General features: G+C 74.4%; 50 protein-coding genes and 1 pseudogene (2 of these 51 only partly in view). 31 read left to right on the top strand and 20 right to left on the bottom strand.

All coding sequences use genetic code 11. The features are described from left to right. Together ACVWNX_RS13750 and ACVWNX_RS13745 are read left to right on the top strand one after the other, a co-directional pair. Positions 1-460, top strand: partial view of a transcriptional regulator gene (locus ACVWNX_RS13750; RefSeq protein ID WP_454414206.1) — the 3' end only. The gene continues 923 nt to the left of window position 1, outside the view; 460 of the gene's 1383 nt are visible here — the last part of the coding sequence; the start codon falls outside the window, past its left edge; the stop codon is at positions 458-460. A gap of 639 nt (positions 461-1099) precedes the next feature. Then, a complete protein-coding gene (locus ACVWNX_RS13745; protein WP_454414205.1) occupies positions 1100-3442 on the top strand; it encodes a hypothetical protein in 2343 nt (780 codons plus the stop codon). 51 nt (positions 3443-3493) lie between these two features. Here ACVWNX_RS13745 and ACVWNX_RS13740 read toward each other — a convergent pair whose 3' ends face one another. After that, on the bottom strand, positions 3494-4765 hold the full coding sequence (locus ACVWNX_RS13740) for an ABC transporter substrate-binding protein (protein ID WP_454414204.1): 1272 nt from the start codon (positions 4763-4765) through the stop codon (positions 3494-3496). 441 nt (positions 4766-5206) lie between these two features. Here ACVWNX_RS13740 and ACVWNX_RS13735 point away from each other — a divergent pair, with 441 nt between their 5' ends. Together ACVWNX_RS13735 and purU are read left to right on the top strand one after the other, a co-directional pair. Further along, positions 5207-5653 carry an SCO4402 family protein gene (locus ACVWNX_RS13735; protein WP_454414203.1) on the top strand — a complete coding sequence of 149 codons (447 nt, stop codon included), beginning with the start codon at positions 5207-5209 and terminating at the stop codon, positions 5651-5653. A gap of 70 nt (positions 5654-5723) precedes the next feature. Further along, the gene (purU, locus tag ACVWNX_RS13730; RefSeq protein ID WP_454414202.1) at positions 5724-6596 is read left to right on the top strand and encodes a formyltetrahydrofolate deformylase; all 873 of its coding nucleotides are present in this window, start codon (positions 5724-5726) and stop codon (positions 6594-6596) included. Positions 6597-6639: 43 nt separating this feature from the next. On the opposite strand, the gene ACVWNX_RS13725 is transcribed toward purU, so the two are convergent. After that, positions 6640-7887, bottom strand: a complete 1248-nt coding sequence (locus ACVWNX_RS13725; protein WP_454414201.1) for a zf-HC2 domain-containing protein — start codon at positions 7885-7887, stop codon at positions 6640-6642. Next, complete coding sequence (locus ACVWNX_RS13720) at positions 7884-8465, bottom strand: sigma-70 family RNA polymerase sigma factor (RefSeq protein WP_454414200.1); 582 nt, start codon at positions 8463-8465, stop codon at positions 7884-7886. The genes ACVWNX_RS13725 and ACVWNX_RS13720 overlap by 4 nt, the downstream gene beginning before the upstream one ends. A 470-nt stretch (positions 8466-8935) precedes the next feature. Between ACVWNX_RS13720 and ACVWNX_RS13715 the strand changes: the two genes are divergently transcribed. After that, positions 8936-9310 (top strand): STAS domain-containing protein, encoded by a 375-nt coding sequence (locus tag ACVWNX_RS13715; protein ID WP_454414199.1) that lies wholly within the window; start codon positions 8936-8938, stop codon positions 9308-9310. A 122-nt stretch (positions 9311-9432) separates the two neighbouring features. On the opposite strand, the gene ACVWNX_RS13710 is transcribed toward ACVWNX_RS13715, so the two are convergent. Next, positions 9433-10329 (bottom strand): hypothetical protein, encoded by an 897-nt coding sequence (locus ACVWNX_RS13710; protein WP_454414198.1) that lies wholly within the window; start codon positions 10327-10329, stop codon positions 9433-9435. A 268-nt stretch (positions 10330-10597) separates the two neighbouring features. Here ACVWNX_RS13710 and ACVWNX_RS13705 point away from each other — a divergent pair, with 268 nt between their 5' ends. From ACVWNX_RS13705 to ACVWNX_RS13695, 3 genes are all read left to right on the top strand, one after another. Next, entirely contained in the window at positions 10598-11110 is a 513-nt protein-coding gene (locus ACVWNX_RS13705) for an EF-hand domain-containing protein (protein ID WP_454414197.1), read from the top strand. A gap of 518 nt (positions 11111-11628) precedes the next feature. Beyond that, positions 11629-12084: an ATP-binding protein gene (locus ACVWNX_RS13700; protein WP_454414196.1), complete on the top strand. Its 456-nt coding sequence runs from the start codon at positions 11629-11631 to the stop codon at positions 12082-12084. A 327-nt stretch (positions 12085-12411) separates the two neighbouring features. Continuing rightward, positions 12412-13797: an MFS transporter gene (locus tag ACVWNX_RS13695; protein ID WP_454414195.1), complete on the top strand. Its 1386-nt coding sequence runs from the start codon at positions 12412-12414 to the stop codon at positions 13795-13797. Here ACVWNX_RS13695 and ACVWNX_RS13690 read toward each other — a convergent pair. Next, entirely contained in the window at positions 13720-14691 is a 972-nt protein-coding gene (locus tag ACVWNX_RS13690) for a GlxA family transcriptional regulator (RefSeq protein ID WP_454414760.1), read from the bottom strand. The two genes, ACVWNX_RS13695 and ACVWNX_RS13690, sit on opposite strands and share 78 nt — an antisense overlap. Before the next feature lie 1668 nt (positions 14692-16359). On the opposite strand from ACVWNX_RS13690, the gene ACVWNX_RS13685 reads away from it, so the two are divergent. The 8 genes from ACVWNX_RS13685 (at position 16360) to dapF (ending at position 23543) form a co-directional block, all read left to right on the top strand. Then, positions 16360-17610, top strand: a complete 1251-nt coding sequence (locus ACVWNX_RS13685) for a helix-turn-helix domain-containing protein (RefSeq protein ID WP_454414194.1) — start codon at positions 16360-16362, stop codon at positions 17608-17610. Between the two features lie 435 nt (positions 17611-18045). Beyond that, positions 18046-18276 carry a hypothetical protein gene (locus tag ACVWNX_RS13680; protein ID WP_454414193.1) on the top strand — a complete coding sequence of 77 codons (231 nt, stop codon included), beginning with the start codon at positions 18046-18048 and terminating at the stop codon, positions 18274-18276. Beyond that, positions 18273-19031, top strand: a complete 759-nt coding sequence (locus ACVWNX_RS13675; protein WP_454414192.1) for a hypothetical protein — start codon at positions 18273-18275, stop codon at positions 19029-19031. The genes ACVWNX_RS13680 and ACVWNX_RS13675 overlap by 4 nt, the downstream gene beginning before the upstream one ends. A 189-nt stretch (positions 19032-19220) precedes the next feature. Then, a complete protein-coding gene (locus tag ACVWNX_RS13670; RefSeq protein ID WP_454414191.1) occupies positions 19221-19994 on the top strand; it encodes a radical SAM protein in 774 nt (257 codons plus the stop codon). A 92-nt stretch (positions 19995-20086) separates the two neighbouring features. Continuing rightward, the gene (locus tag ACVWNX_RS13665; RefSeq protein ID WP_454414190.1) at positions 20087-20413 is read left to right on the top strand and encodes a hypothetical protein; all 327 of its coding nucleotides are present in this window, start codon (positions 20087-20089) and stop codon (positions 20411-20413) included. Next, positions 20410-20607 carry a hypothetical protein gene (locus tag ACVWNX_RS13660; protein WP_454414189.1) on the top strand — a complete coding sequence of 66 codons (198 nt, stop codon included), beginning with the start codon at positions 20410-20412 and terminating at the stop codon, positions 20605-20607. Before ACVWNX_RS13665 ends, ACVWNX_RS13660 begins: the two co-directional genes overlap by 4 nt. A 267-nt stretch (positions 20608-20874) precedes the next feature. Next, on the top strand, positions 20875-22227 hold the full coding sequence (locus ACVWNX_RS13655; RefSeq protein ID WP_454414759.1) for an MFS transporter: 1353 nt from the start codon (positions 20875-20877) through the stop codon (positions 22225-22227). A 272-nt stretch (positions 22228-22499) separates the two neighbouring features. After that, entirely contained in the window at positions 22500-23543 is a 1044-nt protein-coding gene (gene dapF / locus ACVWNX_RS13650) for a diaminopimelate epimerase (RefSeq protein ID WP_454414188.1), read from the top strand. A 239-nt stretch (positions 23544-23782) separates the two neighbouring features. Here the strand turns inward: dapF and ACVWNX_RS13645 are convergent, their stop codons facing one another. Beyond that, the gene (locus ACVWNX_RS13645; protein WP_454414187.1) at positions 23783-25333 is read right to left on the bottom strand and encodes an alpha/beta hydrolase; all 1551 of its coding nucleotides are present in this window, start codon (positions 25331-25333) and stop codon (positions 23783-23785) included. 269 nt (positions 25334-25602) lie between these two features. Then, on the bottom strand, positions 25603-26391 hold the full coding sequence (gene erm / locus ACVWNX_RS13640) for a 23S ribosomal RNA methyltransferase Erm (RefSeq protein ID WP_454414758.1): 789 nt from the start codon (positions 26389-26391) through the stop codon (positions 25603-25605). Positions 26392-26985: 594 nt separating this feature from the next. Here erm and ACVWNX_RS13635 point away from each other — a divergent pair. Beyond that, the gene (locus ACVWNX_RS13635) at positions 26986-27786 is read left to right on the top strand and encodes a hypothetical protein (RefSeq protein ID WP_454414186.1); all 801 of its coding nucleotides are present in this window, start codon (positions 26986-26988) and stop codon (positions 27784-27786) included. A gap of 167 nt (positions 27787-27953) precedes the next feature. Here ACVWNX_RS13635 and ACVWNX_RS13630 read toward each other — a convergent pair whose 3' ends face one another. Then, entirely contained in the window at positions 27954-29588 is a 1635-nt protein-coding gene (locus ACVWNX_RS13630) for an ABC-F family ATP-binding cassette domain-containing protein (RefSeq protein WP_454414185.1), read from the bottom strand. A 734-nt stretch (positions 29589-30322) separates the two neighbouring features. Beyond that, positions 30323-31492, bottom strand: a pseudogene (locus tag ACVWNX_RS13625) (flavin-containing monooxygenase); the annotation flags it as partial. 237 nt (positions 31493-31729) lie between these two features. Here ACVWNX_RS13625 and ACVWNX_RS13620 point away from each other — a divergent pair. Beyond that, positions 31730-32341: a GNAT family N-acetyltransferase gene (locus tag ACVWNX_RS13620; RefSeq protein ID WP_454414184.1), complete on the top strand. Its 612-nt coding sequence runs from the start codon at positions 31730-31732 to the stop codon at positions 32339-32341. Between the two features lie 67 nt (positions 32342-32408). On the opposite strand, the gene ACVWNX_RS13615 is transcribed toward ACVWNX_RS13620, so the two are convergent. After that, positions 32409-33047 (bottom strand): hypothetical protein, encoded by a 639-nt coding sequence (locus ACVWNX_RS13615; protein WP_454414183.1) that lies wholly within the window; start codon positions 33045-33047, stop codon positions 32409-32411. A gap of 414 nt (positions 33048-33461) precedes the next feature. On the opposite strand from ACVWNX_RS13615, the gene ACVWNX_RS13610 reads away from it, so the two are divergent. Both ACVWNX_RS13610 and ACVWNX_RS13605 read left to right on the top strand, forming a co-directional pair. Then, entirely contained in the window at positions 33462-33725 is a 264-nt protein-coding gene (locus ACVWNX_RS13610; protein ID WP_454414182.1) for a hypothetical protein, read from the top strand. 636 nt (positions 33726-34361) lie between these two features. Then, positions 34362-35483: an SGNH/GDSL hydrolase family protein gene (locus tag ACVWNX_RS13605; RefSeq protein ID WP_454414181.1), complete on the top strand. Its 1122-nt coding sequence runs from the start codon at positions 34362-34364 to the stop codon at positions 35481-35483. Positions 35484-35549: 66 nt separating this feature from the next. Here ACVWNX_RS13605 and ACVWNX_RS13600 read toward each other — a convergent pair whose 3' ends face one another. The 4 genes from ACVWNX_RS13600 to amcB all read right to left on the bottom strand — a co-directional run bounded on the left by ACVWNX_RS13600 (position 35550) and on the right by amcB (position 38762). Then, the gene (locus ACVWNX_RS13600) at positions 35550-36290 is read right to left on the bottom strand and encodes a pyridoxine/pyridoxamine 5'-phosphate oxidase (protein ID WP_454414180.1); all 741 of its coding nucleotides are present in this window, start codon (positions 36288-36290) and stop codon (positions 35550-35552) included. Between the two features lie 374 nt (positions 36291-36664). Next, positions 36665-37351, bottom strand: coding sequence for a pentapeptide repeat-containing protein (locus ACVWNX_RS13595; protein WP_454414179.1), 687 nt, complete (start codon positions 37349-37351; stop codon positions 36665-36667). 74 nt (positions 37352-37425) lie between these two features. After that, on the bottom strand, positions 37426-37614 hold the full coding sequence (amcA, locus tag ACVWNX_RS13590) for a multiple cyclophane-containing RiPP AmcA (RefSeq protein WP_454414178.1): 189 nt from the start codon (positions 37612-37614) through the stop codon (positions 37426-37428). Further along, positions 37611-38762: a cyclophane-forming radical SAM peptide maturase AmcB gene (amcB, locus tag ACVWNX_RS13585; RefSeq protein WP_454414177.1), complete on the bottom strand. Its 1152-nt coding sequence runs from the start codon at positions 38760-38762 to the stop codon at positions 37611-37613. Before amcB ends, amcA begins: the two co-directional genes overlap by 4 nt. A gap of 213 nt (positions 38763-38975) precedes the next feature. On the opposite strand from amcB, the gene ACVWNX_RS13580 reads away from it, so the two are divergent. Next, positions 38976-39497, top strand: a complete 522-nt coding sequence (locus ACVWNX_RS13580) for an NUDIX domain-containing protein (protein ID WP_454414176.1) — start codon at positions 38976-38978, stop codon at positions 39495-39497. 9 nt (positions 39498-39506) lie between these two features. Here the strand turns inward: ACVWNX_RS13580 and ACVWNX_RS13575 are convergent, their stop codons facing one another. Next, the gene (locus ACVWNX_RS13575) at positions 39507-40964 is read right to left on the bottom strand and encodes a hypothetical protein (RefSeq protein WP_454414175.1); all 1458 of its coding nucleotides are present in this window, start codon (positions 40962-40964) and stop codon (positions 39507-39509) included. Between the two features lie 262 nt (positions 40965-41226). Next, positions 41227-41718: a cupin domain-containing protein gene (locus tag ACVWNX_RS13570; RefSeq protein ID WP_454414174.1), complete on the bottom strand. Its 492-nt coding sequence runs from the start codon at positions 41716-41718 to the stop codon at positions 41227-41229. 432 nt (positions 41719-42150) lie between these two features. Between ACVWNX_RS13570 and ACVWNX_RS13565 the strand changes: the two genes are divergently transcribed. Further along, a complete protein-coding gene (locus tag ACVWNX_RS13565; RefSeq protein WP_454414173.1) occupies positions 42151-42510 on the top strand; it encodes a DUF6204 family protein in 360 nt (119 codons plus the stop codon). Between the two features lie 438 nt (positions 42511-42948). Here the strand turns inward: ACVWNX_RS13565 and ACVWNX_RS13560 are convergent, their stop codons facing one another. Further along, a complete protein-coding gene (locus ACVWNX_RS13560; RefSeq protein WP_454414172.1) occupies positions 42949-43251 on the bottom strand; it encodes a GntR family transcriptional regulator in 303 nt (100 codons plus the stop codon). 704 nt (positions 43252-43955) lie between these two features. On the opposite strand from ACVWNX_RS13560, the gene tgmA reads away from it, so the two are divergent. The 5 genes from tgmA (at position 43956) to ACVWNX_RS13535 (ending at position 47914) form a co-directional block, all read left to right on the top strand. Then, positions 43956-44462, top strand: coding sequence for a putative ATP-grasp-modified RiPP (gene tgmA / locus ACVWNX_RS13555; RefSeq protein ID WP_454414171.1), 507 nt, complete (start codon positions 43956-43958; stop codon positions 44460-44462). Between the two features lie 236 nt (positions 44463-44698). Beyond that, on the top strand, positions 44699-45637 hold the full coding sequence (tgmB, locus tag ACVWNX_RS13550; protein ID WP_454414170.1) for an ATP-grasp ribosomal peptide maturase: 939 nt from the start codon (positions 44699-44701) through the stop codon (positions 45635-45637). Beyond that, the gene (gene tgmC, locus ACVWNX_RS13545; protein WP_454414169.1) at positions 45634-46776 is read left to right on the top strand and encodes an ATP-grasp peptide maturase system methyltransferase; all 1143 of its coding nucleotides are present in this window, start codon (positions 45634-45636) and stop codon (positions 46774-46776) included. The genes tgmB and tgmC overlap by 4 nt, the downstream gene beginning before the upstream one ends. A 164-nt stretch (positions 46777-46940) precedes the next feature. Next, positions 46941-47222, top strand: coding sequence for a hypothetical protein (locus tag ACVWNX_RS13540; protein WP_454414168.1), 282 nt, complete (start codon positions 46941-46943; stop codon positions 47220-47222). A 164-nt stretch (positions 47223-47386) separates the two neighbouring features. Beyond that, on the top strand, positions 47387-47914 hold the full coding sequence (locus ACVWNX_RS13535) for a nitroreductase family deazaflavin-dependent oxidoreductase (protein WP_454414167.1): 528 nt from the start codon (positions 47387-47389) through the stop codon (positions 47912-47914). A gap of 306 nt (positions 47915-48220) precedes the next feature. Here the strand turns inward: ACVWNX_RS13535 and ACVWNX_RS13530 are convergent, their stop codons facing one another. Next, positions 48221-48868, bottom strand: coding sequence for a TetR family transcriptional regulator (locus ACVWNX_RS13530; protein WP_454414166.1), 648 nt, complete (start codon positions 48866-48868; stop codon positions 48221-48223). A 313-nt stretch (positions 48869-49181) separates the two neighbouring features. Between ACVWNX_RS13530 and ACVWNX_RS13525 the strand changes: the two genes are divergently transcribed. The 4 genes from ACVWNX_RS13525 (at position 49182) to ACVWNX_RS13510 (ending at position 55001) form a co-directional block, all read left to right on the top strand. Beyond that, positions 49182-50189, top strand: a complete 1008-nt coding sequence (locus tag ACVWNX_RS13525) for a VOC family protein (RefSeq protein ID WP_454414165.1) — start codon at positions 49182-49184, stop codon at positions 50187-50189. 336 nt (positions 50190-50525) lie between these two features. After that, positions 50526-53009, top strand: a complete 2484-nt coding sequence (locus ACVWNX_RS13520) for a serine/threonine-protein kinase (RefSeq protein ID WP_454414163.1) — start codon at positions 50526-50528, stop codon at positions 53007-53009. A 534-nt stretch (positions 53010-53543) separates the two neighbouring features. Continuing rightward, positions 53544-54281 carry a nucleotidyl transferase AbiEii/AbiGii toxin family protein gene (locus ACVWNX_RS13515; RefSeq protein ID WP_454414162.1) on the top strand — a complete coding sequence of 246 codons (738 nt, stop codon included), beginning with the start codon at positions 53544-53546 and terminating at the stop codon, positions 54279-54281. 150 nt (positions 54282-54431) lie between these two features. Next, on the top strand, positions 54432-55001 hold the full coding sequence (locus tag ACVWNX_RS13510) for a methyltransferase family protein (RefSeq protein ID WP_454414160.1): 570 nt from the start codon (positions 54432-54434) through the stop codon (positions 54999-55001). A gap of 37 nt (positions 55002-55038) precedes the next feature. Here ACVWNX_RS13510 and ACVWNX_RS13505 read toward each other — a convergent pair whose 3' ends face one another. Both ACVWNX_RS13505 and ACVWNX_RS13500 read right to left on the bottom strand, forming a co-directional pair. Next, positions 55039-55941, bottom strand: coding sequence for an MBL fold metallo-hydrolase (locus ACVWNX_RS13505; protein ID WP_454414159.1), 903 nt, complete (start codon positions 55939-55941; stop codon positions 55039-55041). A 218-nt stretch (positions 55942-56159) separates the two neighbouring features. Beyond that, on the bottom strand, positions 56160-56556 hold the 3' portion of the coding sequence (locus ACVWNX_RS13500) for a hypothetical protein (protein WP_454414158.1). Its footprint extends 197 nt past the window's final position; 397 of the gene's 594 nt are visible here — the last part of the coding sequence; the start codon falls outside the window, past its right edge — the gene reads right to left on this strand; it ends in the stop codon at positions 56160-56162.

Below are 56556 nucleotides of genomic sequence, written 5' to 3'. Positions count from 1 at the left end.
CCGGGGGCACGCCCTGCTCGGGGACGCGCGTTCGGCGCAGACGGCCTCCGGACGGGCGGTGTCCGCGATGGAACGGGCCGATCCGGCGGCGGGCGACGACCCGGCGTGGATCGCCCACTTCGACGAGGCGTACCTCGCCGACGAGCTGGCGCACTGCCACCGCGACCTGGGCCAGTCCGAGGCCGCCGCCCGCACCGCGCGGGAGGCCCTCGACAAGCACCCGCCCACCCGGGCCCGGCGCCGGGCCATCGCCCTGGTGCTGCTCGCGACGGCCCAGGCGCAGCAGCGCGAGGTCGAGCAGGCGTGCCACACCGGGCTGCGGGCGGTCGAACTCCTCGGCACCCTGCGCTCCCACCGGGGCGCGGAGTACCTGGAGGACTTCCACCACCGGCTCGAACCCTTCCGGGACGAACCGGTGGTCCGGGAGTTCGGCGCCCGACTGGAACTCCAGGCGGCCTGACCCGCCCGCTCCCGCCCCTGGGACCCGCCCCTGGGGCCCGCCTCCGGGACCCGGGCCGCCCCCCCCGGCCTGACGATTCCTTCCGTCCCCCGATCCCGACCCCTGAACCCCCACCCCCAGTCCGCCCCTCCAGTCCGCCCCTCAGTCCCAGTCCGTTCCGACCCCCAGTCCGTCCCGACCCCTGAACCCCAGCCCCGGCCCGTCCCGACTCGCCCCCGACCCCGTCTCCCACTCCCCGCCCCCGGCGCCCTGCCCGCCCCTGGCCTCCGGCCCCGGCCGGGGTGGCCGGGGGTGGCCGGGGGTGGCCGGGAGGCGGTCGGGCGTCCGCCCGGCCCGGGTGGCGTGAGACGGGTCACGGAAGGGGTCCCCCGCCCGGCGGGGGACCCCTTCCGTGACCCGTCCGCCGGGTTCGGAGGCCCCCTCGGGGCGACCCGCTCCGCGCACCGCTCCGCATCCGTTTCCGCTGGTCGGACGTACCGTCAACTCCGCGCGTGAACACGGGAGAACACCGTTACCCAAGAAGGTTGCGGCCATCCCCCCGGGTCAGGGGGCCGCCGTCCGGGCCGCTTGGCGTCCCGGACGGGGCACCGGGTAGCGTGACCGGTCTGTTCGGAAGTTCCCCCATCCGAAGGAGACCTGGTGACGCAGCGCGGACAGGGCGGGGAACCGTATCCCTCCCCGGCACGGCGCCCCCACGAGGGCATCGTGCTGCCCGCCGACGGAAGCGGGCCGCTGCTGCCCCCCGACCTCGGTACGCCCGTCGCCCCCGGCACGCCCCCCGTGCCCGGGGCCGCGCCGCCCGCCCCCGGCGCCCCGCAGTTCCACGGCGCGACGCCCCCGGCCCCCGGTGGCGCGCTCCCCGCGCCCGGCGGCGCCCCGTCGCCCTGGGCGGACGCCCACCCCGTCCCGTACCCCGGAGCCGCCCCGGCGCCCGCCGCCCCCGTGCCGGGCTGGCCGCCCACCGCCGGGTACGGCTCGGCCCCGCTGCCCGCCGGGCCCGGTACCGCCCCGGACGCCGAGGCCACCGCGCTGCTGCCCCCTGTCTCCGCGACCACCCCGCCGCCCCCGGCCCCGCCGGGCGGCCACCCCGCGGGACCCTTCGCCCCGTCCGCCGCCAACGCCGGGTTCCCCCCGTCCGCCAGCCCTGCGTTTCCCCCGTCCGCTACCTCTGGGTTCCCGCCGCCCACCGGCCCCGGCTTCCCTCCGCCCGCCGACGCCGGGTTCCCCTCGTCCACCGGCCCCGGGTTCCCGCCGCCCGCAGCCTCCGCGACCGGGTCTCCCCCGTCCGCAGCCTCCGCGACCGGGTTCCCCCCGGCCCCCGGTCCCGCGACCGGGTTCCCCCCGGTGCCGGGTCCCGCCACGGCCTTCCCGCCTGCCGCGGGCGGTGGGGACGCCCCGGCCACCCAGTACCTCCCGCCCGTCCCGGCGGCTTCCGGAGGTCTCCCGCCGGAGGCCGGAGCGGCTCCCACCGAGCTGATCCCGCCGGTCCCGGCGGGTCCCGGGCCCGCCGGGCCGCTCGGTCCCGACGCCCAGGCGACCCAGCTGATCCCGCCGGTCCCGGCGGTCGGCGGCGCGGACGCCGAGGCCACCCAGCTGATCCCCCCGGTTCCGGCCGCCGGTGGCGTGGACGCCCAGGCCACCCAGCTGATCCCGCCGGTCCCGCCCGCGGGCGCGGAGCACGGCCCCGGACACATGGCCGCCACCCAGGTCATCCCGCCCGTCGCCCCGGGAGCGCTCCCGCCGGAGATACCGCCCGCCCCCGGCGCCGCGCCCCGGCCCGGCGGTGGCGCGCCGTCCGACGTCCACAGCGCGCCCACCCAGCACTTCCCGCAGGTGCCGCCCGCGCCCACCGGCGCCCCCTACGGCATCCGCCCCGGCGCCCCCGGCGACCGCACCCCGCCCGAGTCGCTCGCCGGATTCGACTCCCTCTTCCGTACCGACGGGCCGCCCGCGCCCGGTGCCCCGGCGGCACCCGGCGCCCCCGGTCCGGTCGGCGCCCCGGGCGCGCCCGGCGCGTCCGGCCGTCGTGCCGCCCCCGGCCACCCGGGAACCCCCGGTCACCCGGGAACCCCCGGTCACCCGGGAACCCCCGGTCACCCGGGAACCCCCGGTCACCCGGGAACCTCCGGCCACCACCGGCACCCCGGTCACCCGCCGGGCCCCTCCGGGCCCTCCCAGGGCCCCTCCGGCCACCGCGCCCCGCGCCCCGGAGCACCCGGCCCCGGCGCCCCGGCCCCCGGCCCCCAGGGCGGCCGGGCCGCGAACCGGCGGGCCGCCCGCCCGGCGGGCCGTTCCCGGACCCGGCTGGTCATCGCGCTGGGCGTGGTCCTGGTGGTGATCGGCGTCGGCACCGGCGCCCTGCTCAGCGAGGACGGCGACGAGCGCGACTCGGGCCGCTCCGGCACCAGCGGCGTCCCGGTCTCCGCCACCGACGGCACCGGCGCCACCGAGGCGGCCGGTGCGGCAAGCGAGGCCACCGACGCCGCGCCCGCGCCGTCCGCCCCGGCCTCCGACGGGGCGAAGGAGCGGGCCGCCGGACAGGCCGCCGAACTGGACGCACTGCTCGCCGACAGCGGCGGCAGCCGGGCCACCGTGATCAGCGCGGTCGCCGACATCAACCGCTGCCAGGACCTGGACGACGCCGCCGAGGACCTGCGGGAGGCGGCGGAGGAACGCGAGGACCTGGTGACCCGCCTGGACGGGCTCTCCGTCGACGCGCTGCCCCGGCACGCCGAACTGACCCGGGCCCTCACCACCGCCTGGAAGGCGTCGGCGGAGGCGGACGAGCACTACGCCGCCTGGGCCGACCGGGTCGAGGGCCGCAAGGGCTGCCGGGGCGGCAAGGCCCGTCAGACCAAGGAGGCGGCGGCCGGGAACCGGGCCAGCGGCGAGGCCACCCGCGCCAAGCGGACGGCGTCCGCCCTGTGGAACGCCGTCGCCCGGGAACACGGACTGACCACCCGCCAGCCCACCCAGCTCTGACGGGTCCGGCAGCGGACCCCCTCCCCGGGCGCCCGGGGAGGGGGAGCGCGCTCATCGCGGGGGCGCGCCTTCCAGCAGCCCGGTGACGTCCGTGAACCCGCGCCGCGCCGACACCAGCCGTCCGTCCCGCACGGTCTGGAAGGTGACGTTCGCGTTCACCACCCGGGGGTGGTCCCGCAGCCCGAGCAGGTCCTCGTACCGCCAGCGCAGCGGGGGCGTCAGCCCGCCGGTGTCGACCCGGAGGCCGTCGTCCAGGGCGGCGCGCACGGTCCGCGCGGTCACCGGGCCCCCGTCCAGTGAGGCGACGACCTCCCGCAGCACCGTGTAGGCGATCCAGGTGGTCTGCACCCCCGCGTCCGCCGGATCGACGCGGTTGTCGTCGAACGCGTGCTCCCGGATCACCTCGCGCATCGCCTTCCACCGGGGGTCCGAGGCCACCGGGTACCAGCCGCAGACGTAGGCCCCCTCGTACGGGCCCGACCCGCCGCCCGTGCTGTCCACGACCGCCTGGTCCACGCTGCCGAACGCGGCCGCCACCCGGACCGAGGGGTGGTCCCCGGTGCGCCGGAACGAGTCCATGAAGGTCCGGGTGCGGTCCCCGAGCGCCGCGACGACGCACCCCCGGGTCCCCTCGTCCCCGCCGCCCTGGGCCCCGCCGCCCGGGGCCCCGCTCCCGGCGGCCGGCCCGACCCCTTCCACCGCCCGGCGCGCGTCCCGGGCGTAGTCGGTGGCCCGCTCCGCGACCCGTACGTCGACGGGCGCGCCGCCGCCCCCCTCGGCCAGTCCGGCGGCGAACAGCGGCGGCAGCGAGTCCCCGGCGACGGTGTCGGGACGCACCAGCGCCACCGAGGCGCAACGGTCGGCGAGCTGTCTGCCCAGCCCGGCCATCAGCGCGGGCTGACCGCCGTTCACCGGGTACGCCATCGTGCTGTTGAACTCCCCGGGGGTGACGCCGTGGCCGCCGAGGTAGGGGATGCCCGCCATCTCCAGGGTGCTCAGGAAGGCCCGGTCGTGCTGGCTGTACGAGCCGACGACGGCCACCGCGTCCTCGTCCACCGCCCGCCGGGCGCACTTCTGGGCGGCCACCGCGTCGTTGCGCTCGTTGCAGGTCAGCACCCGCAGCTCCCGTCCGCCGAGACCGCCCTGGGCGTTGACCCAGCGGCCGTAGGCACGGGCCATCGCGGGCACGCCCGGCAGGTCGTGGGCCCCGGTCTTCTCGGGGGCCCAGGTCAGCACGGTGACCGGGCCGGGGTCGCCGGAGGAGCCGAACACGGTTCCGCAGCCCGTGGTGAGCGCGGCGCAGAACGCGAGCACGGCCGCCACGGGACGGACCCGGCCCCGGCTCCGGACCCGGACCCGGACCCGGCCCTGGCTCCCGCCCGGGCGCGGACGGACGGCGGGGGAGACGGGGGAGGCGGGAGCGCTGAGGGAGCAGGGGGAGCCAGGGGGTACGAGGGGGGCGGGGGCGCTGGAGGGAACGGGAGCGCCAGTGGAGCCGGGGGAGCCGGGGGAGCCGAGCGAGGCAACGGGGGAGGAAACGGGGGAGGCGGGGGCAGCGGTGGGGTACCCGGGGGTACGGCGTGGGCCGGTCATGGTTCCGCACGATCGCGGGGCCTTCCCAACGGCCGAGTGTCACCGGGGCAAGGACGGATGACACCGGGGTGAATTGCGGGGGACGGTGCGTGGCCCGCCGGGGGGAACGTACGATCGGGAATCGTGCAAGGTCCGGAGAATCCTTCCCGTCGCGGCCGCCGCTCCTCCACCATGGGCGGTATGGCACTCAACGACATGCCGTGGTGGCGCTGGCGCGGCAATGTGCGCTCGGCGCTGCACATGCTCTCCGACCCGGCCTTCCAGCGGGAGTGCTGGCTGGCCGGGCGCACCGAGTACGGGGACGTCACCGACGCCGTGTACCGCCTGGTCGAGGACACCTGGCTGGACAACTGGTCCGCCGAGAAGTACGTGGGGACGATCTTCCGGGACGCCGAGGAGGCCGCCCTGGTGGACGCCGCGGTGCTCCGGGTGCTGCGGATCATGCACCAGGTGGGCCCGGACGCGGCGGTCTCCGCCTATCTGGACCACCCGGGCTGGCCGGAGGCGGTGCACGCGGCCCGCGAGGCGCACGTCCGGCTGGCGACGGCCGACGCCGACGACCCGGACCAGCCGCCGCGCACCCTGGAGGTCCTGCGGATCATGACGCGGGGCGGCTGAGCGCGGTCCGACCCTGTCCGCCCGCTGAGACGGGGCCCCGCGCGGGGCCCGGTGTGGGATTCTGGACCGCATGAACGATCAGGTCACCGCCCCCGCCGAGCAGTACGTCCTGACGCTGTCGTGCCCCGACAAGCAGGGCATCGTGCACGCCGTCTCCAGCTATCTGTTCATGACCGGCTGCAACATCGAGGACAGCCAGCAGTTCGGCGACCACGACACGGGTCTGTTCTTCATGCGGGTGCACTTCTCGGCGGAGGCCCCGGTGACCCTCGACAAGCTGCGGGCGAGCTTCGCGGCGGTCGGCGACTCCTTCCAGATGGACTGGCGGATCAGCCGGGCCGACGAGAAGATGCGGGTCGTCCTCATGGTCAGCAAGTTCGGGCACTGCCTGAACGACCTGCTGTTCCGCGCCCGGACCGGGGCGCTGCCGGTGGAGATCGCGGCGGTCGTCTCCAACCACACCGACTTCGCGGAGCTGGTCGAGTCCTACGGCGTCCCGTTCCGGCACATCCCCGTCACCCGGGACAACAAGCCCGAGGCCGAGGCGGAGCTGCTGGAGCTGGTCCGGGAGCGGGACGTGGAGCTGGTGGTCCTCGCCCGCTACATGCAGGTGCTCTCGGACGACCTGTGCAAGCGGCTCAGCGGGCGGATCATCAACATCCACCACTCGTTCCTGCCGAGCTTCAAGGGCGCCAAGCCGTACCACCAGGCGCACGCCCGGGGCGTGAAGCTGATCGGCGCGACGGCGCACTACGTCACCGCCGACCTCGACGAGGGCCCGATCATCGAGCAGGAGGTCGAGCGGGTGGGCCACGGCGTCACCCCGGACCAGTTGGTGGCGGTCGGCCGGGACGTCGAGTGCCAGGCGCTGGCGCGGGCCGTGAAGTGGCACGCCGAGCGCCGCATCCTGCTCAACGGCAGCCGCACGGTCATCTTCCCCTGAGCATCGAGTCCTGAGCCCTGAGCCCCGGGGCCGGGCTCCGGGCTCACAACCGGCTGAGGGACGCCGTGGCGGCGAGTACCTCCTGGATGGCCCGGGTGTCGCCCTCGCGGCCCGCCGCAGCGTCCTCCGGTGCCACCCGCCCGGCGGCCAGCCGGCAGAACTCGGTGTCGTCCAGGGCCACGTGCGCGACCTGGTGCGCGGCGGCGTCCGCCGTACCGGCGGCGCCGGGCGGATCGAGCGGGATGTGCCAGTCGCCGCCGCCCGAGCCCTCGATCTCCAGCCGGACGCTGCGCCGGGGCGCGCGCGGTCCGGGCGGTACGAGCCCCGCGTGCCGTCGCCGGGCCAGCGTCCGGGGCAGCACCCGCACCCCCAGGGCGACCAGCTGACGCAGATGGCGGGGCGCCGGGGGCCCGTACGGATAGGTGACCGCCTCGGCGATGTCCGTGGCGTGCACCCAGCACTCGAAGGCCCGGTCCAGCATCGCCTCCCGCAGCGGCAGGGTGAACTCCCCGTACGGAACCGGGAGTTCCCCGTTCCGTCCGGCTTGCGGCGCGGTGTCGTCCGCGCCGAGCGCGGCGGTCCGGGTGAGGGCGTGGGCCTGTTCCCGCCAGGGCACCCGCACCGCGCGGTCGGGCGGGGCGTCCAAGGCGTGCCAGTACGCCTCGGTGCGCGCCGCCGGGCCCAGCACCCCGGTGCCGCCCGGCTCTCCCGGGGGCCGCAGCGGATCGTCCAGGCCGAGCGCGGCGGCCACGATCCCGTCGACGGTCAGCAGATGGGCGATGACCCCGGCCACCGTGGTCTCCCGGCTGCGCGGCCCGGCGTCCTCGTACCAGCGCAGCCGCACGGGGGTGTGCCACTCGGTGTCGCCGAAGTCCTGGAGGAGCGCGTCGAGCCGGGCCGTCTCCGCGTCGTACGGCGCGGCCCACTCGGGGACGGGCACCCGGGCCGGACGGCGGCCGAGGCAGGCGTCGAGGACCCGGGCGCGCAGCAGGGGGTCCAGGTCCAGGGGTTCGGCGGGGCGCAGCAGGGGCACCGCGTCCCGCAGCCGCAGGGCCTCTGCGGCGCAGGGCGCGCAGCCGCCGAGGTGGTGCTCCACGGCCGCCGTCTCCCCGGCGCCGCAGGCGCCCAGCGCCCAGGCGCCGAGCAGGGACTTGAGCACCTCGTGCGACAGCGGCCCCACTCCGTCGCCAGCGGGGCCAGCGGGGCCAGACGGGCCAGCGGGTACGGGTTCCGGCGGGCCGGGTGCGGGGCCGACGGGGACGGGGTCCGGCGGCCCGTGGACGGCGCTCACCGGGGGTGCCCCGGTTCGGGCGGGGTGCCCGCCGTGTCGTGGGCGGTGGCCAGCAGCTGGAGGCCGAGCCGGAGCCTGCGCCGGGCCTCCTCGGCGGTCACGCCCAGGTCGGCGGCGGTGGTCCGGTAGTCCCGGCGCTGGAAATACGCCTGTTCCAGCGCGGTGCGCAGGGACGCGGGCATCGCGGCGACGATGTAGTCGGCACGGGCGGTGGTGGCCGCGTGCCGCACCTTCCGTTCGAGTTCGGCGGTGGAGGCGGCGGCGTCGGCGGTGCCCTCGGTGAGGGCCGCCGTCTCGGTGCGCCGCAGCCGCTCGACGGCGAAGCGGTGGGTGAGCGAGGCGACCCAGGTGCGCAGCGGGCCCTGCCGGGGGTCGTAGGCGCCGGGGTGCTCCCAGACGTGGGTGAAGACCTCCCGGGTGATCCGGTCGGCCCCGGCCTCGTCCGCGAGTACCCGGTGGGCCAGTCCGTGCACCAGGGAGGCGTAGCGGTCGTACAGTTCGCCGAGCGCGGCGGCCTCGCCGCGCGTCAGCCGCTGGTGCGTCCGCCGGTCCCAGCGCGGCGGAACGTCCTTCGCCATCCGGCCCCCTCGTCCACGGCCCCGTCGCACGTCCCGCCCGCAAGCGGCGTGCCCGCTGCCCGCTCGTCGTCGCGGTGCGCGGGTCGGCGCTCCGCACCTCGAATGTAGTCGTCCGGGACGGGCGCGTCCGTCCCTTTGCCTTATGAGATTTCCAGTAAATCCGCAGATGGAGACGGGGTGTGGACGGTATTTCGGCCCATGTGTCGTGTGTGCGGCGGGTGTTGAAAACACCTGTCCGAATGTGATCGTGACAGGGCGAATACTTCTCTTCACGATTCTGAATACCCGTGTTTCACGGCGGCTGCCACGGGCAGTCGGCCAGGGAAGCGTAAGAACCGCTTCCGGATCTCCGGGCGGCGCGACGGCGACGGTGCCGCCGTGGACGGAGAGGACCGGGAGCACGGGAAGTACGGGCGGTGCGGCGAGGGTTCCGGACGGATTCGGCGGTTCGGCGGACGAAGGGCTGGAGCGTGGCGTTCAGGGTGACCGAGGACGAGCGGGGCGAGTGGGCCGTGCTCAGGGTCTCGGGCGAGTTGGACTTGATGACGTCGCCGGTGCTGCGGCAGCACGTGCGGGACGTCGTGGCGCAGGGACGGCACCGCTTGGTGCTGGACCTGTCCGACGTGTTCTTCTGCGACTCCAGCGGGGTCGGCGTGCTCATCGCGACCCGACGGCTGATCCGTTCCTGCCGGGGCCGTCTGCGGCTGACGCTGCCCGCGCGCGGCGCGGTCGAGGGCTCGCACGTGAACCGGGTGCTGGCCGCGCTCGGCGTCCGTCGGCTCTTCGAGGTGTACCCGGACGTGGAGGCGGCGGTGAGCGAGCGGGCGGAGCCCCTGTCGGCGTAGGCCGCGTTCCCGGTCCAGGTCCCGGTCCCGGTCCAGGTCCCGTCCCCGGGCGTGGACGCGGGCGCGGGCCGTGCGGCCGGACCGTCCGGACCGCCGCGCGGGCGTGGGCGCGGGCCGTGCGTTCAGGTCCCGCCGCCGCACCCGCCGCCGCAGGAGCCTCCGCCGCAGGAGCCGCCCGCGCCGACCCCGCCGCCGTCGGCCCACCAGCCCGGAGCGCGGTCCGGTCCGGGGCGGTTCCGCGCGGGGTCCGTCGTCCCCGGCCGGGCGCCCGGGTCGGCGGCCCGTTCCGACCGGGCCCGATCCGGCCGGGGGGCGGTGGCCTCCGTCGCGGCGAGGTGGCGTTCGCACAGCGCGTCGAAGGCGGGCCACGCCGACGCGGCGCTCCTTCCGTCCGCCAGTCCCAGCCAGAGCGCCACCGGCGCGTGCGCGGCCAGGGCGATCAGGAACCAGGCCCCGCTCGCGCCGGGTTGACGGGAGTGGAACCCGATGCCGTGGACGAGGACGGCGGGCAGGCTCCCCACCGCCGCCCACGCGGCCACCCGACCGGGCGCGTGACGGGTGCGGAGCCGGGGGAGGCGCCGTCGCGCCTCCTCGCGCAGCAGGCCGGTAAAGGCCGGGAAGCGGGGCGAGGCCATCACCCGGTCGAGGGGGACGGCCCCTCCGGCGCCCTCCCCGGCGTCCCGGACGGCCGCCTGGAGCGTCTCCAGCAGGGGGTGCGGTTCCGGGCGCGGCTTCCGCCCCCCGCCGCGTCCCCGGCCGGTGTGCCGCTCCCGACGGGACAGCACCAGCGTTCCGGCCCGGGCCGCCGCGCGCTCCCGGTCGGCGGGCCCGGCCAGGTGGTACGCGGCCAGGACGGGCACGGCGGGCCCGGCCCCGGGGAAGCGCCCGATGGCCCGGCGGTCCCGCCACCGCCGGTGGCCGAGGCGGAGCAGCGAGCCCGCCGTCAGCACGGTGAACGAGCAGACCCAGACCACGACGAAGACCCAGCCGGAGGACAGACCCGTCAGACCGTCCGTCACTTCCCGTCCCCCGTCTCCCGGTCGTCGCCCGGCTCCGGTCCTCGTGCCGGTTCCGGCCCCGCCTCCAGGGTGACAGCGACGGCTCCCGAGGCACAGCCCCCGACGGTCCGCGGACCGCCCGGACCGGGCCCGACCGGAGGGTTTTCGGACGGACTCCGGCGGGCGCCCGCGCACCAGCGACGGGGTTCCCCACCCGCGACGGCGCGCGAGGACGTACGCTCCCGTCGGAAGCAACCGGAACCCGTAACGTGAGGCGGTCCGAGAACACATGGTCAGCACCGAGAGCGAGCGCAGGATCGCCGCCCGTTTCGCCACCTTCGACCAGGACGGCAACGGCTACATCGACCGCGAGGACTTCAGCTCCGCGGCCAAGAACCTGCTCGCCGAGTTCGGCACCACGGCCCGCTGCGACAAGGGCCAGGCCCTGTACCAGGGTGCCGAGGCGTTCTGGCAGGGCATGGCCGGGATCGCCGACCGCGACGGTGACCAGCGCATCACCCGGGACGAGTTCGTCCACGGCGCCGTCAAGCGGCTGCGCGACAACCCGGACCGGTTCGCGGAGATCGCCCGTCCGTTCCTGCAGGCCGCGCTGGCGGTGGCGGACGCCGACGCGGACGGGACGGCCACCGTCGAGCAGACCGCGCGGGTGCTGCGCTGCCTCGGGGTCGCGGAGGAACTGGCCGGACCGGCCGCCGCCGCGCTCGACGCCGACGCCGACGGGCGGGTGACCGAGACCGAGGTGGTCACCGCGTTCGCCCGGTACTTCACCGTCCCCGAGTAACCGCCCTCCCAGGGGCGCCCGGCCCCGGCGCGGATCCGTCCGCGCCGGGGCTCACACGTGTCCGTGACGGAGGGTCGGTCACCGAGCGGGGCCAACCGCGTGGTGGCGGAGGGGAGATGGTCACGCAGAGTGGGCGTCGGCTCGGCCGTCCGCCGGGTTTACCGGGTTGTGTCCTTCGCGTGACTCGTCACGCTGTGGTGCGGAGCCGTTACTCCGGTACCGTGTGAGGGATGCGAGCGCAGCTGAGGCCCAGCCATGCCGGTGTTGCCCCTGAGGCGACTCCGTGGCTGGTCACATGCCTGTCGACTCGCACAAAAAGCGGTCTGACGCCCGCTTGTTCGACTGTCCCCGATGAGCGTCGCACAGTATGCCGCACGCGTACTCCTTCGCGCTGGAATATGCCCGAAGCGCTTGTTGGGGTGACTGAACGTCAACCATGCTGTCTCGCAAGGGAATCACGTTCCGTGACCCCTGGGAGGCGCGAGGCGATGTGTCCGCCGGTTCGGATGGTGTGAGCGGTGCAGGTGCTTCAGGTTCAGCTGGAAGTCCGGCCAGACCCCGCGGAGGTGGGACGGGCCCGGAGGTGGGCGCGGTCCCGGCTCGCCGGTTCCGGCATAGCCGCGGACGAACCGGTGGCGGAGACCCTGATCCTGCTGGTCTCCGAACTGGTGACGAACGCGGTGGTCCACGCCGGATGCCCGGCCGTGCTGCGGCTGCTGCTGTCGGGCCGGGCCGAGGCGGCGCCCGCGACCGTCCGGGTGGAGGTCGCGGACTCCTGCGCCCGCCCGCCCCGCCCCCGGCGCGCCGAGGGCGACGAGACCGGCGGTCGCGGACTCGAACTCGTCGACGGGCTCGCCGACCGGTGGGGCTGGCAGCAGGAGGGGTCCGGCAAGCGGATCTGGTGCGAGGTCGACCGCACCGCCTCCCCCGCCCAGCCGTCCGGCGGCTACGGCTGCGCCTACGAGATCGCCTGACCGTCAGCCGTCAGCGTCCGTCTTTGCCGTCTCTCCCCCCGTCCGTGCCCGCTCCTCCGCTCTCCGTCGTCCGGCCGTTCGCCTCGTCCGTTGCTCCGTTGCTCCGTTGCTCCGTTGCTCCGTTGCTCCAGCGGTCCAGTGGTCCGGTGGTCCGTCCGGCGGTCTTCCGTCCAGTGCTTCCGTCCGGCCCCCGCCTGACCCGGTACCGGCTTCCCGCCGGGCCCGGCCAGGCGGGGGCCGGAGTTATCCACAGGGGTGGGGTCGCTCGTCGGCAAGGTTTTCCACAGGCCGGGGAGCGCTGTCAGCCGGGTTCGTTACCTTCGACGCATGAGTTATCGCGAGGTGCTCTCCCGTCGGGTGGTCGTCTGGGCCCTGGTGGCCGTGGGCGCCCGGCTGCCCGTGGCCATGGCCCCGCTCGCCCTCGTCTTCCTGGTCCGCGAGCGCCCCGGCGGCTACGCCCTCGGCGCCCTGCTCGCCGCCGTCTACGTGCTCGGTGAGATCGTCGGGGCGCCCCTGCTCGGGATGCGGCTGCGACCCGAGCGGGCCAGACCGCACCTCGCCGCCGGGATGCTGGCCGGTGCCCTCGGCTTCGCCGGGCTCGGCGCGCTGCCCGGCGCGCACCCCGTCCTCCTCGGCGCGCTCGCCTTCCTCGCGGGCGCGGGTCCGGCCGCCGGCGCGGGCGGACTGCGGGCCCTGCTGACCAGCCTGGTGCCGGAGCGGCTGGTCCCCCGGACGCTCTCCGTGGAATCGATGCTGAACAGCGTCATCTGGGCGCTGTCCCCGGCCGCCGTGGCCGCGCTCGCCCTCGGCGTCGAGCCCCGGCTGCCGCCGCTGCTCGCCGCGGTCCTGCTGGTGGCCGCGGCGGCCGGGCTCCGGCTGCTCCCGCCGGGCTGGTCCGCCGATCCGGCCGACCGCGACGGCGCCCCGGTGTTCCGGCTGCTGGTCCGGGTCTGGCCGGTGTACGTGATGGGCGCGGCCGGGCTGGCCCCGCTCGCCCTGGCCGAACTGGTGCTGCCCGCGCTGCTGGAGCACCGGGGCGTCGCCGTCGGCTGGTCCGGCCCGCTGCTCGCCGGGATGTCGCTGGGCGCCCTGGCCGGGGCCTACGCGTACGGGCTGCGCCGCTGGCCGGGGCGGTTGCCGACACAGGCGCTGGTGCTGCTGTGCGGGCTGATGGCCTCGGTGGTCGTCCTGGCACTGGTCCCGCACCCGGCGGCCCTGGCCACCGCCCTGGTCCTCGGTGGCGTCTTCCAGTCGGGCGCCCTGCTGGTGCGCAACCTCGCGCTGCGGGAGGCACTGCCGCCGAGCGCGGTGGCCGCCGGGTACTCCGTGATGTACGCGGTGGTGGGCGCCGGGTACGCGGCGGCGGGTTCCCTCGCGGGTGTCCTGCTGGAGGTCACCACCCCCTCCGGGGCGATCCTCGGCGGCGCCGCGCTGGTGGCGGTGCTGATCGTGGCGGCGGCGGTGGGGGAGAGACGGGTGCCCCTGGCGGGGTCCCCGGGCGGCGGCCGGACGGTCACCGCCGGGCCGGGCTCCGGGACGGCCGCCGCCGGATCGGCTCCCGGGGCGCTCGCGTCACCTCCCGGGGCCGCGGGGTCAGGTCCTGGGATCGCTGGACCAGGTACCGGGGGCGCCGGACTAGGTGCCGGGGCGGTCGCCGAGCGCGCGGAAGGTGCGCCGGTACGCGGTGGGGGTGACGCCGAGGGCCGACTGTAGGTGCTTGCGCATCGACTGCGCGGTGCCGAACCCGGCGTCGTCCGCCACCTGGTCGATGCCGAGGTCGCTGGACTCCAGCAACTGCCGTGCGCGCTGCACCCGCTGCTGGGTGAGCCACTGCCCGGGACTGATGCCGACCTCCTCGCGGAAGCGGCGGGTGAAGGTCCGCACCGACATGGACTCCCGGGCGGCGAGGTCCTTGAGCTGGAGCGGCTGGTGCAGCCGGGGCAGCGCCCAGGCCCGGGCGGTGGCCGTCGTCGAGATCCGGGGTTCGGGCACCGGGCGTTCGATGTACTGCGCCTGTCCGCCGTCGCGGTGCGGCGGGACGACGGTGCGGCGGGCCACGTCGTTGGCGACGGCGGTGCCGTGGTCCCGGCGCACCAGGTGCAGGCACAGGTCGATCCCGGCGGCGACCCCGGCGGAGGTGAGGACGTCGCCGTCGTCGACGAACAGCACGTCGGGGTCGACCCGGACCCGGGGGAAGAGCCGCTGGAAGTGTTCGGCGGAGGACCAGTGGGTGGTGGCCGGACGCCCGTCGAGCCAACCGGCGGCGGCCAGTACGTAGCCGCCCGTGCAGATGGCCACCAGCCGGGTGCCGGGGCGGATCAGGGCGAGGGCGGCGGCCAGCTCCCCGGGCAGCTCGTTCCGCTCGTGGGCGGGGCCCAGGTCATGGGCGGCGGGGATCACCACGGTGTCGGCGGTGGCCAGGGCCTCGGGACCGTTCGCCACCAGGATGGCGAAGTCGGCCTCGGCGCGGACCGGGCCCGGCGGCCGGATCGAACAGGTCACCACCTCGTACGGATGCCGGCCGTCGGCGGTGCGGGCGCCGCCCAGGATGCGGCGCGGGATGCCCAGCTCGAAGGGGATGACCCCGTCGAGGGCGAGCACCACCACCCGGTGCGGGCGCGGCGCGGTGTCGGTTCCCGTCCGGTCGGGTACGCCTTCTCGGCCCGGTACGCCTTCCCGGTCGGGCGCGCCGCCCCCGACGCTCTGGTCCCCGACGCTCCCGTCCCCGCCCCTCCTGTTCGTGGCGCGGCCCGTGGTGCCGTGCGGCGGGGCGTCGTCCGTGGCGTCGCCGGAGGGGCACGTACCGTCCGATGCCCTGACGGCGGGGGCCGTGACCCCGTCCGGGCGGGTGGCCCTGGGCGTCGGGTGCGGAGTGGGGGTCGCCCGGAGTGCCGTCCGGCGAGGGGCCGGAGCCGGGAGCCGTCCGGCGGCGCGGGTGCGGGACGGGGGGTGAGGGGCCATGCCCCGATCCTATGGCCCGATCCTAGCGACCACTGTCTTTCGGGCCACTCGTACGGCGGTACAGGTCGCCCGAAGCTGGTTCACGGGCCCGTGCGGGTCCGCGCGGGTCGGTGGGGGCAGGCCGCGCCGCTCCCGCGCCCCCGGCGGGGCGCTCCTGACGGGGACGCTGCCGTGGGCCCTGGTACAGGGCGCCCCGCAGGGGCGCGGGGAACTGCGCGGGACGGATGCCTAAGAACACATCTCTCTGTCGGGTTCGCCGGGTGGTTCCGGGGTGTGGGGTGTCTGCTGGCTGTGGGACCGGGCAGGTCGCCTTGGAGCGCGGCCGGGTGAGCGGGCCCGTGCTGGCAGGTCCTGAAGGTCTTCAGGCATCTGCCTGTGCTCCGCCGGTGTCTGCGGCTATGCGGCCCTTCACCCGGCGGCGGGCCGGGGATGTGCCGTGCGTGGTGGCCCCGCTCGCTCCCCCGGTGCCTGCCCCCGTGTCGGGATGTCCGGTGGCCCGGATCGGCGTAAACCTTCTCTACTTGTTCAAGGGCGGCGCTGCGCGCCGCCGCGCGGGTCGGCCCACGGCCGGGCTGCGCCCTCCGGCCGGTCCCGGCCAGGCCGCCCACGCCGGTTCAGCACCCTTGACCGGGAAGGGCCACCCGGGACAGACCGTTCACCCCAGAACGGCCACCCACACACGGGCAACCCGTTCCCACTCCGCTCCACCCCACGGACACAGAACCGTGTGCGGACCACCCACGCAGTCCCCAGCCGCCACGCCAGGCCCGCCAGGACCACAGACCGCCCATCCGCACACCGCCTTCCTCCGCCCTCACCGCACACCCGGACCCACCGACGCGGCCACCCGCCAGCCGCCGCACCCAAGCCCTCCATCAGACGGCCCGGCGCCTCCACCGCAGACCCGCCAGAGCGGAAGCAAGCCCCGGCGGCGTGTCCGGCGCCCGCTCTCCCGAGTGAGCGGCATCGCCGGGCGGTATACGTGACACCCCGTCACCCGGGTGCGGCTGGTACCCAAATCCTGTTGGACGGCAGCGGGGAGGGGAGGGGTGGGGGGCGTGGCCCACGGCGCCGTCCACCAGGCGCACGGGGAGCCGGGCACCGTACCCCCGCCGTCGCGGGGCCAAGGCCGGATAGGCGACCACCCGCCGACACGGGCCGAGGGGGAGCGGCAGCTGCCGCGCGACGGCCGAGGCCGGATAGCTGGTCAGCCGTGCGGGCATCACGGGGGCGAACCGTTTGACTACCGCAAGGGCCTTGCGCCCTGCCCTGACGGTATTGACGCGGCGTACCGTGGGTGCAGGAGGTGTACGCATGGCGCTGGATGAAGTACACGACCGCATCAGGAAGTTCCGGCGAGCAGCGGGCCTGAGCCAGGAAGGTCTAGCCGAGGCCGCTGGGCTGTCGGTGCACACTGTGGCCAAAGCGGAGCAAGGGCGAACCGTTCGGACCGCCACCCTGCACGCAATCGCGCGTGGCCTCAACGTGCCGACGAGCGCGCTTTTTGGTTCTGGCGCACCTAGGCCAGTTAAGGAAGAGGACTCCGCAAAGCGGGACTTGATTTCGCTCCGGTCCGTTCTCATGCCACCCGTCGGCATGAAGGGGGAGGTGATCTCCAATCCGGTGATCAATCCTGACGACATGACTGCCAGGAAACTTCGCCGAGAGGTAGAAGACGCTACCGCGCTGTATCGGGCTGACCGCTATCAGTCTGTTGCCGCCCGACTCCCCGGACTCGTCAAGAGCGCTCTTTCAGTGGTCGCCGCCGCCGAGGAGGAAGATCTAGTTGACGCTGTATCGGCCCACGCTCAAACCCTTTTCCTAACCGGAAAATACCTTACGCAAGTTAGGCAGTACGACATGGCCTACCATGCTTTTGCCGAGGGTATCCGCCGGGCGCGCGAGGTGGGGGCACAGCAAGTGATGGGCGTTGGCGTAGTGGGCACGTGCTGGCTACTGCTGCGCCAAGGCCGGTTCGATGAGTGCAGTGCGGTCGCTATAGCTACAGCCGAGGGCTTTGAGCCCAAGATGTCTGAGGTCGAAGCGAATCGGGTGGTCGTGTGGGGGGAGCTGTGGATGGCCGTAGCAGCGGCCAGCATTCGGGATAACCGGCCCGCCGACGCAAAGCACGCACGCAAGATGGTTGATCGCGCCGCCGCAGGGATGGCCCGAGAGGTTCACGATTTCCCCTCCCACTGGGGAAACTTCGGGCCTGTCACAGCGGCCATCAAGAAGCTCGAAGATCGGGCGATCGTTGGAGATGTGCGAGGCGTGTTGGCGCGCCTTAATGACGATGTGCTCAACCCTAAGGCTCTCAAAAAGGTTGGCATGCCATCCGGTTCCGATTGGGAGCGGCATAGGCTTGATGTCGCATCGGCGTACGCAGCCGTGGGCTCACACGTCGAAGCCACCGAGGAGCTGACGACCGCCATGACGTCGCGACCCGAGTGGATCAAGCATCAGACTCTGGCCCGAGAGATCATGGTTGACATTCTGGGGTCGCGAAAGCGCACTCTGACGCAGGAGATGCGCACCTTGGCCGCCCATCTGGAGGTGACCGGATAGCGGAACCCGTACGGAGCGTGCGAGTTTGAGCGCGAAGCGTTGCTGACTCGCACGTCACGCCTGTGGTCTGATGCATAGTCAGTCTCTACGGTCGTCGTGATCCCCAGCCTTGGAGAGAGCACGATGACCAAGTTCAGCGACGCGCTCAGGGCGCGTTGCGCAAGTCGGAACTTAGAAGCTAGGCACTCGCGACCGCCCGGGAAGAGGACGCCGGGCGTTGTGGTCGATCCGGTCCCCCTGTACATGGTGGGACGGCCGGATGGGCACACGTATGGCGCGCTGGCCGTGGCTGAGGGCCCGGTGGCCGGGAGTGGCCAATGTGCGCAAACGGTACTTGGGTCGTTCGCCAGCCCGTACCCGGGCCGGGTCCTCAGATGGTTGCGCGGACAGGCGTTGCGGATCGCGGACGGCCTTGATCCGGACCCGTCCGCGTGGATGAACCCGACGGTCCTGTTCCCGGCCCCGGACGCGCACCCCGAGGACGTCCCCACCACCCTCCGGGACTGGGCGCTGCGTGACGGTGTCCGGGACGAGGCGCGCCGTCTGCTTCTCGCCGGGGAACCGTTCGTGTTCCTCACCTCGGAGCACTCCGGGTCGTACGCCCTCACCGCGTGGCCGCTCGCTTCCGGGCCCGGCCTCCACTGGCCCGCTGGTGGGCAGGCATGACCGACGACCAGGCTCGGACCGACAGCCCCGCGCGGCTGGATGAGCTGCGTAGTGCGCTGGATGTGCTGGAGAAGTGGCCGGGTGCCGCTCACTGGCCCGATGTGCAGACCCTGGCGGGCCGGGCCGCGCCCCTGGTGTGGGAGGAACTGAAGGCCCAGGGGTTGTGGGATCAGTTGCCGTCCGCCGAGCGGGCGGCAATGTACTGGGTGCTGGCTACCGGCCGGAGTGTGAGCACGGGGTGGGCGCCGGAGGTCACGGACTGGCGGCCGGTCGTGGCGGGGCTGGTCCGTGAGTGCGCGTTCTTCGCCTTCTACTGCGAACCGCGGAATGTCGCCCGCTGGCCCGAAGCCGAAGGCCGCCTGAAGGAGGGCGAGCAGGCGGCGCAGGCGCTCGCCTGGTACCTCTCTCTCCGCCCCGTGTGGCGCGCCGAGGTGTTCCGGTTGCTGGAGGTCGGACACCGCGCCGAACGCGCCCCCGTCCTCGATGCGGAGCCCCCGTCGTTGTGGGGAACGCTGGGACTGGTCCAGCAGCGCTCAGGGAGTGGCGGCGAACCCGGGAACGTGCCCCGGCACGAGCGGGCGGCGGGTGCTCGTACGGCTGCCCTGCTCGCCGCGCTGCCCGAGGGCTGGCAGGTGGAGACCATGCGCCGCATCGCCCTCGGGCACGCCCCGCACCAGGCCGTCACCGGTGCAGTGCAGGCCATCGCCGCGCTGCCTCACTTCGGTATCGGCCTCCATCCCGCGCCCCCGCCCTGACCCACCGCCGCACGGCCCCGCTGCTCCGTCCCCGCCGGACTGTTGACCGCTTCCCCGCGCGATCACCGGCGGGGGCGGACTCCACGCGCGCGCCCGTAGACCTCCCCCTGCCCCGCTGTTTCTGTCGCCTGGCAGGGGGAGCACCACCCACCCAACTCCGACGACGAACCTTCTGGAAGGCGAACGACTGTGACGCTGGCCAACGAACCGCCCCCGGTCCGAGGGGTGTTCGCGGGGATCACCGCGCTGGAGCTGGAGATCACCGGCAGCTGCCCGCGCCACTGCGCGCACTGTGTGTTCGAGCCCCACCCCTGGTCGGCGCCCGGGACGATGACCCCTGGCGGCTGGCGGCGTGTGATCACCGACGCCGCCACGCTCGGCGTTCCGCACCTGCGGCTCATCGGTGGTGAACCGACCCTCCACCCGCACTGGACCAACTTTGCGGACCACGCGCTGTCGTCGGGGCTGACCGTCGAGCTGTACACCGACCTGATCCACGTCCACGACGGATGGTGGGACCTGCTCGCCCGGCCCGGCATCGGGGTGACCACCAGCTACCACAGCGACACCCCGAACCAGCACGAGTACCTCACCGGACACCCCAGCAGCCACAGAAACACCCGCCACAACATCCGCGAAGCCGTCCAACGCGGCGTCCGCGTCCGCGCCCGCATCACCGACACCTTCCCCGGCCAACGCGTCCACCAGGCCCACACCGACCTCACCAACCTGGACGTCACCCGCATCACCATCGACCGCCCATGGCCCCCGGGACGCGCCACCCCACCCGGCACCGGCGCCAACCTCGACGAAACCTACCCCCGCCACGCCCAGGGCCGCCTGACCGTCCACCCCAACGGCAACGTCACCGGTTGCGCGCTCACGCCCGACACCCCCACCGGCAACCTCCGCCGCACCCCACTGGCCGAACTCCTCAACGGCCACCACCGAGCCGTCCCCTGATCTTCCCCCCAACACACAAACGCCCCAGGCGGACCGGTCCTAAGCGGTCCGCCCGGGGCTCCGCCAACCAGCTTTAGGGAGCTGACCGACGTATGCGTGATCGTATCGCCCGTGCACTCGTATGGGTGCTCACCCGTCTGCCCCTGACCCGCCGCACCCGCCCCGGCCGCCACACCGCCGCCTACCTCACCCACCCCGAACCCGCACCCACGCCTGAACCGGCGGTGTCCCCGGCCCGGCACCGTCCCTGGACCGGCCCCAGCTCCGCGGAAGCGGCGGCGGTCTTCCGCGCCGAAGAGGCCCGGTACCTGCCGCCCCACCACCGCGAACGGTTCTACGCGGCGGCGTTCGCGGAACGCGGCTACGACTACCCGCCCGCGCGAGGCGTCCACCAGGCCCGCCCGGAGGCGACGGTATGACCCGCGACGCACTCATAGACGGCCCGCCCGCTCCCTCCGGCGCCCGCTGCTGCGTCTGCGGCCACTGGACCACCGCCCCCGTGGAGATCGGCTACAGCAGCCGGAGCGGCACCGGCTACATCACCCACCACGTCTGCCCCCGCGACATCAACGGGGGCCAGTGCACCACCAACCACCAGGCAGCCACACGCTAAACCCGCAGGCAGAGACCCCCGTCCGGCCCAGCACCAGGCGGGGGTCACACACGTCCAGCCAATATGTTGTTTGACATCTGTCCTGCGCGAGGAACCACGATGGAGCTGAGGAAGGCAACGCACCGTCCGAGACGGAACCCAAGGGGCCCCAGGCGGCTCCCCGAGCAGCCGAAAGCGCTGAAAGCGCCGAAAGCGCCGAAAGCGCCGGAAACGCCCGGATCGCCGAGGCGACCGGGGCGACCGGGGCGACCGGGGCGGCCGGGGCGGATCCACCGGGCGTGGTTCGTCGCCGCCGTGGCGTTCGTGACGGTGGTCGGCGCGGCGTCCTTCGCCTCCCTGCCGAGGCTGCTGTTCGACCCGTTGGAGGAGGAGTTCGGCTGGTCGCGGGGGACGGTCGGCTTCGCGGTCTCCGTGAACCTCGCCGTGTACGGGCTGACGGCCCCGTTCGCGGCGGCGCTGATGGACCGCTTCGGTCTGCGACGGGTGGTCGCCTCCGGGCTGACGGTGATCGGGGCCGGGGCGGGCGCCACCGTGTGGATGACCGAACCGTGGCAGCTCGTCCTCTGCTGGGGCCTGCTCGCCGGGGGCGGCGCGGGCACCATGGCGCTGGCGTTCGCCGCGACCGTGGTCAACCGCTGGTTCGTGGCACGGCGCGGACTGGTGACCGGGTTCCTCACCGCGGCCGCCGCCTCCGGCCAACTGGTCTTCCTGCCGGTGCTGTCCTGGGTGGTGGAGCGGCACGACTGGCGCCCGGCCGCGCTGACGGTCGCCTGCGCGGCGTTCCTCGTGGTGCCGTTCGTCCTGCTGCTGCTCCGCGACCACCCCGCCGACGCGGGGCTGGCGCCGTACGGGGCGAAGGAGTTCGTCCCCAAGCCGGGGCCCGTGACCGGGGCCGCCCGGCGGACGGTGAACGCGCTGCTGTCGGCGGCCCGCACCGGGCCGTTCTGGCTGCTCGCCGGGTCCTTCGCGATCTGCGGGGCGTCCACCAACGGGCTGATCGGCACCCACTTCGTGCCCGCCGGTCACGACCACGGCATGCCGGTCACCGCCGCGGCCTCGCTGCTCGCGCTCATCGGCGTCTTCGACGTGATCGGCACCGTCTTCTCCGGCTGGCTCACCGACCGCTACGAGGCCCGTCGGCTGCTCGCCGTCTACTACTCCCTGCGCGGGGTGTCACTGCTGTTCCTGCCGATGCTGCTGGCGCCCGAGGTGCGCCCGCCGATGCTGTTCTTCGTCGTCTTCTACGGGCTGGACTGGGTCGCCACGGTGCCGCCGACGATCGCGCTGTGCCGGGAGCACTACGGGGACGACAGCGCGATCGTGTTCGGCTGGATCCTCGCGTCGCACCAGATCGGCGCCGCGGTGATCGCCTTCGCGGGCGGGGTCGCCCGGGACGTCTTCGGCTCGTACGACGTGGTCTGGTACGCGGCGGGCGCGCTGTGCGCGGTGGCGACGCTGATGGTGCTGGTGATCCGCCGGGTGCCCGCCGTGCCGTCCCCGGCCCCCGGCACCGCTGGCGTCGGCGTCGGCAGCGGTACCGGGAACGGTGACGGGACCGGGCCCGGGAGTCCCGGTCCCGTCGCCGGTGGTGCCGCCGTCGGCGGTACGCGGACCGGCTGAGGGACCGGCGGGCCCGTACGGGGGGCGGGCCCGCCCGTACGGGTCGCACGGGTCCGGTGCGGCCCGTGCGACCCGTGGTGCGCACGGGCCGGGCCGTTCCCTGGGGGACGACCTAGACTTGCGGCACAGGGGCAGGCGCCGGGCCGCCCGCCACGGCCGTCCGCCGGGGGCACCCGGACCTCCGGACGGCACCGTCGCCGCCGGGCGCCGGGGCACGCGCGACCGGGCCCGCCCCCGCACCACGCACGGCCCAGGACGACGAACGGAACACCATGGCCCTGTCGATCACCAAGACGCACGGCAGTCTCAATGACATCCTGGTCATCGACGGCGCCCCCACCGACCACTTCGCCGGGGCCGACGTCGAGCGGGCCGTGCGGCTGCTCTGCGACCGGGAGCGCGGGCTCGGCGCCGACGGCGTCTACTTCGTCGCCGACGACGGCGACGGCGGCGCCCGGGCGTACTTCTACAACCCCGACGGCTCGGCGTCCCTGCTCTGCGGCAACGGGATGCGCGGTGCGGGACGGCTGCTGCTCGACCGTCACCAGGCCGAGTCGGTGGTGCTGCGCACCGGCCCCTACGCCTTCACCGTCCGGGACGCCGGGACCACGGAGCACGGGGTGCGCCGGGTGTCGGTCGAACTGCCCCCGGTGGACTTCGCCCCGGCGGAGCCGATCGTCGCCGGGTCGGCCGGGCGGCCGGTGGTGGACGCGACGCTCGCCGCGTACCACCCGGACCGCCGGGTCTCAGTGGTCGCCGTGCCGAACTCGCACCTGATCAGCGTGCTCGGCGGGGACCGGGAGACCGGGCCCGGCGCGTACGACGCCTATGACGAGGCCGAGCTGATCGAGACCGGCGGCCGGGTCGCCACGGCCGTCGACACCTTCCCGATCGGCGGCAACGTCTCCTTCGTGCGCCCCCTGACGGAGAACGAGGTCTTCGTGCGCACCTTCGAGCGCGGCGCGGGGCTCACCCCCTCGTGCGGCTCGGGGGTGGCCGCGTCCCGGGCGGTGCTCTCCCGGCTCGGTCTGGTGGACCCCGGGGAGCCGGTCGTCGTCCGCAACCCGGGCGGGGTGGCCCGCAGTTGGATGCGGGTCGAGGGCGACCGCTGGCAGCCGGTGCTGGAGGGCAACGCGACCAACGTGTACGCCGTCGAACTGGACCCGGCGGCACTGCTGGGGGACGGGCCCGTCCGCTACGAGAGCGTCCCGTTCACGGAGGAGAACCACGCCTTCGCCGCGTTCAACGCGCAGAACCTCGCCGAGCTGAAGGAAGCGGGCGTCGAGACCACGTTGCAGGCCCCGTCCGGCCTCTGACCCCGTCCGGCCTCTGACCCCGGCCGCTTGGCCTCCGGCCGCCTGGTACCGGCCTGGGGGCAGGTACCTGCCCCCAGGCCGGTAGTACCTGCCCCTCGGCCGGTACCTGACCCCGCTGACCGGTACCTGACCCCGGAGGTCCGGTGTCCGTCCGGTCGGCGGGGCGAGTGGGCGGGCCGCCGCGACCGGCCGTCCGCCCCGCAGGGCGGGACGGGGGCCGGTCGCGGCGGCCCGGTGGATCAGCGTCCGCCAAACGGGGCGCGCGGCCCCGGGGCCGCCGGTCCGGTGACCGGAGCGGCGGAGCGGGCGGCGGCGGCCGGGGCCGGGTCGTTCGCGCAGGTCACGTTGCCCTTGGGCAGCGTGCCGGTGGCGAGGTACCGGTTGGCGTACTCCTCGGCGCAGGAGCCGCTGGCGTAGACCCCGTGGCCCTCGCCCTCCTCGACCTCCACCAGCCGGGAGCCCTTCAGCGCCCGGTTCAGCGCGCGGGCGGCGACCAGCGGCGTCTGGGAGTCCCACTCGTTCTGGATGATCAGCGCGGGCACCCGGTTGCCGATCCGGGTGGCGGGCTCGACCGGACGGTCCCAGAAGGCGCACGGCACGATGTTCGAGATCGAGTCACCGAAGAACGGGTACCGCGCGGAGTCCCGTCGGCTGTCGGCGCGGTAGGTCTCCACATCGGTGGGCCAGCTGACGTCACCGCAGGTCACGGCCACGTACGAGGCCAGCTCGTTGTCGTTCGGCACATACGGAGGCTGGGGCTCGACGGGCAGGCCCGCGGCGGCGTCCCGCAACTTCGTCAGGAACGCGGCGCCCAGCGCGGGGCGGTACATGTCCCAGCGCATCCAGTCCCGTATCTCGTGGCCCGTGTACGGGTGCCCGCCCAGGTCGATGGGGGTGCGGTCGGCACGCTCCACCAGGTCCCAGAAGAGCCGCGAGACCTCGGCGGGGGTGTCCCCGAGTCCGTACCGCGCCGAGCGCTCGGCGGTCCACTTCGCCCAGCGGTCGAAGGCGGGCTCCGCCTCGGAACCCCAGAACTGGACCATGCCCCGCCACGCCTTGCGGGGGTCGACCGCGCTGTCCAGCACCACGCGGTCGGTGCGGCGCGGGTACATCTGCGTGTACACGGAGCCCAGGTACGTCCCGTAGGACATCCCGTAGTACGAGATCTTCCGCTCGCCGAGCGCGGCGCGCAGCCGGTCCATGTCACGGGCGGTGTTGCGGGTGGTGTAGTGCTTGATGTCCGGGGCGTTCGCCCGGCACTTGGCGGCGATGTCGCGGGCCCAGTCGACGTCCTTGGCGAAGGTGTCCTCCCGGTAGGGCCGGAAGGTCAGCCGCTCGGCGCGGGTGGTGGTGCCGCAGGCCAGCGGGGCGCTGGCGCCGACCCCGCGCGGATCGAAGCCGATGAGGTCGTACTGGTCGGTGACCGAGCGCGGCGTGTTCCGCGTCACCCAGCCCGGGTAGAACAGCCCGGAGCCGCCGGGGCCGCCGGGGTTGAACAGCAGCGCGCCGCGCCGCTTGGACGGGTCGGTGGCCTTGATCCGGGAGACGGCGATCCCGATCGTCCGCCCCTCCGGCTTCCGGTAGTCCACCGGGACCGTGAGCGTCGCGCACTCGACGACCGAGGTCGGGTCGGGGTCGCACCGCTCCCAGGCCAGCCGCTGGACCGGGGTGCCGGCGGGGGCGGCCGCGGGGGCGGCGGCCGTCGCCGGGACGGCGGAGAGCAGCGGGGCGAGCGTCGCGGCGACGCCCAGGGCGATCAGGGGGGTTCTGCGTCTCAGGCTCAAGCGCATGGGGTGCCTTCGTGGTAGCCGGAACGGGAAGGGCACTGCTCGAAGGCCCGGAGGGACGGACCGTGGGGTTGTCGCGGACAGGCTAACGGCAGTTGGCCGAAAGGGAGTTGTCCTGACGGGAAATCCCTCCCGGCCGCCGGTTCGGCGGCCGGGGGCGGCAGGGGGCTGGAGGGTCGCTCCCTTCCGCCCCCCGGGTTCCGGGAGGGTCTTCGCGTTGCCACTCGGTTCTGTGATCAAGTTCCTTGAGTGTAAGGGGACTTGATCTCCTTTCAAGAGGGCCGGGAGGTCCGTTCGCGACGCCGTCCGGTCCCACTCCTCCGGACGTCGTCGAGCCGGTACAGATCAACCCATTGACGGTCCGTCAGTTGTTTGGGCAGGGCGTCGGAGGGGATCCCGTGGCGACGGGCCCAGTCCCGTACCGCGCGGGGGGAGGAGCCGGGCCGGACGGTGGTGACGATCCGCTCGACGCCCCGGCCCCGTCCGGTGAACACCCGTCGGACGAAGTCCTGGTAGCCGGGCCGGTCGGCGGTCGGCAGCAGCGGGCGGGGGCGCCGGGTGACGGTCAGCAGACCGCCGTCGACGCCCGGCCGGGGCCGGAACGCGGCCGCCGGGACCCGTTGGACGAGCCGGAACGCGTACCAGGGCCACCACTGCGCGGTCATCATCGTCGCCCCGCCGACCCCGGCCCGCCGCCGGGCCACCTCCCACTGCGTCAGCAGCACCGCGTCCGTCCAGTGGGGGGAGTCGAGGACGTGGCGCAGCATCGCGGTGGTGGCGTGGAAGGGGAGGTTGCCGACCAGGACGTGCGGGGCGGCGGGGGCGCGGTGGCGCAGGAAGTCCGCGTGGACGAGGGTGGTCGCCGGACCGGTGCGGCGGCGCAGCCGGGCCACCCGCCGGGGGTCGATCTCGACGCCGGTCAGCGGTCGTCCCAGCGCCTGGAGCGGCAGGGTGAGGGCGCCGTCCCCGGTGCCGATCTCCAGGACGGGCCCCTCGGTCCGGGCCACGAGGTCCACCACGGCGCGGATCACCGCCCGGTCGACGAGGAAGTTCTGCCCCAGCTCGTGACGTCCACCGGGGGCGGGGGGTTCCGGGGCGTAGGGGGTGTGTGGGGCGGTGGCGTGGTCCGGGGCGTACGGGGCGGGGGCGCGGTCCGGGACGGGCGGGGTGGGTGCCTGGCCCCGGGCGGTGGTCCGTGTGCGGCGGGTGGGATGTCCGGGATGGGCGGGACGGGCGGGACGGCGGTGCTCGGGCTGGTGGTCGCGCTCGTGCTGGGGCATGGGTGGGTGCTCCACGGCTTCGGAGGGAGCCGGGCAGCGCTGGGGGCCGCCCGGCGGGACGCTCGAAGCGGCGGTACGACTCGATGACCGGCGGCGGCGCGGACCGTCCGGCCCCGTGCGGGGCGTTCGTTCCTGGACGGTGGGCGCGGGCCGGGGTGAGGTCCGCCGCTAAGCGCGGCGGGTACGGGTCGCGGCGGAGGCGGAGCAGGAGATTCCACACATGGGGCCGAGTGTAGGGAGCGCGGTGCGCGGGGGCATCCGGTTTTCCGGGGCACCCAGAGGCCCACCGGGGTTCCACGGAGGCGCGGTTGAGTACGAGCGCTCATACCGGTCGGACGGGCGCCGCCGGAGGGTGGAGGCATGACACGAACCGCCATGAGGAACAGCACCGTCCGTCGTTCACTCCGCCGCCGGCGGCTCGCCGTCGCGGTGGCGGCCCTGGCCACGATGACCCTCGCCGCCTGCGGCACCGGCACCGACGCCAAGGGCGCCCCGGACCGGTCCGCCGCCACGGGAGGCACCGACGGGGGTGTGGTGCGGGCGGCGGCCACCGCCCCGGAGCCCGGGACGGTCCCCGACGAGGAGGTCGGGTTCCTCTTCCTGCTGGAGCGGGTCGGCCGACCTTGCGCGCCGGACCCCGAACCGCATCTGGAGAGCGGCCCCGGCGCGGCCGAGCCGGACGGGGAGGGCAGGCGGGGCGGTCCCGCGACGCCCAAGGGAGAGGGGCCGCTGCCGGTCCCCGCCGACCCGCCGGCTGACAAGCCCGCGAAGCCCGGCCCCCACACCCCGTACGAAGAGCGGAAGCTGAACCGGGCGGAGCGGTGCGAGGGCCGTCTGCACGCCGAGCGGATCACCCGGGTGCTCGACGCGCTGGACGACCCCACCCCCGCCCGGGTCGGGAAGGCGCTGGACGAACTCGGCTACCCGGACGGGCGCGTCCACGGTCTGAAGCGGTCCGGTGGGCCCGACGCACTGGACCCGCCGGGCGCGCCCGGCGGGTCCGGCAGGCCCGGCGGTCCGGTCCGGTTCTTCCTCGATCTGCGGATGATGGGGGGCTCGCTCGCGCTGGAGGGCACGGTGAGCGACGGGAAGACCGCCGTCGAGCCGTTCGCCGTGGCCGAGGTGGGCCCGTTCGCCCCGGAGGACCGGGAGGACCGGGAGGCCCGGGAGCGGTGACCGGGGGTCCGGTGGCCGTCCCTACCCGGCCGGACGGCCACCGGGCCGCTGGTCGACGACGATCCGTGAGAGACGGCCCAGCCGGCCGCCGGGCCGGGCGTCGCCGGGCCGGTGGGTGCCGCTGGACCCGGCACCCACGGCCGGGGGAGCCGCCGGTCCGGTGGGGTTCACCCCAGCGGGCCGCCCGTTTCCGTCAGTTCGCCGTCGGACAGCCGTAGCCAGCGGTCCACGCCGATCCGGTCGAGGAACCGTTCGTCGTGGCTGATGACCACGAACGCTCCCTGGTAGGAGGCGAGGGCGCCCTCCAGCTGCTCGGTGCCGGACAGGTCGAGGTTGTTCGTCGGCTCGTCCAGCAGCAGCAGCCGGGGGGCCGGTTCGGCGTACAGCACGCAGGCCAGGGTGGCGCGCAGCAGTTCCCCGCCGGAGAGCGCCCCGACGGGCAGCTGGGCCCGGGCGCCCCGGAACAGGAACCGGGCGAGCAGGTTCATCCGCTCGGCCTCGGGGCGGCCCGGGGCCCAGTCGGCCAGGTTCCGGGCCACGGTGCGCTCCGGGTCCAGCAGGTCGAGCCGCTGGGACAGGTACGCGGTCCGGCCGTCGGCGCGCCGCAGGGTGCCCCCGTCCGGGGCGAGGTCGCCGTGCAGCAGCCGCAGCAGGGTGGTCTTGCCCGCGCCGTTGGGGCCGGTCAGCGCGATCCGTTCGGGTCCGCGCACGGTGAGCCCGACGCCGTCCGCGCCGAACAGCGGCCGGTCGCCGTGGCGCACCTGGAGCGACTCCCCGAGGAACAGGGTGCGTCCGGCGGGCACCCGGGTGTCCGGCAGGTCCAGGGCGAGGCGCGGTTCGTCGCGCAGGGCGCGCTCGGCCTCGTCCAGCCGGGCCCTGGCGCCCTCGACCCGGGCGGCGTGGGTCTGCCCGGACCGCCCCGCCGCCTCCTGCGCGCCGCGCTTCATGTTCCCGGCGAAGATCCGGGGCAGCCCCGCGTCCTTGAGGTTGCGGGCGGCGTTGCTCATCCGCCGGTCGGCGCGTTCCCGGGCCTGCCGCAGTTCCCGCTTCTCGCGCTTGAGGTCCTGTTCGGCGTTGCGGACGTTCTTCTCCGCGACGTCCCGTTCCGCTTGGACGGCCTCCTGGTAGGCGGTGAAGTTCCCGCCGTACGTGCGGAGTCCGTCGGGCCCGAGTTCCACGATCCGGTCCATCCGGTCGAGGAGCGCCCGGTCGTGGCTGACCAGCAGCAGGGCGCCCGGCCAGTCGGACAGCACCTCGTGGAGGCGCTGGCGGGCCTCGCCGTCGAGGTTGTTGGTGGGTTCGTCGAGGAGCAGCACGTCGGGCCGGACCAGCAGCCGGGCGGCGAGCCCCAGGGAGACGGTCTGACCGCCGCTGAGGGTGCCGAGGGTCCGGTCGAGGGCGAGGTGGCCGAGACCCAGCCGGTCGAGCTGGGCGCGGGTGCGTTCCTCGACGTCCCAGTCGTCGCCGACGGTGGCGAAGTGCTCCTCGCGCACGTCGCCGGACTCGATGGCGTCCAGGGCGGAGACCACCCCGTCGATCCCCAGCACCTGGGCCACGGTCAGCTCCGGGGTCAGGGGGAGGCTCTGCGGGAGGTAGCCGAGGGTACCGGTGACGGTCACGGACCCGGCGGTGGGCCGCAGTTCACCGGCGATCAGCTTGAGCAGGGTGCTCTTGCCGGAGCCGTTGGGCGCGACGAGGCCGGTGCGGCCACCGCCCACGGAGCAGTTCAGGTCCCGGAGGACGGGGGTGTCGTCGGGCCAGGAGAAGGACAGCTGGGAGCAGACGACGGTGGCGTCGGACATGTGCGGAGACCTCACGGGGGAGTGGGGCGGCGCGCACCCGGCGGCCGGACGGCACGTCGACCGTCCGGATCGTCGCTGGTTCACCGGGGTTCGTCACGGTTCGTCACGAGCCGTTACGGTCCATCACGGGTCAGCGTTGATCGCGGGATCGTCGTGGTGCGGTGGGGCGCCCGCCCTCGGCAGACGAGGGGCGGCGGATACGACTGCGCGGGCCACGGCGTCGACGCCGATGCGTCCGCCGGTGGCCGGTCAGCCCCGGGTGTCACCCGGAGATGTCGTCGTCACCCGCCATGGCTGCTCTCCTCGCGGAAGGGTGTGGGGCGCCTCCAGCGTAACAACGCGGGCGTCCGCCGTCCCGTGAATTAACGCTCGGCCCCGCCGACCGGCGCGGACGCCTCCGCCTCCTCGGGTCCCGTGGCCCTTTCGGTTCCTCTGGCTCCCTCGGCTCCTCCGGCTCCCTCGGTTCCTCCGGCCTCCTCGGTTCCTCCGGCCCTCCCGGTTCCTCCGGCCTCCCCGGTTCCTCCGGCTCTCCGGGTTTCTCCTGCCGCCCCGGCCCCCTCGGCCTCCTCGGACGTCTTCCGGGCGGGCTCCGGTCCCGTCCCCCGCGTCCCCCGCGCCTCGCGGGCCTCGGGAGTTTCCTGGGCCTCGGGTGCCTCGGGTGCCTCGGGTGCCTCGGGTGCCTCCGGGGCGGGGACGGCGTCCCGGGCGTCCCGTTCGCGGCGGACGTCGGGGAGGCGGCGGGCGACCGCCCGGGCTATCCGGGGCGCGTCCAGCCCGAGTTCGCGCAGCATCCCGCTGACGGGGTTGGTGAACCCGGTGAAGTACAGACCGGGCGCGCCCTTCGGGCACCGCCCGCCGCGCACCCGGGGGCGTCCGTCGGAGGTGAGCACCCCGAGGTGGCCGACGAGCGGTTCGAGGCCGCGCGCGTAGCCGGTGGCGGCGATGACGGCGTCCGGTCCGACGCGGGAGCCGTCCGCGAGGACCACCTCGCCGCCGTCGAACGACTCCACCGCGGCCACGATCTCGATCCGCCCGGTCCGCACCGCCTTGACGAATCCGGTGTCCACGACGGGCAGCGCGCCGTGCCGCACCCGGGTGCGCAGTCCGGTGCGGGGCCGGGGCAGCCCGTGCGCGCGGAGGTCCGGGACGCTCACCCGGGCCAGCGCCCGGGCCAGTTGGTTCGCCAGGGGGGCCGGGACCCGGCGGGTCAGGACCGCGCCCGACTGGGCCGGCCACCCCAGGGTGGCGCGGCGGACGATGTGCGGGACGGTGCGCACCGCGAGCCGGACCCGGGCGGCGCCCCCCTCGACCAGGTCCACCGCGATCTCGGCGCCGGTGTTCCCGGCGCCCACCACCAGGACGTCGTCGCCCGCGTAGGGGGCGGGGTCGCGGTAGCGGGAGGCGTGCAGCAGGGTCCCGGGGTACGCGTCGGCGCCGGGCCACGCGAGCGGCCGGGGCGTGTGGTGGTGACCGGTGGCGACGACGACGGCCGAACCGGCCAGCTCCCGCCCGCCGCTGGCGCTCAGCACCCAGCCGCCGCCGTCGGGGGCGGGGTCGACGCGGGTCACCTCGACCCCGGTGACGACCTCCAGCTCATGGTGCTCGGCGTACTTCTCCAGGTACCGCACCAGATGGTCGCGGCCGACCCAGCGGCCGAAGGACCGGGGGATCGGCAGCCCGGGCAGCGCGGAGCGGCGCCGGGTGGTGTGCAGTCGCAGCCGGTCGTAGTGGCCGCGCCAGGCGGTGCCCACCGCGTCGCCCTTCTCCAGGACCACGGCCCGCACCCCGCGCGAGCGCAGCGCGTACGCCGTGGCGAGGCCGCCGGGGCCGCCGCCGATGACGTAGACGGGACGGTCGTCCGTGCGGAGCAGGGCGGCTTTGTCGTGGTCTGAGGTGACGGCCATGAGCAGCGAGCGTAATCCCGTCCTGAGTTGATTGGTCTCGGTCAAGACCGAAATGCGTTGCGAATTGATCACGGACGTTCATGAGGGTGGAGGTTTCCGGCCACTTCGGACCGTCGGCCTCCTGTCGGTCCGCCCCTGGTCCGCCCTGGCCAGCCCCGGTCCGCTCCCCGGCCCATCCGTAATTACCCCGGTCCGCTGATCGGGTGGGTGTTCAATGAACGCATCAGGCAGGCCCCGATGACCAGCGAGGACGCGATGGAGACGACGGAGACGACGGAGGCGGGACCGGTCCTGCGGGGCGCGGGGCTGGAGCTGCGCCCCTGGGACGCGGAGGCGCCCGACGACCTGTCGGCGTGGCTGCGCGGGCTGACCGACCCGGAGTTCCTGCGCTGGAACACCCCGATGATCACGGTCGCCACGGAGGAGGACGCCCGCGTCTCGCTGACCGCCCGCGCGGAGCAGGCCCGGCAGGGCACCGCCGCCTCGTTCCGCGTCACCGACGCGGAGACGGGCGCGGCCCTCGGCCACATCGGCGTCAACAACGTCAACGACGCGCTGCGGCAGGCGATCGTCGGCTACTGGACCCTGCCGGAGGCCCGGGGCCGGGGCGTCGCGACCCGCGCCCTGGCGCTGGTGAGCGGCTGGGCGTTCCGCGAACGCGGGCTGCACCGGCTGGAACTGGGCCACGCCTCGGACCACGGGGTGTCCTGCCGGATCGCGGAGCGGACGGGCTACCGGGCCGAGGGGACCCTGCGGGACGCGATGTTCGCGGCGGGACGGCACGACGCCTTCCGCGACGTCCATCTGCACGCCCGGCTCGCCACGGACCCGTACCCGGCGGTGGGCTGACCCCCCCCCCGGGACCTCGCGGGACTTCCCGGGCTTCTCGACCCGCTCCCGGGTTCCCTGGGCCGGGCTAGGCGGAGTGGGAGGCACGGCCTTCCTGGCCACGCCCCTCCGGCCCGCGACCACCCTCCGGCCCACGCCCCTCCGGCCCACGCCCCTCCGGACCCGGGCCGCCCGACCGGGGCGCGGGCAGCCCGGCCAGGGTGAGGTGGTGCAGCGCGGCGGCGTTGTGCACCAGCGCCGAGCGGGCCTGGGCGTCGGCGGGGTCGATCAGCAGCAGCCGGACGGCGGCGTTCATCGCGCGCAACTGCTCGCAGCGGTGGCGCCGTTCACGGTCGGGCAGGCAGCGCCAGGCGGTGTTGCCCTGCTCCGCCATGATCCGTGAGGACCGCGCGGCCTCGCCGTCCCGGTCGCTGAACCGCAGCCCGTACCGGGCCACCAGGACGTACGCCGCGACCACGCACCCCACCAGCGCGGCGTCGAAGCCGACCCAGGCCCACGGGGCGACGGCGTCCCCGAACAGCGTGGCCACCACCGCGCCCACCCCGCCGCCGCCGAGCCCCAGCAGCACCGCGCCGCCCAGCAGCCCCCCGATCGCCAGCCCGAACACCTCGTCGTCCGACTCGGGCTTGAAGGCGAGGAAACGAGCGGCGCGGGCCGTGGCGGGCGCGGGCTCCGCGATGACGACGGTCTTACCCCAACTGGCCATGGAGACCCTTCCCCAAACGTGCGGCACCCGGGCGGGCCACCGGCGCGCCCAGGGTGGGAGTCGTTGACGACACGACACGGGCGGCCGGGGAGGCCCGCCCGGGATGAGCAGCATTGTGAGCGGTGGGGCGGGTGTCCCGGGCGGGATTCCTGTGGGTGACAACGGGCGGGAGGCGCAACCACCCGCCCGGGCCGTACCCGTGTTTCCCCGGGGCGCTGGTGTGCGGACCGTCCGGTCAGCGAGATGTCCGGTTCGCTGTGATGTACAGATGGATTCGGCCAAGGTCAGTGGATCGGCCAATTAGTCGTGGAACGCGCGCTTCCCGTTGATCGTCGGCGGCCACGGGTCCAAGCTCGGCCCAGCCGGGGCGGGGGCCCCGGCGCACCATGGGGAAGCAAGGAGAGTTCCATCGTCATGTCGATTCGCAGAACGTTCTCCGTCGCGGCCGTGGCGGCGACCCTGGCGGGCACCGCGCTGATCGCCGCGCCCACCGCCCAGGCGGCACCCGCCGCGTCCTCGGCGCCCACCGCCGCCCAGTCCGGCTGGCGCAACTACGGTCCGTACTACTCCGCGATCAACTGTCGTTCGACGGGTGAGGCCCTGGTCCGGGTCGGCCACGCGCTGGAGTACGACTGCGGCCCGGCCCCGGCCTACGAACTGTGGGTCCGTCGCGGATGACCTCCCGGGCCTGACGCCCACCACCACGCCGTCCGGCCCCGGCACCCCGGGGCCGGGCGGTGCGGCACGCGTTCCGCGAACCGCCGCGTCCGGCAAGGTGGTTGGGCCGCCCTGGTCGCCCTGGCCGCCTTGGAAGCGTCTCCGGCGCCCCGGACGTCACCCGGACGTCCCCCCCTCCCCGGAAACGTCACCCCCGTGGGCGGACTTCCGGCCGATCGCGGCGCGGGAACCGTCCGGGCCTCCGCGCTGACGTCCGACGGTCGCCGCCCCGTACGACGCGCCCGACCGCCCTCGGAGACCGCCGCCGCCCACCCGCGCCGCCCGGCCCACCGCCCGCCCGTACGCGGTCCGCCTACCGCCCGCACACGGTCCGCCTCCCACCCTCACGCGGTGGACGGACGGGGGCGGTTCCTCTTTCGGGTCATGGTCACCGCCGGGCGCCTCCCCGCCGCGCCGCCCGCGCACCCCGCTGACCAGGCCGGACGAACGGCCCGCGCCGGGCTTGGCCGAGAACGCGCGGATGCGGCGTCCGCCTCCTGGGAGGTCGCGTTCCACGTCTGAGTGAATACGGAACGTTCCCGTGTTCCGTTCGCCCCTCCCGTGGCCCGACGAAAGGGCACCGCCATGCTTCCGGCCGTGCGCAGGACGACGACAACCCCCGTGGCGCGACGGCTCGCCGTAGCGGCCCTCACGGCCCTCGCGCTGGGCGGCTCCCTGGCACCCGCCGCCCCGGCGGCGCCCACGCCCCCGTCCCCGGCCCCGGCGGCGAGAGGCGCGGAAGCGGCGGTGGTGGAAGCGGCCGGGGAAGCGGCCGGGGAAGAGACCCCCGCCGCCCCCGTGCCGACCGTCGTCTTCGGTGACTCGGCCACCGCCAACTACGGCCTCGCGCCCTGGAGCCAGTCCGACCCCGGCGGTTTCTTCTGCTTCCGCGCGGAGGAGAACTACCCCGCCGTCGCCGCCCGGCGCCTCGCGGACCGGGGCGTCACGCTGGACGTCAGGTCGGACGTCTCCTGCGGGGGCGCTCTCGTCCACCACGTCTGGGACGAACAGGAGACGCTGTCCGGAACCGGACTGAAGGTGCCGCCGCAACAGGACGCCTTCAAGGACGACACCGCGCTGGCCGTGGGCGGCCTGGGCGGCAACACGCTGGACTTCGTCCGCGTCCTGAAGCAGTGCTCCGACGTCCTCCGCGGCGACGGGCACGCCCTGCTGCCCGGCACCCCGGTGGACGCGGCCGAACCGGCCGCCGACTGCGGCGGGTTCTTCGGCTCCGGAGCCGGGAAGCGGTGGCTGGACGGGCGGTTCGAGCGGGTGGCGGAGGAACTGGAGGAACTGCTCGACCACATCGCGTACTTCTCCCCCGGGGCGGAGCGGGTCCTGGTCGGCTACCCCCGGCTGATCCCCGCCGACACCACCAGGTGCCTGACTCCGGCCCCGGGCCAGACCGAGCCGCCGTTCGCGGACGTCCCACGGGACGCCCTGCCGCTCCTGGACCGGACGCAGAAGCGGTTGAACGACGTGATGCGGAAGGCCGCCGCCGACGCCGAGGGCGGGGCCCGCTTCGTGGACCTCTACGCCCGCACCGGCGCGGCCACCGCCTGTGACGGCGCCGAACGGGGCATCGGCGGTCTGCTGGAGGACTCCCGGATCAGGATCGGCGACCGGTCGCTCCCCTGGTACGCGCACCCCAACGAGAAGGGCCGCGACCTCCAGGCCCGTCACGTGGCGGACGCCGTGGAGAAGGCCCTCGACCGGTAACGGACGCACCCATCGGACGCCGCCTCCCCCTCGGCTCGGGGCCGGACGGCCCAGGATCACACGGTGTCAGGGCCAGAGCAGCGAGCGCCGCCACCCGGACGCGGCCACCACCCGTCCGGCTCGGGCCCCGCCGGAACCACCGATCCCCTCCGCCCGACCGGTGCTCTCCGTCCCACCGGTACCCTCCCGGGCGTATTGGAGCCGGACGTGCCGTCGCCGGACGTCCCCCTGGAAGAACTCCACCTCGTCCGGGTCGAGGGCGTAGAGCGTCCAGCTCGGTACGGCGGCGTCGGGCTCGGCGGCGGCGCGCTCCCAGGCGGCGGCGGAGGCGTCAGCCAACTCGTCGAGCCCGCCGAGCGGTTGGCTCTGCCGTCCGGTGAGGGCGGCGGCCAGCGCGCCGGTGGTCCGCCGGGCCAGGTCCGCCCGCGCCTCCTGCGCTGGCAGTACGGTGACGGGCCCGCGCACCCGCACCTGGCGGGCCCGCGCGGGCCAGTAGAAGCCGAGCGCCGCGTACGGGCGGGCCGTGAGCTGACGCCCCTTGCGGCTCGTCGCGTGCGAGGCGAACAGCCAGCCCCGGTCGTCCACCCCGTGCAGCATCACGGTCCGCACGTCGGGCAGTCCGTCCGCGTCGGCCGTCGCCAGGGACGGGGTGTGCGGCTCGGGCTGCCCGGCCGCCACGGCGTCCGCGAACCACTCGGTGAACAGCGCGCGGGGCTCGTCCGGGGCCGCCTCCGGATCGAACCGGGGCAGCTCCGGCAGGTCCCAGACCCGCAGAGCGCTCAGCAGGGCGTCGAGTTCCGTGTCCATGACGCCCATGATCCCGGTACGGCCCGCCCGCGCACCCCGACCAGCCGGGCCGAGCGGGGCGACGGGGACGCCCGTACGGGAACGGGGGCGGCCACGTCCGACTCGTCCCAGGCGCGCCCGGGAGCGAGGTCCGGGGCCCGGTGCGGACAGACGGCGCCGGTTCGCCCCAGGGCGCCCGAGGGCACGGCGCGGTCGTCCGCCAGCCCGGGGCACACGGCCCCGGTTGGCACGTCTTGGTGAACGAGGCGATGAGCAGCGGCCCGCGCCCGCTCTCGGCATCGGCTCCGCTTCCACCCGGGGCGTCTGGAGCCGCTCGGGACAGGCGGGTCCGCTGGGGGCGACGGCGGTACTTGGTCCGGACGAGGAACCACCCCCTACCCCGCCGGGTGATCGTCCCCGAAGGTGACGCCCAACTCGGCCATGAGCGCCTCGGCCAGCTGAGGGGCCTGGGAACGTTCGAGGACCACTTGCCTGAGCGAGGCCACGCCGCGCACCTGGTGGAGGTCGTTGCCGCGCAGATCGAGGCCGCGGTACGTGCCGCCCGTGAACTCGGTCAGGCGGAGGTCGCAGTCGTCCAGCAGGGCCCGGCCCAGGTCGGCTGCTTCGAACGTGGCCTCGCGGAACGAGCACGAGGAGAAGATCACAGGCCCCGAGGCGCGGACCCGGACGAATGTGCCGTAGTCGAGCTTGCAGTGTTCGAACAGCGCGTTGTCCAGAGTGATCCCGTCGAACACGGAACCCATCAACTTGCAGTCGCGGAACACGACACGGGACAGCTTGCTGTCGGTCCACCGCAGGGCACCGAGATCGGACCCCGTGAACTCCACGGAGTCGACACGGACCCGGTCGAGTCGGGTGCGCCGGACGGTGAGGCCGCTGATCCGCCCGTTCAGCAGATGGGTGTCGGCCAGATCGAGGTCCCGTAGGTCGGCGTCGGAGTACTGGAACTCCGCCACCCGACCCCGCGCGTTCTCCAGCGTGGAGACGTTGGACAGGTAGGACCCCGGCTCGTCCGGAGCGGGAAGTGCCACGCTCGTGCGCCGGACGGTGCGGATGTTCATGGATGACCTCTCAAGGGTGATACGGCCGGTACCGCTGGTGGTAGTGCCTGGGAGTGCTACCACCAGCGGCGGGTCTACTTCTTGCTCCAGTTGTCCCAGGTCGGCCGGTTGTCGAAGGGGGCCGGGGTCTTCGCCCAGTTGTCCCAGGTCGGGCGGTTGTCCCAGGGTGTTCCCGCAGTCGTGTGGGACAGGACGTCACTGGTGGAGGACAACTCCACCACGATGGGCGCGTTCGACGAGACGAGGCGTTCCAGGGTCGTCATGCGTGTGTCTCCTTGGAAGCGAGGTGGGACAGGGCGGTGACCAGGGACTGCCGGGAGACACGGCAGTAGTTCGTTTCGGTGGTCCGGAAGCTGCCGTTCTCGAAGTAGCGGTTGGCCGCTTGGGCGCCACGGCAGAAGTCGAAGAACTCGCACTCGGCCTGGCAGCGATCCAATCCCGTGAGGAACTCCCGCACGTACCCGAGCTGGTGGGCGTCGCGGACGATCTCTCCCAGGGTGCGATCGAGGACGCTGCCTGCCAGGAAGTCGTCGTACCGGGGCGCCTGGGTATCCGCGAGCTCGGGAGAGAGCAGGACCACGTCCCCTTTCCACGAGACGGTGGGAATCGGGTCCAGGCGTCGTTGCTCCCACTCGGCACGTCGACCTGATCGGATCAGCCGCAGGTACTCGGAGAGCCGCTCGACTTCCCGGATGGCCGGAGCGTCCAGGTGCCGCCGTGTCCAGACCAGAACCCGGCCCCAGAATTCCTCGGCTTGAGAGGGCGTGGGCGGCTCCCGGTAGGTGTTGACGCCCTCCACCTCCTCGATGTTGAGGCCCGCTGAGCAGCACCCCAGAGAGGCCAGGAAATTCAGTAGACTTTCCGGCTCGGTGATACCGGACACCCCGACGACGGAGATCACGGAGAAGGGGATGCCGTGGTCGCGCAATCGGGAGACACCGCGTGAGATCCGCTCGAAAGCGGCCTTGCCCCGGAGATCGACCCGCTCGGCGTTCATGCTGGCGGGGCCGTCTATGCTCACCCCGACACGAACCTCCCGTGAGGCCAGCAGCTCACACCACGCGTCAGTGACGAGTGTCGCGTTCGTCTGAACGTAGTGGCGGACACGGCCAACGTGGCGCAGTTCCTCGAACGGTTCGAGCAGGGTCGTGAACGCGTCGGTTCCCACGGCGAGTGGTTCGCCGCCGTGCCACACGATGCCGACGGGGCCTCCCACGTCCTCGAAGCGGGCGACCGAGTCCGCCACGGCGACGGCCACGTCCGGGGACATTCGGTGCTTCAGCTTGCGGAACGGGAGATAGCAGTAACGGCAGTCGAGGTTGCACCAGGTCGTGGGTTGGACGACAACGGTTCGTGGTGCTGTGAACCGTTCGGAGTAGCGGGCACGCCAGGAGGAATCGCGGTAGCGCATGGTGGTCCTCTCCTCTGTGGACAGGGGCGTCACCAGGCCGGGGCGGGAGCCGACGGCTGGACGGGACCACCATCTGGTTCATCGAGCCGGATTCATGCTGACATCACCATGTCATCCCGGATGACATGTCATCCCGGGACTCGATTACGGAACCGCTCAATCCTTTATCCACAAGGGGGTTGGGCCGGACAGGTGTGGACTAGGGTGGCGACCGTGCCTCGCTCGATCCTGATTCATGACGGTCACACCGCCCGTGACATCGGCTTGGTGTACATCTGCTCGGGCTACCTCGTCGAAGGTGGTCGGGTGCTGCTCGTCCATCACAACCGCTTCGACAAATGGGTGCCGCCAGGTGGGCACATCGAACCCGGCGAGTCCTTCGCTGGAACTGCGGTTCGGGAGTTCAAGGAGGAGACGGGTCTGGTGGTGGAGGCTCTGTCCAGCCAGCCCCCCGTCCACTCGCCTGACGGCAATGCCACCCCCGAGCCGGTTCCGTTCTACGTCGATGTCGAGCGCGAGGGATTCATCACTCCGGCGCTGGTGCAGTTCTTCTACGTCCGGCGCGCGGCGGATAGCCAGGGGCGCCCAGTGGAAGCGCAACTGGACGAGGTCCACGGCGCGGCCTGGTTCGGCCTGGAAGATCTCAACGGTCTCAAAACGTTCGATCAGGTTCGTTCCCTGGCCCGGTTCGCTCTGTTGAACTACCCGGCTAGTGAGGAACGCGCCCGCGTGTGAGCTGCGGTCCTACTTTCCGACGAGGCGGTACCCGCTGGCTCCGGCCACGGCCGACGCCACGACGAGTCGGGCGGGGGTTCCACCGAGGGAGACCGTTACCGCGTGGTTGAGGCGCTGGACGTACTTGGGAACCGAGGACGGCGCCACGTACAGAGCCCTTGCGATGTGGTCGACCGTGAGCCCGGACTCACCCGCGTGGTAAAGGGTCTTCGCCAGGTCGAGCAAGCGTGCTGACAAGGCGCAGGGAACCATGTCTTCCCGGTCTTGTGTTCTGAGGAGGATCCTGTTCCCAGGGCCGAGCGAGACGTGCTCGATCACCGTTCCGTCCGTCTCCTCGTCCATGGATGAGGAGAGATCTCCGCCGACGCTCATCCGGGCCAGACAACGCCTCGCTTCCTCGTAGGCGGCGGCCGTGTAGTAAGCCGCCCGGATGGTGGTACGCCCACCGGATGCTCCCGGCTCGCTCCACAACCCGGCTTCCTCATCCCACAGGCCGTCCATCAACCGCCATGACCTGGCGAGCCGGGGATCCAGAGGACTGGTCCCGGCCTGGAGCGCCGCCTGGACGCAGAGCGCGTACGCCAGGTGCTCCCAGGCCGTTCCCTGTACATCCTTGTCGTCCTCGACGAAGGTTTCCCAACGGTGGTGATGGTGCGACAGCCAACGCCCCGCTTCGACGATGACCTGCGAGAGCCGCTTTGTCTGGACGGTACGGTTCACCCCTCCGACCTCGCGGCTCTCGTCCTCACGCGTAGGCGTGCCGTCAGGGCGGGGCCCTGAGCGCCCCTCCGCCGCCAACGCCAAGAGGATCAGCGCGGTCTTGCTTGGGCTGGGAGCGGTGTCGACATACGTTCGCCACCCCCATGCCCCGCTTGGCCGTCGGTGATAGAGCAAGCCGTGGACACCGTGATCGATCAACAGATCTACCCGTCCCAGGAGCTCGCTGGTGTCCAACCCGCCAGCGAAGACGAGCTCGGGCCCCAGCGCGTGCAGGGCGTCCCGGAGTTCCACGAGTCCCCGTACGACGAGGGCGGTCTGATGGAGGGAGGTGTCGTTCAGCCCCACCACTTCCGGCCATCCGTGGTCCACTTGGTGCTCCTCAAGCCACCTCACACACCAAGCGGTGGTTTCCGGCACCCGGTCGTGCGAGAAGAAGCGGGGATGGGACAGCAGCCCCGTCAGGCCGAAGGCGATGAATCTGGTGTGCTCACCTCGGCCCCCGCTCTGCCGGGGACGGCAGTGGTCGGGGATCGCGTTCACCAGAAAGCCCAGTGCCTGCCGCACCGGCTGACCTGCGATGCCGGCGGCCCGTAGGACGGGTAACACCTCGCTCGTGTTGACGATCGACGACACCGAGGTGAGCGTCAGCCCCCATCCGCCGTCGTGTCCCTGATGGCGAAGCAGGGTGCGGGCAGCCGTTCCCACTCGCTCCTCGAAGGCCGCCAGCCCCGCCCGCGTCCTCTTCATTCCGCCGCCTCCGCCGAAGATACGGATAGCACGGCCGGACCGTACCCAACCTGGTTGCCGGGAAAGCGTATTCGCACTCCCGCACATCCATTCCCCCCATCTCGCGACTGTCGGGCGAAGATCCGTGCTCCGTTGTGGAAGTGGATGGTGAGACTGAAGGAGCCCGCCCGTTCGCCGCGGACGCGCCCCAGTTCCACGCGGGCGACCTCGGGTGCGCCGCCTGGGTCAGCACGGCCGCGAACCACGAGCCCGCCCGCCGCGCCTACCCCGCGTCCGCCCCCGTGCTGGCCGTCGAGTCCGTCTCCGTCAGTTGGTACAGCTCCGGCACCGACACCTTGATCGGCTCCTGGGTGGTCCGGGCGATCACGACCACCACCGGCTCCTCGGGGTGCGGGTTCTCCTCGCGGTGCGGGACGTGCGGGGGCACCAGGACGAAGTCGCCGGGTCCCGCGGTGATCCGGACCTCCTCCGCGCCGTCGTGGAAGACGAACACCGGGTGGCCGCTGACCACGTAGATCCCGGCCTCCGAGTCGCCGTGGTGGTGGTCGTCCGTCGCGCTCAGCGGCGGGTTCTCCACCAGGCCCATCCAGAGCCGTCGCGAACCGACCGTGCCGCCGCTGATCGCGGTCGGTCCGTCCAGCTCGTCGGCGCGCACGTGGTGCACCCGGTTGTTCAGCGGCCGACCGGCGGGCGAGGGCGAGGGCGAGGGCGGGGGCGGAGTCGAGGTCGGTTCGGGGTGCGTGTGGCTGGTCATCCTGCGTCCTCCTGCTGGTTCCGTCTGTTCCGTCTGTTCTGACCGGCTCGGGTCTGCCTGGCTGTGTCTGGCCTGGCCTGGCCTGGCGTGGCCTGGTTCCGCCGGTGGAGTTCGCCCACTGGCGCGTGGCGCGTGGCGCGTGGCGCGGCCGGTCGGGTGGTGCGGGGCGCGCGATCGGGTGCGGGCCGCTGGTCCGGCGGGTCGGCGGTCCGGTACCGATCGGGCACCGGCCCGTCCGGCTCGTTCCGGCCCGTCCGGCTCGTTCCGGCCCGTCCGGCCCGTCCGGCGTGACCCCAGGCTGCGACGGGGACGGGCTCAACGGCAACCGGTCTTGCCGAAGCGGCAAACAGCGTCGGCGGTGGGCGCCGGGAAGCGGCGGCGGGGGACGGAAAACCGTTGGAGGAGCCCGCGCCCGATGCCTAGGGTCGCGGGATGAGCACTCGCGTCTTCCGTGTCACGGTCCGTGGCGTCTTCGCCGGACTGAGCCCCGAGCAGCGGGCCGAGCTGCTGTCCCGCGCCGGGGAACACGACGTCCTGCGCGCTGCCTTCACCCCGGAGGGGCACCTCAGCTACGACATCGCGGCGCGGACCGCGTTCACCTTCCGGTTCCAGCACACGGGGGAGGACGAGGAGGACGTCCTGGAGGCGGTGGAGCGCGCCGAGGCGGGCGCCAGGTCCTGGCTGGAGGAACGGGGTTACGGCTACGCGAACCTCAGGAGCACCGCCGAGGACCTGTCCCAGGCCCCGTTGGGCAAGCGCCAGCGTCGCGAGGCGGCCCGGCGAACCACCTGAGCGGGCGCGTCCGTTCAGCCGACAGCGGCTCCCCCGGCGTACGGGGGAGCCGCTGTCGCGTCCGGCGGACGCGTACCCGTCCACGGCGCGGAAGGGTGCGGACGGACGGCCCCCCGGACGGCACGCCGACGGCACACGGGCGGACCGACGACGGACGGACGGCTGACGGGTGACTGGTGACGGACAGGGCGGCGCGCGGACGGGCGGGGGCGGCTGGACGGGTCGGCGAACAGGCGGCTGGACGGGACTGCTGAGGCTGGAGGGACCGGGCGGGACCGGACTGCCGGACGGGACCGGGCGGGACCGCACAGGACCGGGCGGGGTCGCACAGGACCGCACAGGACCGGACGGGGCCGGACGGGACCGGACGACCGGAAACCCGAGCGGCACCGGACGGCACCGGACAGCCGGACGTCCGGAACCCGCGCGGGGCGGTGGTTACGCCTCGCCGTCCGGCTCCTCTTCCTTTTCCTTCTTCTTGTCGCCCTGCGCGACGTAGGTGCCCCGCCCCGGCACGGTCTCCACGGTGCCGTCCGCCGCGAGGGCGGCGATCGCGCGGCGGACGGTGCTGCGGGCGAGTCCGTACTTCTGCACCAGCTTGGTTTCCGAGTCGATGGGCTGGTCGGGCCCCCACGCGCCATTGGCGATCTTCGTGCGCAGGATCTCCTCAAGCTGTCGGTACTGCGTTTTCCGGCCTACCGGGTTGATCTCGGGCTCGGGCTCGGGAGCGGGATCGGTCATGGGGACGACGCTAGGCAGCCCCCTTCGGCCCGGCATTATGAGCTACGGATCGATACGAGCACACACGTATCGATAGGAAGGGAGACCTAACAAGACAGGCCGATACAAGTGGAGACAGGGGGAGACGGGTGCGGCTAAGCTCGGGGACGGACGCCGTAGCCGTCCCGCCGAGCGGGTGAAGACCCCGGGAACGGGCGGCCGGACGGTCGTGTTCGTCGCGGTGGCGCGGGAGTCCGCGCACCGCATGAGAGAGGCCCGGTCGCGGTCGGGGGAGGGGCTCATGACGTTCGTCGTGCGGCGGGAGGCGTACCCCGGTCCCGGCCCCGCGCGGGAGGACGGCGGGCGGGCGATGTGGACGGCGGGACGCGCGTGGCTGGAGCACGTCTGCGCGTGCGCGCCGTGCGAGACGGCCGGGGCCAGGGGGTGTGCGGACGCACGGGCCCTGCGCGCCGAGTGGATCGCGGCCCGGGACACCCGCTGCCGCGCCCGGGAGCGGGAGAGCGCGTGCGGTCCCGCCCAGGAGACGAGGGCGGGAACGGGAACGGTCACGCGGGCGGAGGTGGGGCCGGAAGCGCGGGCGGAAGCGGCGCGTCCGGCCCCCGTCTACGGCTCCGTCGCACCGCAAGCCCCGGCGGAACCGTCGTGTGGAGCGGTCAACACCACTGTCACATAAGGCAGTTGGGGGTTCCGTCAACGCCAGTCGGATGATCGGATGGATGGAGGAGGCGCGGAAGATGACATGGACGGGGACGCACACGGGAACACGGACGGCGACGCGAACGACGACGCAGGCGACAACGCGAGCGGGAGCGGCGGCGGGAACAGGGACAGCGGCAGGGACGGGAACAGGAGCAGCGACAGGGACGGGAACGGGCACGGGGACGGGAACGGGGACGGGACCCCGGGCGGGAACGGGCGGCGGGTCACGTACCGGGGCGACGGCCCCGACCCCCGCGCCCTGGGGAACGTCGAGGATGGAGCCCTACGCGGCCACCGTCGCGGTTCCGCCCCGCGCCCCCGTGATCGACCCCCTGACCCAGACCGCGACGACCGTGGACGAACACGGCCACACCGTCGAACTGGGCGCGCACGGAACGAGCACCAGCGGTCTGACGCCCACCGCCACCACCCCCGGAGACGGCGCGGCACCGGGCGGGGCGACCGACGCGGACACCACCGAGTCGTACGACCAGGACGAGAGTTCCGGCTGATGGGCACGGCACCCCCCGGGGGCTCCCCGGGCTCCCCGGGCTCCCCGGGCTCCGCAGGTTCCCCGGGCTGGGCGGACTCCCAGGCCCCCGGGGACCTCTGGAACCCTCGATCCCCAGGAAGCCCCCAAGCTTCAGCAAGCCCCCAATCCCCAGGGGACCCCCGCACCCCAGGCGACCTCCCGCCCTCAGGCAGTAACCCCTCGCCCCCCGGCGGCAACCCCGACGGCCCGGTCCTGGTGCTGACCAACCCGTACGACGTCACCGCCGACCTGGTGTTACGGGTGCTGGCGGAGCGCCGGGTCCCGGTGGTCCGGCTCGACCCCGGCGGCGATCCGCCCGTGAACGCCACGCTGACCACGGAGTACTCGGCCGCCGGCCGACGGGGCGTGCTGCGCACCGCGAGCCGGGAGGTCGACACCACGGCGGTCCGGGCGGTCTGGACGCGCAGACCGTCGCCGTACGAGGGGCCGCCGGGGCTCGCCGGACAGGACCGCCGGTTCGCGGCCGAGCAGAGCCGGTGGGGAACGGGCGGCGTCCTCGCCTCGCTGCCGGGCGCCCGTTACGTCAACCATCCCTGGCACAACCGGGCCGCCGAGTCCAAGCCCGCGCAACTGTCGGCCGCCGGGCGCTGCGGCTTCCTGTTCCCCGACACCCTGATCACCGACGACCCGGAGGCGGCCGGGGAGTTCATCGCCGACCGCCCCGGCGGAGTGGTCTACAAGCCGCTGTGGCACACCCCCTACCGGGTGGACGGCCGACCCCACGCCGTATGGGCGCGGAAGGTCCGCGCCGCCGAGATCTCGGACGCGGTGGCCGTCTGCCCCCACCTCTTCCAGGCCGCCGTGCCCAAGGCGTTCGACGTCCGGGTCACCGCGGTGGGCGACCGGCTCCACGCGGTCCGCGTCGACAGCCCGGACCTCGACTGGCGCCGCCGCCAGGACCGGATGAGGTGCGCGCCCGTCGGGGTTCCCGACGCCGTCGCCCGCCCGGTCGCCGCCTACCTCCGCGCCTTCCGGCTGGCCTACGGCGCCTTCGACTTCGCCGTGACGGCCGGGGGCGACTGGTACTTCCTCGAATGCAACCCCAACGGGCAGTGGGCCTGGCAGCCCCCGGACGTGACGTCCGCGATCGCCGGGGCCCTCGCCGACCACCTACAGAAAGGCCCCGACACGTGAGCAGGTCGGCCCGGCTCCGCGCCGCCATGGTGGACGCCCTCCGCGAGGACGGCGAAGACGGCGGCCCGGAGTGGCTCGCCGCCGCCGGGGCGGTCCCCCGGGAACTCTTCGCGGGGGCGTACTTCGTCCCGGTGGAGGGCAGCGTGCCGACCCGGTACCGGGCGGTCCGCGAGGGGGACCCCGGGTGGCTGGAGGGGATCTACGCGGACCGGACGCTGATCACCCAACTCGACGGCCGGGTGAGACCCGGGGAGGTCGGGGACGCCACGGTGACCGGCTCCCCGTCCTCCTCGTCCACCCTGCCCTCGCTGGTGCTGCGGATGTGGCGGCGGCTGGGTGTCGAGGACGGCCACCGGGTGCTGGAGATCGGCACCGGAACCGGCTACTCGACCGCGCTCGGCGCCCACCGACTCGGGGACGCCCGCCTCACCAGCGTCGAGTACGACCCGGTGGTGGGGGCGGCGGCGGCCGGGGCGGTCCGGGCCGCCGGGTTCGCGCCCCGGCTGGTCGTCGGGGACGGGCTGCGCGGCGACCGGGAGGGCGCCCCGTACGACCGGCTGATCGCCACCTGCGCGGTGCGCCACGTGCCGCTGCCCTGGCTGCACCAGGTGCGGCCGGGCGGCCGGATCCTGGTGACGCTCTCCGGCTGGAGCTACGCCAACGCCCTGGCGCTGCTGGAGGTGACCGGTCCGGGCGAGGCCACCGGCCGGTTCCTGCCCGGCTACACCAGCTTCATGATCGCCCGTCCGCACGACCGCCCGCCCCGCCCGGCGCTGGCCCTGCTGCCCGGCGAGGAGCGGCCGTCCCGGATCGACCCGGCCGTCCTGGACGACTGGACGGGCGGCTGGGTGGCCCAGCTCGCCGCCCCCGCCGCCGAACGGCTGGGGGCCGGTGCGGAACAGGTCCTCTGGGACGTCGCCACCGGCTCGCAGGCCCGGACGGCGGTCGCCCCCGACGGCGGACGGACCGTCGTCCAGCGTGGTCCCGTGCGGCTGTGGGACCGGGTCGAGGACGCGGTGCGGCGCTGGTCGGCCGCCGGTTCGCCGGGGCAGGAGGGGTTCGGGATCACGGTCTCGGCCGCCCGCCAACGGGTGTGGATCGGCGACGAGGACGGCCCGGGCTGGGACCTGCCGGTGTGAGTCCCCGTCATCCGGCGGCCGGGGGCGTCCGTCCGGCCGGGGCTCCGCCCCACGAGCTTTCCGGACGTCCCCGGATGAGGTAGAAGGGTTGCTGGTGACGGGCTCCGTCCGGGCCGGAGGCGTTCCGGTCAGGCGGGGCTTCGGGGGCAGGAGAAGGGAACACGGTGGGCGAACCTACCGAGCGGGCGAGCGTCGTGACGGAGGATCTGGGCGACCTGGTCCGGGAGGAGGCCGAGGACCTGGCGGCCGACCTCGCGGACCAGGAGTCGGAGGAGAGCTGGGAGGCGGTCAGCGACGACGTCGGCTCCTGGGCGGACCAGCACTGGGACGACATGGCCGAGGAACTGTCACCGGACGCCGGGGGCGCGGGAACGTCGTGGTTCGGCGACGACGGAACCGCGCGCGACGAGTTCGACACGGCCTTCCGGGAGCACTTCGAGGACTGAGGACGGCCGCCCGAACGGGAGGGACGGCCGCCGGACGGGTCCGGGCACCGGGCAGCGGAACCGGGCGGCGGAACCGGGTCCGAGCACCGGGCGGCGGAACCCGGGCAGTGAAACCAGCCCGAGGACCGAGCCGGGCACCAGACGGCGGAACCAGGTGGAGGACGGTGGTGACGACGGCCGGGGAAGCGGTGCGGCGCCGGGCCGGGGCGGCCGGGACGCGGCTGGTCCGGGCGGTGTCCGCCACCCGGGTGTTCGCCCGGGTGGCCCCGTACCTGCTGCCCGCGATCGACCGGGGCGTCCACCGCCTCAGCGGCGGCCGGATGATGCTCAGCGAGGCGATGCTGCCCGGGCTGATGCTGACCGCGACGGGCGCCCGTTCGGGCGCGCCCCGGCGCACGCCCCTGGCGTGCGTGCCGGAGCCCGGTGGCACCTGGCTGCTGATCGGGTCCAACTTCGGCAGGCCCCGGCACCCGGACTGGTCCGCGAACCTGCTCGCGCACCCGCGGGCCCGGGTGAGCTGGCGGGGCGAGGAGACCGAGGTGACGGCCCGGCTGCTGACGGGGGCGGAACGGGACGCGGCCTGGGCCGCCGCGCTACGGCTGTGGCCGCCGTACGCCACCTACCAGTCACGGGTGACACGGGAGATCAGACTCTTCCGGCTGACCCGACGGGAGGCGGAACGTCCCGGATGAGGCCGGACGGGTGAGGGCCGGACGAAAGGTGCCGGACGGAAAGGCGCCGGGGGAAAGGTGCCGGACGAAAGGTGCCGGGGGAACGAGGAAGGTCCGGGCGGGACGAGGTGGCGACCGGGGCGTGGGGTGACGGGTCCGGTCTCGGAGGTCGAGGAAGGCGCGGAGTCGCGGGGGCGCGCGGGGCGCGTGGAGGCCAACGGAGTGCGATGGGGGTGTGGCGGCGCGCGATGGGGGTGCGGTGGGGGTGGACGGGGTGAGGGGGACGTCCGGGGGCGCGGCCGTGCGGGAACCGCTCCGGGCGGCGCGCTAGCGGGTGGGCTTGCGGCCCGTGACGCCCAGGTGGACCAGGAGCGCGAGGTTCGGCCGCAGCTCGGCCTGCTTGACGCCCCAGGTCTGGAAACCGCGCTGGTGACCGGCGACCGAGGACAACATGGTGACCAGGGAGCCCGCGACGGCCGCCGGGTTGACGTCCTGGTCCACGCGGCCCTTGGCCTTGAGTTCCTTCACGGTGTCCGTCAGGGCGCTGGTGACCGGGTTGAGCACCCGCAGCCTGATCTTGGAGAACCTCTTGTCGCCCTCGGCGGCGCCCAGGTCGATGACCCGGAGGATCGCGTCGTTGCGGCGCCAGAAGTCGAGGAACCCGTCCACCAGGTCCCGCGCCGTCTGCCAGCCCGCCTTGCCCGCCCAGGAGCGGCCGTCGAGGAGTCCGCCCAGCGCGGCGGCGTCCGCCGCCACCTCGTCGGCGATCTCCAGGACCGCGCCCTCCACGTCCGGGAAGTACTGGTAGAAGGTGGCCGGTGACGTGCCCGCCTTGCGGGCCACGTCGATGACCTTCACATCGCGGTACGGCGAAGAGCTGAGCATCTCGCCCAGGCAGTCCAGCAGCTTCTGGCGGGTCGCCTGGCCTCGTCGTCCGGCTACTCGGCCGTCGACGGTTCTCACCTGTCCTGTCATGTCGTCAGCTTACCGAGGGGGTATCAGAGCGCTATTCGGCCGACTGCAAATGGGGTCCCCCCTGTTCGGGGGGGATGCCGGAGGGGTGCGCGGGGCGCTGTGGCCGGGCCCCGGACGGGCTCGCGGGGCGTTCGCCGTGGTCCCGGGGCGAACGCCCGGAAACCCCGTTCCCGGTTCCCCGGGTCCCCGGTTCGAGTGCCGTCGCGGCGGGTGAGCGCTGGTCACCCCCGGTGGATGGGGTCCGGTTTGAGGTGAGGGGTACTGGTTGGCGTAGATTGCTGGGAGTAGTGGTTCAAGGGAAGGTTGCGTGCTCATGGCCGGGTTCACCGAGGGGGCACCCTGCTGGGCCGAGGCGATGCTGCCCGACCTGGCCGCGGGGAAGCGGTTCTACGGAGAGCTGTTCGGGTGGACGTTCGAGGACGGGCCGTACGGCAGGGCGTTCCACGGCGGGCGTTCGGTGGGCGCGCTGGCCCGCAAGCGCGACGGACGGATGCCGACGGTGTGGACGGTGTACTTCGCCGCCCCGGACCTGCCGGGCACGGTCCGGCGGGTGCGCGGGGCGGGCGGCCGGGTGGTGACCGAGCCGATGCCCGCCGGTGACGGGACGATGGCCCTGGTCGCCGACCCGGAGGGCGCGGTGTTCGGGCTGTGGCACAGCGCGGGGCACCCCGGGTTCGACCGTCAGCAGGAGGTCATGTCCTTCTGCTGGGCGGAGGTGTACGCGCGCGACGCGGAGGTCGTGGACCCGTTCTACGCCGCCGTGTTCGGCTACGGGGCCACCGACCTGGGACAGGACGGGCAGTTGCGGGTGTGGTCGCCCGCCGGGACGCCGCCCGGACCCGAATCGGCCGTCGGGGGACGCATCCTGATCGGGGACAGCTTCCCGGCCGAGATGCCCTCGCACTTCCTGGTCTACTTCCGGGTCCCCGACTGCGACGCCGCCGCCGCGACCGTCGTCCGCCTCGGCGGGCGCGTCCACTTGGCGCCCACGGACACCCCCTACGGGAGGATCGCGGTCTTCACGGACAACCAAGGGGCCGATTTCGGCGTCCTACAGGACTACGAGGACCGTGGCGACGGCGCCCTTCCGGTACCCGGTCCGGAACCGGTGTCCGGCACGGAACCGGCACCCGGTCCGGACGCCGTTCCGGACATCGACCCGGAGGCCGATCCGGAGGCCACCCAGGAGTGTGACGTGCTCGCCGAACCCGACTCCGAACCCGACCCCGGCCCCGGAGCCGCTCCCGGCGCGGGAGCCGGACCCGGTTCCGCTTCCCGTTCCGGTTCTGGTTCCGGGGCACGGAACGAGGGGGGCGTGTAGGGGCGGACGCCCGGCGGGCGGGGCGCGGGGGCGCGAACCGGGCCCCCGGAACTGAGTCGTGCGCCACACCGCGCGCCGGCGCGGGCACCGGGAAGGGGCCAGGGGGACGGCCAGAGTGCCCCATATCACGTGGCGGGTCGTCAGGAAACCGGTCCTGGAGGTCCGCCGTGCGGTGTATGGGATGAGTGATGACAGACACCCCGTTTCGTCCCCGGGTTCGCAACCGGCCCCCGGGGCAGGAAGAATCGGGGTGCGTGCCGCCCTGGCGGTTCGGTGGTGAGACGCTGCACGGGGCCGTGTTCGCGGAGGCGGCCCGTACGGGGAGGTGGCAGGCAAGTGGTGGATCAGCTGACGCAGCATGATCCGAGGCGGATCGGTCCGTTCGAGGTCCTGGGGCGGCTCGGGGCCGGAGGCATGGGCCTGGTCTACCTCGCCCGGTCGGCCTCCGGCCGACGCGTCGCGATCAAGACCGTGCGGACCGAACTCGCCGAGGACCAGCTCTTCCGCGTCCGCTTCACCCGGGAGGTGGAGGCCGCGCGCGCCGTCTCCGGCTTCTACACCGCCGCCGTCGTGGACGCCGACCCCCGGGCCGCCGTGCCGTGGCTCGCCACCGCGTACGTGCCCGCGCCCTCCCTTGAGGAGATAGTGAACGAGTGCGGGCCGATGCCCGCGCAGGCGGTGCGCTGGCTGGCCGCCGGGGTCGCCGAGGCCCTCCAGTCCATCCACGGCGCCGGGCTGGTGCACCGCGACCTGAAGCCGTCCAACGTGCTCGTCGTCGAGGACGGGCCCCGCGTCATCGACTTCGGCATCGCCAGCGGGGTGTCCAACACCCGGCTGACCATGACCAACGTGGCCGTCGGCACCCCCGCCTACATGTCACCCGAACAGGCCAAGGACTCCCGGAGCGTCACCGGCGCCAGCGACGTCTTCTCGCTGGGCTCCACCCTGGTCTTCGCCGCCACCGGCCACGCCCCCTACCACGGGGCCAACCCGGTCGAGACGGTGTTCATGCTGCTGCGCGAGGGCCCCGACCTCTCCGGTCTGCCCGACGAGCTGCGGCCCCTGATCGACTCGTGCATGCAGCCGGACGCCAGCGCCCGGCCCACGCCCGCCGACCTCCAGGCCCAGCTCGCCCCGCACCTGTTCGGTTCCGGCTCCGACGACAGCGGCACCGCCTCCGCCTGGCTGCCCGAGCGGGCCACCAGCCTGATCGAGGCCCGGCGCGGCGGCCGCACGCAGAGCGCCCAGCTCCCCGGCCCGGGCCGCCCCCCGCACCAGCCCGGCCCCCCGCACGCCCACCCCGGTGCCCCGCACGCCCCCGCGCCCGCCCATGGGCCGGGCCACGGCTCCGGACCCGGTCACGGACCCGCGCAGGGCGGCGCCCGGGGCGGTCGGGGCAGGGGCGCGCCCGGGGTGCCGCCGCCCCCGCCGCACGCCCCGCCCGTGCCCCACCAGCCGCCGCCCGGCGCCGAGGCCCGCCCCGACCCCCGCAGCGGGGTACGGCTCGCGGGCGCCCGGGTGCCGATCGGCCCCGGCCCCCGGGCGGACGCCGCCCGCGCCGGGACCGCCCACGGCGCGCCCCCGGAGTCCCAGCTGTCCGGCCACTGGTCGCGTTCCGCCGCGGGCGGGCCCGGCGCCGTGGGCGCCGTCGACCCGGCGGTGCCGCCCCGGCCCACCGCCCAGCCCGCCGGAACGGGCTGGCGGCCCTGGCGGTTCCGGATGTCCAACGACGTGTGGGGCACCCCCGCCGTCGACGGCGACCTCGTCTACGTGACCTCCTTCGAGGTGCACGCCCTGGACGTGGCCACCGGCCGCCGCCGCTTCAAGACCCGTGACGTCGCCTGGTCGATGGCGGTCTCCGACGGCCGCGTCATCGCCTCCGACGGGCCCACCCTCTACGCCCTCGACGCCCGTGAGGGCACCGATCTGTGGCGGCTGTCCGCCGACGGCTGGGTGTACGCGCTCCGCGCCGACCGGGGCACCGTCGTCACCGCGACCCGGGGCGGCGCCGTCCAGGCGTGGGACGCCTCCGGCGGCCGCAAGCTGTGGGAGATCACCGGGGTCCAGACCGACTTCGAGACCGTGGAGGCCGGACCGGCCCTCCACGACGACACCGTCTACGTCTGGCACGACGCCCGGCTGCGCGCCCTCGCGGCCCGCACCGGCGAGGAACGCTGGTCGTACCCGATCGGGGACGCCGCCTCCTGCGGCGGGGTGCCCGTCCGGGTCACCCACGCGCCGGACGGCACCGTGTACGTCGCCGCCGGGACCCGGGTGCTCGCCGTCGACGTCGTCACCGGACACGTGCGCTGGCACTTCGAGGCCCCCGCAGCCTTCCTCGCGCCGCCCGCGTTCGCCCCCGGACCCGCCGTCACCGGCGGCGGCGTCTACCTCGCGGACTACCTCGGCACCGTCTACGCGCTCGACGCCGCCGACGGCCGCGACCGCTGGCGCATCGCCACCGAGCCCCGGTCCTCCGCCGAACCGGTCCTCGTCGCCGACGGCCACGTCCATGTGGGCAGCGGCAAGGGCCTCTACACCCTCGACGCGGTCACCGGCACACCCAAGTGGCGCTTCCAGGCGGGCGGCGACGTGGTGGGCGCGCCGGTCGTCGCGGAGGGCCGCATCCACTTCGGCTCCACCGACCACCTGCTGTACACGCTCAAGGCCGACGACGGCCGACTGCGCTGGAAGCTGGCCACCGGCGGCGAGATCACCGGCGCCCCGGTGGTCCGCGCGGGCGTGGTGTACGCGTGCAGCAAGGACCGCTGCGTGTACGCGCTGGACGCGGAGAAGGGCACCGGTACGGCCCGCGCCTGATCCGTTCCCCGTACCGGGGCGGCCCGTCCCGTCCCCGTGCCCGTCCCGTCGCCCCGGGGCCGTACGGGACCCGTTCCGGTACGCGGTTCGGTTCCCGGGGTGGGTCGGCCCCCCTCGTCCGCTCGTGCAGGTCCGGACAGGCTCGTACCAGTCCGGCCAGGCACGGCCCGGCGGCCAGGCGCGGCCCGGACGGGCTCGTCCGCTCGTACCGGACAGGTCCGGCTCGGTCCGGCCGTGGTCCGGCCCGGACGGGCTCGTCCGCCGGCGCCGGACCGGATCGGCTCGCACCGTCCGTACCGGTCCGGGACCGGATCGTCGCGGCAGGCCGGGAGACGGGGTGCCCACCCGGTGAGGGAGGCGTACGGGCAGGCCGCGCCGGAGCGCGGGCCCGCCGCGCCGGAGTACGGGCAGCACGCCGGAGCGCGCGCGGACCTGTCACGCCGGGGTGCGCGGACCGGTGACGGCGTGCGTACGGCTCCACCGCGCCGGGGCGCGCGACCTGCGGCGCCGGGGCGCCCCGGGGACAATCACCGCATGGCAGCAGCAGCACGCACCCACCGGCCCGGTCCGGGTGACGGTCCGTACCGCCGTCTCCTGCCCGACCTCCTCGCGGTGGGCGGCCCCCACCGGCTGGCGCTCGCCGGGGGCTGGGCCGCCCTGGCCCACGGGCTGGTGGACCGGGCCAGCCGGGACGTGGACCTCGCGACGGCGAGCCCCGCGCCCCTCGTGGAGATCGCCGCCGGGGTCCGCGCGGAGCTGGGCCGCCGGGGCTGGACCGTCACGCCAGGGGAAGCGGGCCCGCTGGCCGCCCGGTTCACGGTGGACGTCCCCGGTGCCGGGGCGCGGCTGGGGGAGGAGGCGCCCACGCCGCCCGAACCGGTCGGCGTCACCCTCTACAAGGAGGCGCTGTGGCATCCACCGGTCGCCACCCCGACCGGACTGGCCCTGGCGCTGGAGGACCTGACGGGGACGAAGGTCCGTGCCCTGGCGGACCGGGGCCTCGCCCGCGACCTGGTCCACGTGCACGCCGTCGCCGACCGCTGGAGCCGCCTCGACCTGGAGGAACTGGGCCGCCGCCACGCCCCCGACACCTTCGACCCGCGTGACCTCCAGGCCCGGCTGGCGGGCGTGGAGTGGATGGACGAGTGGGAATTCCGCGCCTACGGGCTGGACCGGGCCGCCAGGACGGCGCTGCGGGCGTGGGCCCAGGAATGGGGCGACGAGATCGCGGAACGACTGGTGGAGGGCGGCCCGCCGGAGGACGACGACTGACCCTGCGGGGGCCCGTGGCTCCGGCAGGGCTCCACCTGCTCCGCCGCCGTCCGGTACGGAAACCGGGCCCGGTCCCGTACCGGACGGCGGCCGGTACGGGACGAGTCCGGCCGGGATGCGGGACCGGACGTCCGCCGCGACGCTGGGACCATGGCACTGCCGAACGCGCTCGCCCTGGCCGGGGTGCTGCTGTGGGCCGCCTTCGAGGTGCTGCTGAGGCGGCGGGCCGACCCCGGGGCCGCCGCCTGGACCGCCACCCCCGAGGACCGCGGCAGCACCCGGCTGCTGCTCGCCGCGTACGCCGTCGCCGTCCTCGTCAACGTCGTCCTCGCCGGTACCGGCGCGGGGAGCGTCCCGCTCGGGTGGTGCTGGGCCGGGGTCGCTCTGGTCGCGGTCGGACTGGTGCTGCGGGCCTGGGCGATGCGGACCCTCGACCGTTTCTACACCCGCACCCTGCGCACCACCGAGGGCCAGCGTCTCGTCACCTCGGGCCCCTACCGGCTGATCCGCCACCCCGGCTACACCGGCAGCCTGCTGGTGTGGACCGGTTACTCGCTCGGCCTCGGCAACTGGATCGCCCCGCTGGTCGTCGCGGCCCTGCTGCTGGCCGTCTACACCTGGCGCGTCGAGGCGGAGGAACGGCTCCTGCTGGCCGCGTTCGGCGACGAGTACGCCCGGTACCGGCTCCACACCAGACGGCTGGTGCCGTACGTCTACTAGTCCGTGGGAGGCGCCCCTGAGCGCACCCGCCCGCCGTTCACCAGCGGACCGCCGTGAAGTCGACCGGCCGGGGCCGCAGCCGCGCGGCGCGGTCCGCCAGGGCGCGCAGCCGCCGGGACGCCTCCCCGACGGGCAGCCGTCGGCGGTCGCCGTGGCCCGGCAGCACCCACTCGAAGCGCAGCCGTCCGGCGACCCGGTCCAGGGAGGCGGCCAACTCCTCGACGGAGTACCAGGTCACGCTCTCCGCGACGGCGAGGTCGTCCGCCGCGCGCGACCAGTAGAAGCTGTCACCGGTGAAGCAATACCGGTCGTCCGCGAGGTAGAGCACGCTGCCCTCGGTGTGACCGGGCAGCGGGTGCGCGGTGACGCCCTCGCTGATGTCGGTGGCCTCCGTCCCCCGGAGCACCCGGTCGGCGTCGGGCGCCGCGTCGAGGTCGCCCTCGTGGATCCACAGCCGGGCGCCGAACCGGTCGGCGTAGCGGCGGCCGTGCGCCGCGTGGTCGCGATGGGTGAGGAGCACGTCGGTGACGGGCCCCACCGCCGTGTACCGGTCGGCGAGGGCGGGGCTCCAGCGCGGGGTGTCGATCATCATCACCGTCCCCGAAGGCCGCCGCAGCAGATAGGAGCTGGCGCCCGCGGTGTGCGGGGAGTTGTGCCCGCAGAGCAGCACGGAGCCGTCGACGGCCAGCGGGAACGGGTCCCGTGCCGGGTCGGGCCGTCCGCCCGCCGTCCGCACCGAACGGGTGGGGCAGGCGAACGCGGCGGCGCGCATCAGGAGGCCCTCCGCCGGGCCGTCCGGCTGCCGCAGCACCCGCGAACGCCCGTCGGGCGCCTCGACGATCAGCCCGGGCGCCAGCTGCCGGGCCGCGTCGCAGTTGACGCAGCGGTCGTCCACGTACCAGTCGTCGTACGAGTCGTCCACGTACCGGTCGTCGGGCACGGCGGAACTCCGTTCGGGGGGAGGGGAAAGGGAGGCCGCGGCCCGGGCGGGGCCGCGCCTTCGCGCTCTCCAGGGGTATCCCACCCGGGAACGGAACCGGTAGCCCCCGCCGATCTTGTTCTTCGGGGTCCCGGGCCATCCGACGTGACGCCGGGGGCGAGGCGTTTCGTACCGTCTTGCGGTGCTCTGGCGGCTTCTTCCGAAGGGAACGCGGCGGCTCAGGAGCGGCTGCCGCCCAGCGGCGGATCAGGCGGACCGGAAGGGCCGGGAGGCGGACGGTCGGGCCGGTCCCAGGTGCGGGTCTCGGCGGTGTCGCGGCCCGTGACGGGTCCGGGCGGGCCGTCGGCGGCCGTCGGCGGCGGGGACACGGGTGGGACGGGGGCGGTCCTGGCCGGGCGGCGGCCGGACATCAGCAGCGCGCCGAGCAGGAGCAGCAGTCCGCCGCCCAGTCCGCCGACGACACCCCAGCCGAGCCCCCGGCCGTCCCCCGTGACGACCAGCTCGCCCATCGCCTGACCCACCCGCACCATCCACAACACGGTGAAGCCGAGGACCACCACACCGGCCAGGGCCACCGCGAGCCGGGACCGGAACACCACCCCGGCGAGCGCCACC

This window comes from Streptomyces sp. JNUCC 64, assembly GCF_054484115.1.
Note: the sequence above shows the minus strand (reverse complement) of the source record. Positions and strands in the feature narration are given on the sequence as shown.

Coding starts and splice junctions, on each gene's coding strand:
- ACVWNX_RS13735 (WP_454414203.1), top strand. CDS start 5,207: ATGGGCGGTATGGCACTCAACGACATGCCGTGGTGGCGCTGGCGCGGC.
- purU (WP_454414202.1), top strand. CDS start 5,724: ATGAACGATCAGGTCACCGCCCCCGCCGAGCAGTACGTCCTGACGCTG.
- ACVWNX_RS13720 (WP_454414200.1), bottom strand. CDS start 8,465: ATGGCGAAGGACGTTCCGCCGCGCTGGGACCGGCGGACGCACCAGCGG.
- ACVWNX_RS13705 (WP_454414197.1), top strand. CDS start 10,598: ATGGTCAGCACCGAGAGCGAGCGCAGGATCGCCGCCCGTTTCGCCACC.
- ACVWNX_RS13695 (WP_454414195.1), top strand. CDS start 12,412: ATGAGTTATCGCGAGGTGCTCTCCCGTCGGGTGGTCGTCTGGGCCCTG.
- ACVWNX_RS13685 (WP_454414194.1), top strand. CDS start 16,360: ATGGCGCTGGATGAAGTACACGACCGCATCAGGAAGTTCCGGCGAGCA.
- ACVWNX_RS13680 (WP_454414193.1), top strand. CDS start 18,046: ATGAACCCGACGGTCCTGTTCCCGGCCCCGGACGCGCACCCCGAGGAC.
- ACVWNX_RS13675 (WP_454414192.1), top strand. CDS start 18,273: ATGACCGACGACCAGGCTCGGACCGACAGCCCCGCGCGGCTGGATGAG.
- ACVWNX_RS13665 (WP_454414190.1), top strand. CDS start 20,087: ATGCGTGATCGTATCGCCCGTGCACTCGTATGGGTGCTCACCCGTCTG.
- ACVWNX_RS13660 (WP_454414189.1), top strand. CDS start 20,410: ATGACCCGCGACGCACTCATAGACGGCCCGCCCGCTCCCTCCGGCGCC.
- dapF (WP_454414188.1), top strand. CDS start 22,500: ATGGCCCTGTCGATCACCAAGACGCACGGCAGTCTCAATGACATCCTG.
- ACVWNX_RS13645 (WP_454414187.1), bottom strand. CDS start 25,333: ATGCGCTTGAGCCTGAGACGCAGAACCCCCCTGATCGCCCTGGGCGTC.
- ACVWNX_RS13635 (WP_454414186.1), top strand. CDS start 26,986: ATGAGGAACAGCACCGTCCGTCGTTCACTCCGCCGCCGGCGGCTCGCC.
- ACVWNX_RS13630 (WP_454414185.1), bottom strand. CDS start 29,588: ATGTCCGACGCCACCGTCGTCTGCTCCCAGCTGTCCTTCTCCTGGCCC.
- ACVWNX_RS13620 (WP_454414184.1), top strand. CDS start 31,730: ATGACCAGCGAGGACGCGATGGAGACGACGGAGACGACGGAGGCGGGA.
- ACVWNX_RS13615 (WP_454414183.1), bottom strand. CDS start 33,047: ATGGCCAGTTGGGGTAAGACCGTCGTCATCGCGGAGCCCGCGCCCGCC.
- ACVWNX_RS13610 (WP_454414182.1), top strand. CDS start 33,462: ATGTCGATTCGCAGAACGTTCTCCGTCGCGGCCGTGGCGGCGACCCTG.
- ACVWNX_RS13600 (WP_454414180.1), bottom strand. CDS start 36,290: ATGGACACGGAACTCGACGCCCTGCTGAGCGCTCTGCGGGTCTGGGAC.
- ACVWNX_RS13595 (WP_454414179.1), bottom strand. CDS start 37,351: ATGAACATCCGCACCGTCCGGCGCACGAGCGTGGCACTTCCCGCTCCG.
- amcA (WP_454414178.1), bottom strand. CDS start 37,614: ATGACGACCCTGGAACGCCTCGTCTCGTCGAACGCGCCCATCGTGGTG.
- amcB (WP_454414177.1), bottom strand. CDS start 38,762: ATGCGCTACCGCGATTCCTCCTGGCGTGCCCGCTACTCCGAACGGTTC.
- ACVWNX_RS13575 (WP_454414175.1), bottom strand. CDS start 40,964: ATGAAGAGGACGCGGGCGGGGCTGGCGGCCTTCGAGGAGCGAGTGGGA.
- ACVWNX_RS13570 (WP_454414174.1), bottom strand. CDS start 41,718: ATGACCAGCCACACGCACCCCGAACCGACCTCGACTCCGCCCCCGCCC.
- ACVWNX_RS13565 (WP_454414173.1), top strand. CDS start 42,151: ATGAGCACTCGCGTCTTCCGTGTCACGGTCCGTGGCGTCTTCGCCGGA.
- ACVWNX_RS13560 (WP_454414172.1), bottom strand. CDS start 43,251: ATGACCGATCCCGCTCCCGAGCCCGAGCCCGAGATCAACCCGGTAGGC.
- tgmA (WP_454414171.1), top strand. CDS start 43,956: ATGATCGGATGGATGGAGGAGGCGCGGAAGATGACATGGACGGGGACG.
- ACVWNX_RS13530 (WP_454414166.1), bottom strand. CDS start 48,868: ATGACAGGACAGGTGAGAACCGTCGACGGCCGAGTAGCCGGACGACGA.
- ACVWNX_RS13525 (WP_454414165.1), top strand. CDS start 49,182: ATGGCCGGGTTCACCGAGGGGGCACCCTGCTGGGCCGAGGCGATGCTG.
- ACVWNX_RS13515 (WP_454414162.1), top strand. CDS start 53,544: ATGGCAGCAGCAGCACGCACCCACCGGCCCGGTCCGGGTGACGGTCCG.
- ACVWNX_RS13510 (WP_454414160.1), top strand. CDS start 54,432: ATGGCACTGCCGAACGCGCTCGCCCTGGCCGGGGTGCTGCTGTGGGCC.